We start from the raw sequence: 57,671 nt of genomic DNA on the forward strand, positions 1-57,671 counted from the left end.
ATGCCACCGCCATCGTCTGTGACTTCAATATTGACATACCCACCTTCATGAAAAGCATTTAAGCGCAGCGTTCCCTGTTCAGGTTTACCCCTGGCCTTGCGTACTTCGGGTGGTTCGATCCCGTGATCCATTGAGTTTCGCATGATGTGAATCATTGGGTCTTTAATGGCTTCAATCAATGTTTTATCCAGTTCTGTTTCCTGGCCATGCATTTCTAACTTGACTTTTTTATTACAGGTCACAGCCAAATCACGAACAACTCTCGAAAATTTATTCCAGATATTTCCAATAGGCTGCATTCTCGTTTTCATGATGCCTTCCTGCAATTCTGACGTAATCAGATTGAGGCGTTGCGAAATTGAAATAAAATTCGGGTCAGATTGAGTCGTAACGCATTGCAGGACCTGATTCCTTGAAAGAACCAGCTCACCAACCAGGTTCATTAACTTGTCGAGAATGGTTACATTAATTCGGATGGATGTATCTGTTGATAAGGCGCTTTTTAATTCTGATGACTCCAACCCCTGACTGTCATTAGCCACCTGCTCTTCTGGTGCTGATTGCACGGGTATCTCGGGCGCTGGTTGCACGGGCATTGCGGGTTCTGGTTGCGCGGATGTCGTGGGTACTGTTTGCAGCCTTGTTAATGTATCAATTAAAGATAAGTATTCTTCCTCACCATCCTGACAGGTTTTCGAAATACAATCGAGCATACAGCGAACGGCGTCAACGGTTTGGAGTAAAGTCGTTGATATCTCCATCGTCATCTGCAGTTTTCCGTCCCGCAGCAATGACAACAAATTCTCAGCCGCGTGGGTCAGTTTTTCCAAATGATGAAACCCAAGCATTCCTGCTCCACCTTTAATGGTGTGTATTGACCGAAAGATAGAAGACAGTATTGTTTGATCAGATGAGTCTTTCTCTATAGCAACAAACTGGCTATCAAGGCTATCGAGATGCTCACTGCTCTCTGTCAGAAACTCACGTATTATTTCATCGCCGTCTGCGTCCATGTCTTAATATCCATCCCTGACCTGTTTGAATATTTATCGTCTTGTCATACTGGAGATCATGCAAAGCTGTAACAATCCATAAACAGCCTCAGGATTCAGATAAATCTATGAAATCCTGCTTGTGAATAAAACTATAGCACAGCCTCAAAAACCTGCTGAAAAATTTAAATCTGACGATCGGGCAAACGCATATTAATTCACACCGTAACTCCCTGGGCGCCAGGACGAGTCTGACGTATCTTGCAGCTGTCAGCGCTGTCGTAGAAGGATAACCGCTCCCTCTACGTATCGAGTCTTGTGTCACCTGGTGTGGCAAGTATTCTTAGAGAAGGGCTTCGATCCTGACTCAGGTACAGCGTCAGAGCGTAGGTTTCAGACCGACCGCCTGGTATATTCCTGATTCGCAGGTAGACGTACTGGTTGGGTTCAAGACCATCCGTTACGCGGTCTATTATCAACCGGTTATCCTCAATGCGCAGCCAGTTCGGGTTGCTCTCCTCTTCTGCCAGCTCGATGACATAGGGCAGCTCGCTGTAGTCCGGGTATACGTCGCCGCTGGTGACAAAATCATATTCGTAGTGCTGCCCTGCACACAGCAGGGGCAGGTGCGGCCGCGCTGCATGGAACATGGGCGTCAGGCTCGGATTAATCGCCACCTGAAGCCGTACCGATACCGGCTCAGACATGCCGCCCAGCGCACTCTGCGCGCGTACGGTCAGGCGGTACTCTCGTCCCGTATCGCCCTCCCCAGGCACACCCGTCAGCGTCAGGGGTGCTGAGGACGACTGTTTTAACCACTCCGCCTGCGGCTCCACCCGGTCCAGATAAAGCCGAAGCCCACCGTCCTCCGTCGGGTCGCTGATATCATCACGAAAGTCGTAGCGAAAAACCGAGCCGGCCGTCGCACTCAGAACAATATCCGGCCTGAGGACAGGCTTCTGGGTTGGATCAATGGCGACGGGGATTTGCAGGGTCAGGGGTTTTGATTCGCCACCTGTATTCGAGACAGCAATCAGGGTCAGGCTATGGCTCATACCCGCATCAGAAAGGGTCGGACGACCCGTCAGTAAAAGCGGATTTTTTTCGTCTATATGCAGCCAGGAAGGATGCGGTAAGGTGGGAACAATACGAAACGCAATCTGATTGCTCACCATAAAGCCGGGTGATGGTTCAAGCAGATTCAGTAATTCCTGCTGATAAATCTGACCGGGAATGGCGCTGGGCAGACTTACGATGCTTTTGAATACCGGCGTGTCTTTGGGATCAACACCCACGCGCACCAGCAGTTCACGTTTTGCCGTGGTCGAATTACCATCCTCCGCACGGATACTGAATCGGAACACACCTGTCTGCGTCGGTGTTCCCTCAATTGCAGCTGTGGCATGATTGTATCGCAGGCCGGCCTGGGCAATGGGTTCAACGCTCAGCTCGACAGGGCGCAGGATCGGCGCGAGCAAGTCGACAATTCGCTGCGATGCCGGTGCCTGAACATTTGTCGGCATCGTTTTTGAGCGGCGCTTATTCCGGCCCCAGCGCCAGGATACCGTCATGGACGCCTGCGGGCCATAGGCGAAATCGCCAGCGGTATATTGTTTTCGGTTAACGAGCAGATGCAGCATGCAGCTTTCATCGTTAAGCAGAACAAAGTGCTTTGGGCAATCGCCGGGTTTTACAATCGTCTGGGTTACGCCGCCGGGTAGACCGTCCAGACTTGTATTTTTAGCGCTCAGATATGCAGTCTGAGTGTTCACAAAGGCATTCGTTATCTGGTAACGCAGCTCAATTGGAGAAGAGCCAACATAGGGAAGTAACGAGAGATGAAAGTCTGCATTAATCCGGGCATCCTGAATGGGTATGGCGTGCATGGACAATACGGGTGGGACCGGGGCTTCAGCCAGTTGCATCAACATGGAGCCAGTGGGGTATGGTGGGGAAAAATCCGCTTGCTCCGCGTAAGCAGCAATTGAAAGAAAAGCGATAAGAAAAGCAGAAATCGCCTTGATTTTATTAATAAAAAAAACAGAATTCCATTGGAGTTCCATGCTTTACATCCTTATTTTCCATTTAAACCACGAGGTTTGCGAGAGGGATGATAATGAAAGAAAAACCGGTCGTCAATCAGAAAGTGACGTCTTTAATTGATCAATTTTTATCGTCAGAACGGGTATTTTGGTCTACAATCCAAAGCTGAGTTGATCTGAGCCAATACCATGAACCTGTCTCATTTTTTTGAACATATCATGTCCGGAAACGACTTAAATCCGTCGGATATGAGAACCATTATGCTCGCCTGCATGACCGGGGAGTTATCCGATGCTCAGATCGCTGCGTTTCTTGCCTTGATGCGCATGAAGGGAGAAAGCGCTGAGGAGCTGACCGCTGCGGCGAATGTCATGCTGGAGCTGGCTCACTGTGTGGATCTCGGGACCGGTCTGGTTGATCTTGTGGGCACAGGTGGCGATGGGAAAAACACGTTTAACATTTCAACGGTCAGCAGCATGGTTGCCGCAGCCGCAGGCGCAAAAGTTGCCAAACACGGCAATCGTTCGGTATCAAGTCGCAGCGGCAGTGCTGATTTGCTGATGACGGCGGGCATTGAGCTGAATCTTTCGGACGAACAACTCCAACGCAGCCTGCAGGAGAACAATATCTGCTTTTTATTTGCCCCACATTTCCATCAGGCCATGCAGCAGGCACGTGCGGCACGACAACAGCTTGGCATACGCACTTTTTTCAACCTGCTGGGGCCACTGGTCAATCCAGCGCGGGTCACCCGGCAGGTGGTTGGGGTATTTGATTCACGCTGGCAAAAACCTGTTGCCGAGGTTCTGGTTAATCTGGGCAGCGAGCGTTTTCTGGTGCTTACGTCTCGCGATGGTATGGATGAGGTCAGCATTGCCGCGCCCACCGATGTGCTTGAATACCGGGATGGCAGCTATTCCACCTGGGTTATTGATCCGAGAGAATACGGATTGAATCACCGCGATCTAGACGCGATTGTCGTCGATTGTCCGGAAAAAAGCCTGCAATTAATCGAGTCTGTATTGCACGGTGAATATGGACCGGCCCGCGATATCGTATTGCTGAACAGTGCCACCGCACTGTACTGTGCCGGCGTGGCGGATACCTTTAAAACTGCATTGAACCTGGCAGCGCTGGCCATTGACGAAAAACGCGCACTTCGCTGCTATGAACAGTTAAAAACCTTTAGGTGAACGTAATTATGAACAGTATTCTGGATACCATCGCTCTGAAAAAAGCAGAGGAAGTCCGCGAAGCCAGACTGGCCCGCCCCCTGTCAGCTCTAGCCAATCAGCAGGAACTGCCCGTGCGTGATTTCGCTGGCGCTTTGCAAAACAAAAACCCGGCCATTATTGCCGAAATCAAAAAAGCCTCACCCAGCAAAGGGATCATTCGTGCTGATTTCAATGTAGCCGCCATTGCCCGTTCCTATGAGCAGAACGGCGCGGCCTGTCTGTCGGTATTGACCGACGCCCCTTTTTTTCAGGGCGCATCTGAGTATCTGGCGCTCGCGAAACAGCAGGTCAGCATCCCGGTTTTACGCAAGGATTTCATCATCGACAGCTACCAGATTTATGAGAGTCGTGCGCTCGGAGCCGATTGTATATTGTTGATTGTTGCCCTGCTGGATGATCAGCAGTTAATGGATTTCTGTCAGCTGGCTCAGGAGCTTGGAATGGCTGTGCTGGTAGAAAGCCATACCCGTGAGGAACTGGACAGGGCCCTTCGTCTGCCTACGCCATTGATGGGGATTAACAACCGCAGCCTGCATAGTTTTATTACGGATCTCAACACCAGCATCGAGCTGACCCGAGACATCCCCGCCGATAAGCTCATCATCAGCGAAAGCGGTATCAATACGCCGCAGGATATCCGGCATATGCAGGATCACGGGATCAAAACATTCCTGGTTGGAGAGAGTCTGATGCGTCAGGACGATCCGGGCATCGCTCTGCGGGATCTGATAGCAGGCCCCACAGTAAGGAATTAGCTGAAATTGTAGTTAATCGTATAAAAGATAAACATAAAAAGTGATAAAGCACCTAAACAATTGATATTAGTTTTCTGGGCAGCTTTTTTTTACTACAATGATTCTTTTGCCGTATTTCAAGGATCCAGCATGTCACGATTATTCACCCTTCTCCTTGTCTTTATTACTTTGTTAACTGCCGGTCTGGCGCAGGCTGACCGCGCGTTTACGCAACGCAAGGATGTCCAGCAGTTTATTAATTACATGGTTAAAACGCATCATTTTAATCGAAAAGAGCTGACCGCCATCATGAGCGAGGTACAAATTCAGCCTCAGATTATTGAATCCATGAATAAGCCTTATGAAAAAAAGACCTGGGATGTGTACAAAGAATTATTTCTGACACAACAAAGGGTGCAGGGTGGCATTGAATTCTGGCAGCAGAATCAGAGCGCTCTGAGCAAGGCCGAGAAACAGTATGGTGTTCCAGCCAATATTATCGTGGCCATCATCGGCGTGGAAACCATGTACGGCAAAAACCAGGGCAATTATCGCGTACTCGACGCCTTGTCTACTCTGGCTTTTAATTATCCTTCACGCGCGCCCTTCTTCACCAAGGAACTGGGCGAATATCTGCTTCTTTGCCGGGAACACCACGTTAACCCGAATCAGTATTTAGGCTCGTATGCCGGCGCCATGGGCAAACCCCAGTTCATGCCAAGCAGCTACCGTTACTATGCCGCCAATTTCAGCGGTGATCCGAAAAAAGATTTAATGAACGACGATCATGCCGTTATTGCCAGCGTAGCCAATTATTTTCATAAACATGGCTGGGCCTTAAATCAGGGCGTGGCACAACCTGCCAAAGTAGATACCAAACGTGTCAGTCGCATTAACACATCCTACAAATCGGCGGCCTACAGCGCGAAACAAATGGCAGAAGCAGGAGTAAAGCCCTTAACGGCCTCCATGAATCAGCCTGCCAAAATCGGCTTGATAGAGTTAACAACCAAAAGCGGACCGGAATACTGGATGACCTACCCGAATTTTTATGTCATCACCCGCTACAACACCAGTCCGCAATACGCTCTGGTTGTGTACCTGCTGTCACAGCAATTGAAAAGCCAATGGGCCATGGCCGGTCAGGATCGGGCCTTTGCTTATGCGTAACAGGTCAGGATTGAATTCATGAGCCTGTTCACCTGCTTTTTGTATGCCAGCGAACTTGATGATGAAGGCTGCCTGTGCCTGCGCCTTAATCAACAGGGCAGTGTTGACGCCGCTCTGGAACATCGATCGTACGCGGATATAAAAAAGCTGCAGCATAGCGCCACAACGCTCGTGATTGTATCAGCCAGGCATTTAAGCTTTTACGGCGTTGAATTGCCTTGGCTGCCAGAAAAAAAAGCGCGTGCTGCCCTTCCCTACGCGCTTGAAGACAAACTGGCAAGTCCCGTGGATACCCTGCATTTTGCCTTTGACAAGGCACATTACCAGAATGGCCATTACCTGGTCGCCGTGTGCGATAAAGGCTGGCTGAGTGAGCTAATGACCCAGCTGAATAAATACAGCGTCGATTTTGACGCCATTTGCCCTGACTGGTTTGCCCTGCGTGACAAAGAGCAGGCCTTGCTGGGCACTGATTTTCTGGTGAATGACTCACGTTATTTTACAGGTCTGCTGCCCGAAGAACTGACGCCCATTTATCTCGCCAGTCTGCCGGATGACCTGATCACATACGTTTTCGATAAGGCCGAACACAAAGGACTAAGCGGGAACGTACAGCCAATCGATGTCAGCCCACAATTGTGGATAGCGCAGCGTCTGCAGGGCAACAAATACATTAGTCTGAATCAGGGCGAATATCAGCAGCTTGGCAATCAGGTTCAGACGCGACGCTGGTATTGGGCTGCCGGGACGATGGCTGTGCTCTGGCTTATCAGTTTTCTTGTGATTAACGGTTTGCAGCTGCGCTCGGTTAACGCTCAACTGAATGAGGTTAACAGCGAAATTGCCACGCTCTATCGCCAGTTTTTTCCAGATGCCAAACAGGTAATCAGCCCAAAATTCCGCATCGGTCAGCTGCTTAAATCGCATAAAAGCACGAATGACAGCGCCATATGGCTTTTGCTGAATCAACTCACTCTGGCGGTTCAGGATGGAAATACCAGTATCGAGCAGTTGAAATTTCAAGGGCAAAGCATGCAGGTGACAGTACTAAGCCGCGACTTTGATACCCTGGAGGCCATGCAGACAGCCTTACAGAAAGCCAGAGTGACGGTTAAGCAGTTACAGGCAGCCTCACATGAGAAAAAAGTCATGGCCACATTGGAGTTAAGCCTATGAACGCCTGGTGGACCAATTTAAGTGAACGTGATCGCTGGGCAGCTATTGCCGGTGTCTCCTTTCTGCTTTGCTATCTTTTTTATCTCCTGATCTTTTCGCCCCTGCTTAGTGCTGTAAAAACCAATCGCAGCCAGCTTCAGGAAAACCGGGAAACGCTGGCCTGGATGAAACAGGTACAGCAGGAGCTGGGAAACCATAAAAATACCCAGAGTATCACACGCAACAAATTATTAACGGTCGTATCAGCTCAACTTGGTAAAGAAGCATTCCGCCCTTTTTCATATCAACTCCAGCAAACCGCACAAGGCGACATTTTACTGACATTCGACTCCGTTCCCTATAACGTATTTATAAGCTGGCTATGGACCTTGAGCCAGGATTACGCCATTACACTGGATCAATTCGCGATCGAACGAAGCAAAACCCCCGGCGTGGTAAAAGTCAGCGTGATTATTTCTACCAGATAATTCACCATAAGACGGGGCGTTGAGTTCACGTAGCCCGGATTAGGCGCGGCCGTAATCCGGGAAACAATGATCGTCCCGCACATGGCTATCGAGCTGAGTTGCGGTGTTTTCGCCTGGCTGAAATTCCCAGTGACCATGGTTCAGTCTGGCGGTAAACAATGGACTGGAAGGTAACAAAAGTTCCTTTATCATATGGATTGTTGTTTCCCGCAGTCTGCACAGTCTTCTCAAAATACGAGGATAGTCAACATCAGGGCCATTCGTAACAAAATACCCCGCACCAGTCAGCAGGTTTCTCTGGATCAATCCTCCGATGGTTTTGTCCCCAAATCTCATCTGCTCCCTTTGCATCACCTTCAAATGTGTTATCCCCGCATTCCGGGCGTAATTGACAATGTAACTGATGGTTTGTTCACATGCGTCATGCGGTTCTATGTCGGGTGTTAACTCATACTCTTTTTTCTCTGATACTTTGAAAAAGCGCGGCAGGATGCCCAGCTGCTCAAGCTCACCTGCCTTTTTTTGGTTAAAGCGGTATCCTTCGGTTACCCAGCGGCTGGTGTCTGCATCAAAAAAACTCAGGCGATCAACAAAACCTAATTCTTCGAGAAGATTGAGTTCTTTTTCAGTGCACCCGAGTCGAACAAGTTTCCCTTTTGAATACATGCCAGCGATACGGCCCAGAAGTCCTCGGTTGTCTCCGTGCTCATATTTTACTGTGATGTTGAGGCACTCACACAAGGCAGCGAGTTCAATTTCCGAGCCCCAAAGCTCTCTTTGCCGGGCATTGGCTGCGGATTTAGCCATATGGCGAATGTATTGCTCCTCCCCTGCTTCGCGCCACCATTCGCTAAAGAGGCGGGTTTGATCAGCCGCCTGTCCGTCAGCGTTGAGAGTTCGAATAATTCCCTTAACCTTTTCTCGAATAAAGGGAATTTTCGCAAGCGCCATGTATTCATTTTCCTCGTCGAGGCGAAAGAGTTCCTCTACGGTCGCATCGTCCATGGAATAAATAGTCGCACGCCCCGCCAGTGCCTGGCGTTTTTGCAGCAGACAGATACAGGCCAGATGTCGCAGGAGTGGCGCGAACACCCTTTGTGCATCATCTGGATTATAACGGTAAAGAGCCTGCAGGATGTCGTCAAAGGCGCTGGAGCCGCTATCGGAATCCAAGGTATCCAAAAGGCGCTGCAGGCGCTGTTTGTTCTCAGCGCTCAGGTGCTCCGGCATGATAAAATCAATAGGCTGATTGAGATTTAATTGCCTCCAGACATGATGAAACTGAGCCAGATTCCCGGTTTTGATTAATCCTACGGCGACCGTATTGTAGATACAATTGCCATCTCCCAGGGTTACTGTCCCTGAGCGAGGGCTGCCAAAGAATAACAGCTGCGAGGATGAGCCGGCCTGTTGATACGCCGGAGTATGGGACGTGGTGTCTATATCGTCCGACAGGGTATCCTCATCGTCATCGAGAATCACATTTTGGCGGCGTGTCGGTGCCTTATCTCGTGTGGGGGGTTCCAGTTCAGGAAAATCGAGTAAATCACATTCATCGCCTTCTTCGGGATCGTTTGTGTCACCCAGGGTCAAGTACCTGTTTGATTGACAGAGGTGGAGCAAGCTGCTTAGTCTGCCAACAACATGACGATGCTTTTTGCGTTGATGGAATTCAAGGGCAACATCCAGCAATCTGGCTTGTAACTGTCGAATCCCCTGAACCTCGCCAGCCTGTGCGAGCGCGCTTCTTTCGGTCAGATTATTGAGCAGGGCAAGGGCGGCACCATGGTGAACGTGTATTGAAACACCATCACCAATCAGGGTGTTAATAAATATTTCAAGTTCACTGAGCTCAAGGTTCATGACAACCAGATACAAATGCTGATCGACCGCGAGCCGGTATCGCTGAGCAAAGGAACAAGCCCGGATGAGGCTTAAAAACCAACTTGCTTCGCGATCACAGACGAGCGCCTTCATCGCATGGGGATTGACCCCGGTAAAGAACGCCTGAACCATGACATCGACCGTGCTGCAGTCCCGGCGCAGCGGTGGTGCTCTGCCCGTATCGCTCTGGTCCCGGTGGTGTGATCCGTCTGAGATCTGGAATGAAAGCTTATTTTCGCCTGCAAGTCTGCCATGGGAATGTTCGTCACGGAGTTGCAACAATTCCTGCAGACTCTTCATATCTTTATTATGGATGTATTCAAAAATAAGGGACCTGCTCCGGGCCTGGGTTAACAGCTCATCCGACAGCTCTTTAATGGCGTTAGGATTTTTTCTCAGCAAGGATTTTTGGGTACGATTTGTCTGAGCGCGGTGTTTTTTGAGTACGCGCTCCTCTCTGTTTTGCCTCCCCTGTCCTGGCGCGACACCCGTCTCGGTAATCCGTGCGCGTTTGCGGGTGGCGAGTCTTGTAAGATCCTGTCGAGGTTCAGGGTTACTCAAAGAGAGAGAGTCCACCGAATCGCTGTCAAAGTATTCATCATCGGCAAAGAACGATCTCTGCTGGAGATCTATGTCTGGACTGGACGGAAACAGATGACGTGCCTTTTCTATATACGTGTTGAAGAGGGTTTGAAGGTTAGGCGTGAGGCAGGCCGGGTTGGCAGCATGCCAACGATTATATAATTGCGCCAGATATCCGGAAAGCGGACAGTCAGGCGGGCTCGGGCTGTCCTGCTGCTCAAGCAGCATGGTACAAACCGCCAGTAATTTTACCGATCGGACAAAGGAGAGAGCGGGCCCTTGCGCCATGCACAGGCCGATAAGCTCTATAAACAAGGAGCGGCAATCAGATAAGTCATACAAATTCCTTTGCGCCACACGTGCCTGAACGAGCACCAGCAACAGTGCGGGTGTGAATTCTGATTTTTGGTGTCTCGCGGTGTAGGAACGAAGTAAGGTGTGCATAGGCCCTTGCAGTAAGCAGTCCTGCGAGTCTGAAAAGTCAAAGTGTCTGGCGGTCAGGCTGAGGCCATAGAGGATGTTGACATTATCCTGCTCTTTAAGGCAGGATTTTTTATTCAGCAGTTTATTCACCAGATAAGCGAGGGGCTCAGCCGGGACTCTCCCACTCAGCTTGTCTGAGCGAGCCAGTAAACCAAAGCCATAGATCGTGGTAGAAATATGCATATCATCTGGATGACTGTTTTTCTCCAGCAATTTGCTCACCAGGTTATTGAGGGGAGCAGTGAGGATCGATCCCGTAAGCCTGCCTTTTTTAGCCAACAAACCCAGGCCATAGATTGTGTTGGCAATATGCTGCTCGGTTGGGTAGAGGTTTTTATCCAGCAGTTTGCTCACCAGATTAGTGAGGGGAGCAGAGAAGATGAATCCGGTCAGCCTGCCTTTTTGAGCCAGTAAACCCAGACCATAGATTGTGTTGGCAATATCCTGCGCGTTTGGATGGTAGTTTTTATCCAGCAGTTTGCTCACCAGGTTATTGAAGTAGCCGCCTGTGAGAACGTCACTCAGTTTGCCTTTTTGAGCCAATAAACCCAGGCCGTAGACCGTGTTGGCAATATCCTGCGCATTTGGATGGCTGTTTTTATCCAGAAGCCTGATTACCAGGCTATGGATATGTTCAGCCTTAATGCTCACATTCAGTTTGCCCGCGCGAGCCAGTAAACCCAGGCCATAGATCGCGTTGGCAATCTCTTGCGCATTTGCATGGACGTCTTTATCCAGGAGTTTAATTACGAGGTCCTGGATGTAGTCGACCCCGATGTTCTCAATCAGTATGTCGGCGCGAGCCAATAAAGCCAGGCCATAGATCGTATTCGAAATGTGTTGCGCAGATGGATGGCAGTTTTTATCCAGCAGTTTGATTAACAGGCTATGGATGTGTTCAGACTGGATGTGTTCAGACTGGATGTGTTCAGACTGGATGCCCTCAATCCGCCTGTCCGCATGAACCAGTAGACCCAGGCCATAGATCGTGTTGGCAATCTCCTGCGCTGTTGGATGGCTGTTTTTATCCAGCAGCCTGCTTATCAGGCTATTGAGGTGACCAGGCAGGATGGAACCTGTCAGTCTGCCCGCACGAGCCAGTAAACCCAGGCCATAAATCGTGTTGTTAATAGCCTGCGCGTTTGGGTGACAGATTCTACTGAGCAGTAAGTTGAGGGTATTACTGGTGATGCCTCTTGAAAGATTACTCCCCCAGGCCAGCCGTCCAATACCATAGACCGTATTGGCAATGCTTTGATCATTCAGTTCACTTTTTTTCTGAATAATATTCAGCCATTCATTGGCTTTGGTGCCATCGATTATGCCACTGAGCTGTTTGTTTTTGGCCATTAAACCAGCACTGTACCAAAATGTGGCTATATCGATAGAGTTGGGAGAGGACGCTTCGCGTTCAGCCAGCGTCTCTAGTCTTAACAGTATTCTGTTGATTACGTCCGTGCTTACTGTTTCACGCACGTGCTGATGGTCTGCCCGCTTCACTGAGCCATGTAGACGCTGGGTGATCTCTTTAGCAGAAAGCCGGTCGAGGTTATTACGAAGATCCTCCAGCGCACTTCTCAGAGAAAAGTGGCCAGACCTCTCAGTGTGGGAGGAAGAGCTTCGATGCCAGTCCCGGCTGCCGGGGAAATGGCCGCGTCGGCCTCCTCGGGCATATTGACCGACGCCTCCGTATGAGTACGGCGCTTCATGTCCATCTCTGTGTTGGTGGCTGGGTAGTGGACGGGATCGATCGTATGGCATGGCTGACTCTTTGTATTTTTAAAGACCGCAAAGATCTTTTAATAAATTAATTGCGCAATATTAATCCTTTTTGACCCAATTGTAAAGATTTACGTGGTCAAGCAATTTCACAAGAGATGATTTAAAAAAATGCTATCTGAAGAGGAAACTCAAAAAAATAATTCGCTATCAATATTGAATTATGGGTGGACAAAGAAGCAACAACGACGAGCCCACCCGCCAGGACTTAATGTTGACAAGGCTCTATTCACTGATATTGCTTTGCACACTGCCCCAGTTTTTAATACCTGCACCCTGCTTGATATCCGGAGGCAGGGCATCAAGGGCCTTCTGAGCCTCTTCCTGGCTGGAATAGCTACCGTAAAGTCCTTTGTAATAGGGCGTACCATTGCGCTGGTATTTCACTTCTCCCATACGATCGGTTTTGGGTATTTTATAGAGCTTTCCGGCTACCACCGAGGGTTTCTGGTCGTCTGCCACCTCAATGGTGTATGCCTGAGGATTTTGATTTACCACCCAGTTTCTGTCGCTGTCTTTGGCACGCTGAGGTGAGCCATACGCACCGACGTGGTAGGAGTCGGGAACATTCACGGCTGGTTTAGGTCGGTATTCATCGTATGAACCGCCCGTAGACATGGAATACCCAGACATGCTGCCATAGCTCTGAGAATAATACTGCGTCTGATCGTAAACATAGGGCATGGACTGATAATCGGTATAGCTGGTTTCGTTGGTCATGGCACAGGAAGATAAAGCAGCCGCACAGGCAACCAGGCTTAGCCGTGAGAATGTGTTCATTCTTTTTCTCCTCTTATTATTCCTTAATAGCCGACAATTCCAGAAAAACTTTAGTGAAAAATCGTGTATCATGACAGAAAAGTACCAGAGGTATCCAATTATGTGGACACACAGACGCTCAGGACAAACAAATCAACGTGGAAGTCAGGATCACAGGGATCCTTACGAGCGCGATCTGACCCGGGTTATTCACTGCCCGGCCTTCCGTCGCCTGCAACGTAAAACGCAGATTCTTGGAACGGACGAGGGAGACTTTCATCGAACACGCCTGACGCACTCGCTGGAAGTGGCGTCCATTGGTCGCAGCATCGTGCGTAATCTGAAGATCACTGACAAAGATCGTCATCTGGCCGCTCTGCTTCCCAATGATGATTTGATCAGTGTGATCTGTCTGCTGCATGACATTGGACATCCACCCTTCGGCCATGGCGGTGAAGTGGCGCTGAATTTTATGATGCGCAGACACGGTGGCTTTGAAGGTAATGGACAAACCCTGCGCCTGTTGACCAAAGTAGAAAACAGCTACGGCGCGTTTGGACTGGATTTAACGCGTCGCTCGCTGCTTGGCGTGCTGAAATACCCAGTGACTCACTCACGCGTAGCGGCACCCGAGCAGCCTGAAGCCATTTTGAATCAACATAAAAGCATTCGAGTCAACGACTGGCTGCCCCCTAAGGCCTGCTTTGACAGCGAACAGGCCGAAATAGACTGGCTGCTGTCTCCTTTCTCCGCTTCCGACAGCGAGCTGTTTCAGTCGCTTAAACGTACGCCACAAGGCCGGCAACACGGTAAGGCGGCCTATCACTCCTTTGACTGTTCCATCATGGATATTGCCGATGACATTGCCTATGGTGTTCATGATCTGGAAGACGCCATCCACCTGCGCCTGATCAACCGCGACCATCTCGATAATGATGATTTTCGCCGCCTGTTGAACAACACCCTGCTGGGCAGGCATCAGGAACAACTCATTGATACACTGTTTTCATCTGAGCTGGGGGACAGGAAGCAGGCCATTGGTGAGCTGGTTAATTATTTTATTACAGCCACGACCACCCTGGTTACTAACGAGGCATTTGAAAACGCCCTGCTCAGACATAATATCATCCTGCAGAATGATGCGGCGGCCCTGCTGAATTATTTAATGGATTGTATTGCAACGCACGTAATTGACTCGCAGGAGGCACGAACTTTCGAATACGGCGGGCAAACGGTGGTGCTGCGTCTGTTTGAAGCCATCAGCTCAAACCCCGGCAGCTTGCTGGATAAAAAGAATCGTGTGATTTTTAATCAGGCAGGCAACGAGCATGATGCCTTACGCGTGGTATGTGATTATATTGCGAATATGACTGACGAATACGCATATCGTATGCACGAGCGTTTATTTGGGTTTAATACAAGAACGATTTTTGAACGACTATAGATGATGTCTGCCACCGAAAGGTGGCGTCCCCAAGGGGATTCGAACCCCTGTTACCGCCGTGAAAGGGCAGTGTCCTAGGCCTCTAGACGATGGGGACCAGGAACAATTGTGTAGCTGACACCTTAAAAATCAGTGCCTTTCGTTAACCAACGCCATAATAAAATGGCGTCCCCAAGGGGATTCGAACCCCTGTTACCGCCGTGAAAGGGCAGTGTCCTGGGCCTCTAGACGATGGGGACCCTGGCTAACATCTTGAACTCTGGTGGAGCCAGGCGGGATCGAACCGCCGACCTCTTGCATGCCATGCAAGCGCTCTCCCAGCTGAGCTATGGCCCCAAATTCAAGAACCGAAGTTTAAGTTCAGAGACCTCCACTGTCAAGTGCTTTTACTTATTTTTTAATTAAAAAGCACCTATACCCTGACGAGGTCCCGATAAAATAGCGTCGTTTGTTAACGTCATATCGGCTATTTTGGCCGTTTTTCGAATCAAATGACTTGCTCTCGGGTGCTTATAACCAGCATCGGCTTCAAAATTTGCCAGTTCGTCGTAGATTTTTACTGATATACAGCATGTTGGGCCAAGGCCCAACCTACTGGTTTATGTACATTGTTAAATCATTAGGCGTTCTTATGTCCAGGGCATTGTGAGTGTCTACAGAAGGCATATCAAATGTCTCTCATGGTGTGCGAAGGGGCTGGAACGAGATGCCCACCCCTGTGTGATTCACGTTCTATTTTGTAAAGTATTTTCGCATCAACGCCATGGCCTCGTGGATGTGATTCATTCTTGGCTCAGCATTGCGCAGGGGCTTTACCTGCCTGTCGGTTATTGTTATCAGGCCTGAGGTCTGCAGGGTTGTCAGTCGGTCATGTTCAATTAAACCCGTATTGATGTAACTGCCGGCGAGCACAAAAGGACGCCGGCCATTTTTCTGCAGCAGGTTTTGCCCGATGCTGTAATCTCCAACTGGATTTTTGCAGCCAAACACATCCTGCATCAGTGTGGGTACGATGTCGTAAGCGCTGGTAAGGTAATCGAAGGTCTGGGCTGATTTTCCGGGCCAATGGATAATGAGCGGAACGTGCACCTGGGTATCACTGAAATTACTGGTGTGTCCCCAGTAATTCTGATGATTGTCGTTGAATTCCTCGCCATGATCGGAGGTAAGAATGACAACACTGTCATCGAGATAGCCAAGCGTCTCGATGGTGTTCATCAGTCTGGACAGCTCTAAATCCATAAAGTTCACCGCATTCAGATAACGATTACGCGCAGGTGTGGGGTCGGTATCATTTGACGTGACAATCCGGAAACAGGCCTCCGTAGGCTGGTAAATCTCGGGGATGTTCTGAGTGGAGCAGTAACCATGAACGGCATCGTAAAACATACTCAAAAAGAACGGTTTTTTATGTCCGTTCTCTGTTAAAAACGTTTGCGCTTCACGAGTGATATGTTGATCCCTATCGGAAATATATATGCCGGGAGCATTGTCACGACGCAGATCCGGGAAACGCTGAAAAATGGTATCGTTAAAATTAGGGGCTTCCATCTCAGCCGACCAAAACACGCCAAAATCGTATTGAGATTTGAGCATTTGTTCAATTAAGACTGGGGATATTTTTTGCTCCAGTGCGGCGGTGAAATATGTTGACGGTATGGAGTAGTAAACGGAAAAAACACCCGGCTGCGTACCATTGCCTCCACTGTAATGCCGATCAAACTGCCAGTTCTTTTCTGCCCAACGGGTCATATTCGGCATGTATTGCGATGTCAGCATATCAAAACGCAGGCTGTCGACCATGATCAGGATGATGTTAAGCGGTTTTTTGCCGGTTTCGCATTGCAGTGGCTTGAGGGGATAACGCAATTTATCACCTGAAAAAGCCGGCTGCACGAAATCAGATTCGACTCTGCGGCGCACATAGTCCGCCCCATCATGCACAGGGAGCACATAGGCAAGTAACTGTGAATATAATGGCAGAGTTGGAATTTGCTGGCTGAAAATGTTATTGGCTCTGAATATCGACAGGCATAAGGCAGAATAGCAAAACAGGATGCTGCCAGCCCATAATATGACGATGACATTCCCGACGGGAATACGCTGGCACTGATTTACCTTCTTCCATACCAGCCTTGCCACGCCATACTGCAATAACAGAATGAACAGGATACTGACGCCAATAAGCCCTGCTTCAAGGTTCGAGAACTCGAATACCGTTATCCAGTGCCTGTTAAAGATTAAGGCCATGATGGGGGCGTTCAAATGAAAATGAAACATGGAATAAATGCGGGAATCGAGTATCAGCAGCAAAACACATACCGCCGCCACCAGAGGGGCCATCGTCAGTACAAATCGTTTCGAGGGTATCAACTCGCTTATAAGCACCAGTAAAACCGCCGGGATAGCGGCCAGAACCATCATAAAACTGATGTAGTTAGCGAAGGTAAATGACAGAACAAAGAGCTTTCCTGTCAGAGAAAGATAGGTGGTATGGGAATTGTAATTAATGAACAGTGAATCAGCCGACAGTATCTTGTGCAGATAACTCACGCCGGCCAGACAGAAAATGACGGAATTGGCGGCGAAAAACCACAAAATAAATCGCCTGATCGCTGTGTTGTTTCTGGCAAATATCATTGGTAATCACCGTCTTAAGCTATGCGTTATTGTCCTGCCTGGCTGCGTGTTGGTGTAAAACAGACGATACGCAGCAGGTTAGTTTATTCACCATATCCAGATGCAGAAATTCATTCGGACCATGCGCATTGGAATGAGGCCCCAGAACACCTGTGATCATGAATTGAGCGTTGGGAAAAACCTTGCCCAGCATCCCCATAAAGGGAATGGTGCCACCCTCACCCATGTAAACAGCAGGCTTTTTATAAAACGTCATGGATGCCTGATTGACGGCACCGGCAAACCAGTCTGCCAGCAGCGGTGCATGCCATCCGCTTGCTGCATCATCAATTTTGAAACTGACTTTTGCCTGGGCGGGCGGATTGGCGGTCAGGCAGTGTTGAAGCGCCTGGGCGGCTTCTCCTGCAACAACCAGCGGTGGAATGCGCATTGATAATTTGAATACGGTTTTGGGGCGCATCACGTTACCGGCATCTGCAATAGCGGGCAGACCGTCTGCGCCAGTGATCGTCAGAGCCGGACGCCAGGTGCGGTTCAATATCAGTTCAGACAAGTCATAACTGACAGGTTCCACCCCTTCATGCCAGGGAAATCCTTCATAAACACCGTCACCCAGCACCTCGGCACAGGCGCGCGCCTGCTGAACACGCTCATCTGGGATATCGCAGTGCATAGGCGCCAGCAGGATTTCCCCAGAAGAGTCGTCCTCGATGCGGTTCAGCAGTTGTCTGGCAATACGAAAACTGTCCGCCACGATACCCGAGGCGTTACCGGAGTGCACGCCTTCCCGGATCAGCTCAACAGACAACTCACCCACCACATTGCCACGTAACGAGGTAGTCATCCACAGCTGCTCATAATTGCCAGCACCTGAGTCAAGGCAAATCACCAGGTCTGGCTGCCCGATTCGCTCTTTTAATTCGGCCATATAAAAAGGCAAGTCAAAGCTGCCACTTTCCTCACAGGCTTCAATGATGACCACGCAACGGGCGTGCGGCAGATTCTGTTCCTGCAAGGCCCGGACAGCCGTCAGACTGGCGTAGGCCGAATACCCATCATCGGCCCCACCACGTCCGTACAGGCGGCCATCACGAATCACGGGCAGCCACGGCCCAAGCCCCTCTTCCCAGCCCATCATTTCCGGCTGTTTGTCGAGGTGACCATAAAGCAGCACAGTGCCTTCAGATTCACCAGGGATATCCATAAATAATAATGGTGTGCGCCCAGGAAGGCGCACGATATCAAGACTCATGCCACGCGGGGCGTGCTCCCAACACCAGGCAGCCACGTGCTGAACAGCCTCCTCCATAAATCCGTGTTCTTGCCAGTCGGGATCAAAATGCGGCGATTTATTTGGAATTCTGATGTAATCACACAGGCTGGGAAGGATGCTCTCCTGCCATTCACGCGCCACAAAATCAGAGAGCCGCTCAACTTGTAACATAGGATATCCTTACTGTATGTCTGTGATCTGTAATGGAAAAAATTGTATAAGTATTTGATTGGAATTGCTATGACTGGATGCTGTCAGTGAGCATTTCGCTCAGCGATTTTGAGATATTTCTTACACAAACAAAAGTATTCATCCCTGTACGGCTGATAAGTGGCTTGATATGATGTTTTATACGAGGCGTGCAATTGAGAAATCATCAAGGACGATGAATGCGTTAACGGTGGTTGTTCTCAATTCCGCACTCGACCAATACAGCCACAACTTTTCTTCGTATCACTACGATTACGCCGGATAAGCCACCCGGCGCTGAAGTGTGGAGATGCCTCACAGATTACAAATCAAAATTGATACCAACTGTACCCATATTGTAATACTGAGATTGGATGCCAACCAGCCATGGAGACGTAGCGGCATGTCCCGGATATACCGTTGAGCCAAACGTGTAGTCTGTGCTGGAAAGGTATAAGAACCGGTATTCAGCAAAAAGACTGGCGCGCGGATTGATATCAAAATTGAAGCCAATTTTGGGCTGTGCAGCAAACGCAACCGCTGTGTCACTCGTATGAGCATTGAAGTGGTTGACACCAGGCTCTGGTGGACTTACCTGAATTGAAGACGCATTGGAAACCGATATCACCGCCGATCCGATACCTACACCGATGTACGGCTTGAAGCGTCCAAAGGATGGATTGTCAGAATTCAGAACCGTATTGATAAGGAACACGCCGGTTTTTTGAGAGAAGGAAACCCGAAAATCGTGTTCATCCAGTCTTACGGTGTCATTGGAGATTTCATGGCCCTGTATTTTTACACCGCCCATGTAGTAGGCTTCCAGCTCGATAGCGGGTGTGAGAGGGAGATACGAACTCATGTTATTCCAGGAATAACCGATATGGCCACCAATCATGCCTGTGGAGCTGCTTTCTGCAGATCCAAAGCCATCAACAGCCAGTGGACCACCCGCCTGCTCAACGAAAAATGCAGTGGCATGCTGTCTCATATCAGGACCAGTCACGGCACCACCGCCACCAAAAACGCCCAGATACACCCGGCCAGCACTGGTAGCCACAGGCCCCATCGCGCCACTGAAGGCAACCGACGTTGACAAGGCCAGAACACTCGCGGAAACAGCCTTAATCGCCATCTTCCTGACAACTTTATCCATTACATACTCTCCTTTATGAATCAATAACATCGAAGGCCCGAATCCATCACGGAACAAAAAAACGGGACACAACACTCTAACCCGTTACCCGATAATGATCAAAATTTTCAGTTCTGGATCAGAAAAAAATGGATATGCGTTTCGAACGACGTACTTTTATAGCTCACAGAGATAAAGGAAAACACTGAAGTACATGGATTGAGTAAATTCAAGAAAAAATATTAAATCAAGACTGTTTTTTAATTATTTTCTTGGTATGATATCTATCGCGATAGTTCTTTATTGTCCCTGCCCTCTCTGTGGATAATAATTTTGATACAACTCCTGTTAATTACCTTCCCTTTTCAGAAAATCTTACTTAAACCCTTGCCAGGACTGGGCTTTACCTGTTTTTTTCTATTCTACAGGCACAGGAGTTTATCCACAAAATCTGTGGATAAACCTGTGCACAGGGTGTCAGAAAGCCTGTATGTATTGACGTCACCGACGAAGATCGGCACGAACACTCAGGCAGCCGGTGGATTTATCGTTTGAATAACTTCCTTATCCATCATGCGCAGTTTTTTAGCCGATTCCGGTCTGGCAAAGAACGCGTAATCCCCCGTTTTTGCTTCATGCTTACGGTTAGCGTAGCCTAAGGTAAATACTATGGCTAAAAAGTTAGTTATCAATTTGAGACTCTGTCGTAGCCAGGGATGGCGATCCTCTTCCAGTGCCTGTCTTAATGGCGCCTGTGCTTCTTCAATATCCTCATTAAACGAAGATGGTTCGTTTTCACCCCGGGTTAGTTCTCTGTCTATTGCTGTGTACAAATCTATACGATACTGCCGGATGCACGCGTTAAACGCTTCGAGTTTTTGGCGAGAATGAGTCCCGAGGTATTCCCTGATGTTACGGCACTTAATCTCAACACCGCGCATGGCCTGTTGAAAACGTGGCTCTGAAACGAATCGACTAATCACCTCCGGCCCAAAACCCAGATTACTTAATTGAAGGGTCATATCAACAACGTCTGTTAAATGTCGCGCCTCTTCACGCTGTGCGGGAGCTAACTGGCTCACACGGGCACGTAATTGCTGATGATTATGCGTCTCCGTGATCGCGTCTAAAATTAACTCGAGATCGAATCGTGTTGCTGCCAGGGGCAGCAGGCAATGAAAATGGTGAACACGGTCCCCATGGTGCTCCAGTGTCAATAATTTTTCCGTCAGGGGAGCAGCATGGGTTCGAAGCAGAGGATTGGTCAGGAGATGATCCAGACAAATAACTTCCTTAGATACACCCTGTTCGCGAATGGCTCTCAGTGCCGACATCGTACCGTGCATGACCGTATCGTCCTGCAAAATATCGGCATTGCGCTGCCCAACATAGGAAAACAGCTCCTGCTGCACCGGGAGGGGGGGGTACGCAAGCAAATGAAGGGCACGGCCCAGCCAAGCCAGTCTCTGATTATCATATCGGAGACTGTCTAATGGCTCGTTAAGCTCTCTGGCTGCCTGATGAACCGACAGCATTTGGTACAACAGGGTAGACAATCCGCTGGCCAGCAAGGCGGCATTATCATCGACGGGCTCTTGATTCGACACAGGAAGCGTCCTATGCAGGCACTCCATCAGATCACATTGGCCATTAAAATAATCCATTACGCCCCGAAGCACTTCACGCATATAGTCTTTGTTATAGTCTTCTCCGTACGGTTCGAGGAAAGTTTCCAGCCTGTTCATGACGCGACAAAAGCCTGGGGACAAGCTGTTCAGATTAATAGTATTGGATTCAATATCATGTCTGGTTAAAAAGATAGCCGTTTGACGCAGGTCTTCATCAAACAGGAGTTGACTCAGTTCAAAACGGTTACGTTGTGTGGCCAGCGCAATTGCGTCAGCCGGGGTTAAAAAATAGAGCTCTTTGGTCATAAGAAACATTTGAGGAAGATCCTCTGTCTCAGAAATATTCAACATATTTCTCAGAACAGGCAGATTATTTTTGTTCCTGGCCAGAAGCGCAAAATTGGAGATAAATTCTCTGTTCAATAGTAATGACTGGTGACGATTGAAGATTTCTTCCCCACAGGAGCTGAGTATCAGGGCGCATATGTACGCATCGTCACTGGCTTCCGGATTAGCATTTATCCATTCGAAGACACGACCTTTACCATCGAGCATGCTGGCTATCTGTTCGGGAGACGCACTCATTAAGAGGGACTCATCTGCACTACTCAGAAGCACAGCTATCTGGTTGGGCAGACTTGCCTGGATGTCAAGTGGTAAATAGTTCAGTTCCTCGTCACGTTTACGGTCACTTGTACTGGCACTTGCAATTATATTGAGACGGTTCTCAATCCTGTTTAATGTGCTGATTTGATTATGCGCTGCACTTACCAGTTTACTGGCATCAAAAAACAATCGCTGCTGGACTGTTAACCTATCTCGATTGTGTTCACAATAATTACCGAAATCAAAACCCGCGTTGATATAGTATTGATAACGGTTTTGATCCCCATTAAACACCTGTACCGTATAAGCTTTCCGCAAAAAATTTGAAGGACTGGCGGAGAAGTCTACCGGGCTCTGAAAATCATCACGCGATGAGGATGAGGATGAGGATGCCTCGGGCCTAACCGAACCTTCTCCTACACGAAACACCTCGGAATCAGGGTAAGCGTCCAGTTGCGTGCAAAGATCATCTACCAGTGTCTGCAAGTGAGTACGTGCCTGCTCAATGTAGGTCGAGATAGCACCTGCTCTTTCCTGCACATTGAATTCTGTCAAGCCATCAGTGATATCTGTGCCTGGAGTTACTATTGTTCGATCAACTATCATCTTCTGCACCTGGAATGAGTGAATAAAAGTATTTTTTTTGATTATAGTGATTAATTATTAAGGCTATATTAACGCGACGTTCTCCACCAGACAATTCCTCTATACCAGACAAAAAGCTCATAAATGCTCCCCAGTTGCGGCGATACCGGAATTATCTGGATTTCACATCAGACACGTAGCCCGGATTAGGCGCAGCCGTAATCCGGGACGCGAGGGTCATCACGGTACGGTTCCTCGTTTGCGGCCTGTTCCCGGATTACGCTGGCGCTAATCCGGGCTACAAGGGATTGTGATACGTTATATCCAGTGGCACACTTTTACAGAGAAAAGGATGGTTTTCCTGCCCGGTAGTACATGAATCAGATAAATTCAAGAAAAAATATCCAGTCAAGACTGTTTTTTAATTATTTTCTTGGTATGATATCCAACCCGATAGAAGTAAGTTGCCCCTGTTTCGCCTGTGGATAACAATTTTCGGTACTATCCTCCCCAACTCACCTCTTTTTAACAACCTCTTTCTATAAACCATACCAGGCTTGAATTATAGCTTATTTTCTATTTTTCAAAATACAGGTTTTTATCCACAAAATCTGTGGATAAACCTGTGCACAGGGTGTAAGAAAGCATGTATGGGATGAGTTAACAACGTTATCTCAGGCTGGCTCTCACTTCATTGGTAATTTAGTTCAGGCAGAAGCCATGCTGCTCTTGATAACCGTCAGGACACGATCGGTAGCAGAGCTTATCCCAAGGGCATCAATTTTTTTCACAATCTCATCCCTGTTCTGATAGACGGATTTGATTGCTTCGATAAGTTGATCAGTAGACAGATTGTCGTCGTCCAATACCGTACTGATCCCCTGCCTGTTAAAATAGCGGGCATTTTGAATTTGATCTCCGCGGGATTTTTTAGCGGATAGAGGAATCAGAACATGAGGTTTTTTCAGGGCCAGAATTTCATACAGGGAATTGGCGCCTGAGCGGGATACCACTAAATCAGCTGCCGCAAACAGATCCGGCAGCTCCTCACTGGCGTACTCCAGCTGCAGATATCCTGCCTGCGTACTCAGGCTGTTGTCGACTTTGCCTTTGCCGCACAAATGAATAATCTGAAACTGCGCGAGGAGTTGAGGCAGCGCGTCTCGCAGCACTTGGTTTAAACCAGATGCACCCTGACTGCCGCCCATGACCAGCAGGCAGGGCCTGTCAGCCTGAAAACCGCATAAGGCCAGCCCTTTCTGCCTGTCGCCCTGAAACAGCTCTCGACGAATGGGCGTACCCGTTACTTCAACGCGTTCCGGGTGTTTGAAATGCGATTTGGCCGCCGCAAAGGTCAGGCATATTTTGTTTACAAATGGAAAGCTCAGGCGGTTTGCCAGACCAGGTGTCATATCTGATTCATGTGCTACCACAGGAATCCGGCGCAGCCAGGCGGCAAAGACCACTGGAAACGCAACAAAACCCCCTTTGGAAAACACAAGGTCGGGTTTTATCCTGGACAACAGGCGATACGACTGACCAATTCCCCAGACAATATTGAACGGGTCGACAAAATTTTTCCAGCTGAAATAACGGCGTAGTTTACCCGATTTGATGGCATGAAAAGGCACATCAATGGCCGCTATCATGCCCTGCTCTACGCTGTGTTCGGAACCAATGTAGTTGACTTGCCAGCCATCGGCCTGTACCGCTTCGATTAAAGCGAGGTTTGGGGTAACGTGTCCGGCTGTTCCCCCGCCAGTGAATATAATTCTTGCTGCCATAATCAGTGCCGCTCGCGAAGTAACAGGCTCAAATCAATCGCCTGAATGGATTTGGTGATGGCGCCAACGGAAATGTAGTCAACTCCGGTTTCGGCAACCGCCTTTATGGTAGACAGATCAATGCCGCCGGAGGCCTCCAGACAGCATACCTGCGGTTGGTTCATGGCAACGGCCTCTTTCATCATATCCAGGGTAAAATTATCCAGTAAAATACGGTCTGGTTTTGCTGCCAGAGCTTCACGCAGTTCGTCCAGTGTTTCCACTTCCACTTCGAGAAACACGGTGTGGTTCGCATCCCGTGCTCGTTTAACCGCATCACGTATCGAACCGCAGGCAGCAATGTGGTTCTCTTTAATCAAAAAGGCATCGTAAAGTCCCATGCGATGATTCACACCACCGGCGCAGGCCACCGCGTATTTTTGTGCCATCCTGAGCCCCGGCAGGGTTTTTCTGGTATCGAGTAAACGTGTTTTCGTTGCTTTTAACAGCTGCACGCAGTGCCAGGTCTGTGTTGCAGTGGCCGACAGAGTCTGCAGAAAATTGAGCGCCGAACGCTCGGCTGTCAGAATATCCCGCGCCAGTCCATGAATACGACAGAGCGTTGTCGGCTCAGGCAGCCAGGCTCCTTCTTCGACCAGCCATTCCAGCCTTATCGCAGGATTAATCTGCCTGAACACTTCGTCAACCCATGGCCTGCCACAGACCAGCATGGGTTCACGGGAAATAATGTCCGCATCGACCACCAGATCCATCGGCAGCAAGGCGGCACTGACGTCGCCACTGCCGACGTCGGCGGCGAGATCGCGCTTAACGTCTTCCATTACAATCACAGGATTAATCGTATGTATCATAAGGCTTGCTCTCTTTTGGCTCGCGCGGCATATCGCGCTTTCATACAGGGGGGAGCGAGAAAGGTGGTTACGATCACCATCAGAATAACCGCGGCAAAGAGCTGATCAGACATCACCCCCAGCGTTCGACCGATAGAGGCAAACACCAGTCCTACCTCGCCTCGCGGCAGCATTCCGATGCCAATCAGCAGTCGATCATCGTTTCGATGCGCGCCATAACCACTTACCAGCTTACCCACGACGGCAGCTGCAATCAGACCACTGGACATCAGCAGTACATGCCAGTCAAAAAACGATTCCAGTTTAACCTGTATGCCGATGAGCATAAAGAACAGAGGCGCCAGCAGAGACTCCAGCGGTGCAACCAGGCTTTTAATCGGCAAGGCAGACGGGTGTGGGTTATCCCGCCCGGAAAAATAGGCATCATTCATGATCATGCCGGCGGCAAAGGCTCCGATAATAGAGGCCAGCTGGACTACGGTGGCCAGCCAGGCAAGCAGCATCACAAAAATAAAGGCGACGACCAGTTTGGCTTCCCACAAATCCAGAAAACGGGTGCAGCGCACGAGGCCACGAAGCACCCAGGGACCGAGCCACAACACACCTGTAAAAAACACGATTGTCGACAGGATGACCCGAAACACGTCCATCATGTTCACTTCGCCATTGATCACCACGCTGCTGACGATGGCCAGAATGATTAAGCCCAGCACGTCGTCGAGCATGGCAGCACCGAGAATGGTTCTGGCCTCCCGCGTACGCAGTTTTTTCATTTCAGACAGCACACGCGCGGTAATGCCAATACTGGTGGCAGACAGCGTAGCCGCCACAAAAAGATGCGCCTGATACGTCGCCTCTGGCAGCAGCCAGCAGGCAGCGATAAAGCCCAGAACGACTGGGGCTATCACGCCGATGACAGCTACCCGGGCCGATTCGATGCCAGTGTGTTTCAGTTCTTCAACCGAACTCTCCAGCCCAACCATAAACAGTAAAAAAATCACCCCATAACGGGAAAACATATCGAGGGTATAACCCACTTTGATGTATTCAATACCCTGACTGCTGGCCAGGGCCTTGGTAACCTGGGCCGCGTAAGCCGCGTTGGGAATCGAATCACTGACGGCCTGATTCAGGCTGACGCCCGTCAGCAGGTCGCGCATGATGTTAAATACCGACGATCCTTCACGCAGAATGACCATCAGCTGCATACCAAAAAAATGACAGATATTGCCCAGCAATACCCCCATCAGCAGCTCGCCCAGCACGCCGGGCTGATGGCAGAGTCTGGCCAGATAGCGCCCGGCTATCGCAAGCGAAAAAATCAGAGTCACCCATAGAATAACAGCCGAAACGGGATCGTGGCCCGAAGAGCTGGCTTCGGTGGCAAAAGCGCTCAGAGGCAATAACAGGAGCAGACCAGCCAGGTATGTCTGGGCAGAAAACGAACGACTCCCCGCCTGCGCGGGGAGAGCTGCGTCAACCACAGTCATTCCGTCTTTCCAGCCAGAAACAGACAGGTTTCGAGCACAGAATCAGGGTTCAGCGAAACGCTGTCGATTCCCTCTTTCATCAGCCATTGTGCAAAATCCTGATGATCAGACGGCCCCTGCCCACAGATACCTACGTACTTACCTGCTTTTTTACAGGCCTTGATGGCCATGTGCAGCAAGGCTTTGACTGCCTCGTTACGCTCGTCAAACTGGGAAGCTACCAGACCAGAATCGCGATCCAGGCCCAGGGTCAGCTGCGTCAAGTCGTTGGAGCCAATAGAAAAACCATCAAAATACTCAAGGAACTCGCTGGCCAGTAAGGCATTGGAGGGCAGCTCACACATCATGATCACGCGCAGGCCGTGTTTCCCACGTTCAAGCCCATGTTCTTTCAGCACATCAATAACCTGCGCTGCTTCCTTAACAGTGCGTACAAATGGGATCATCACTTCTACATTGGTGAGGCCCATGTCTTCACGCACGCGACGTACAGCCACGCATTCCAGAGCAAAGCAATCCTCAAAAGACGGGGAAACATAGCGTGACGCGCCACGGAAACCCAGCATGGGATTTTCTTCATGCGGCTCATAGTGTCTGCCACCGGCCAGATTCGCATATTCATTGGATTTGAAATCCGACAGGCGCACGATTACCGGTTTGGGATGAAATGCTGCAGCAATGGTCGCAATACCTTCTTTCAGGCGTTCAACATAGTATTCTACTGGAGACGCATACGCCGCCGTTTTCTTATCGATTAATGCCTTTAACTGCGGATCGCTGAGGGTGTCATACTGCAGCAGGGCTTTGGGATGAATACCAATGGAGTTGGAAATCAGAAACTCGAGCCTTGCAAGACCAATGCCGGCATTGGGGATGGCCTGAAAGGCAAAGGCACGGTCGGGGTTGCCTACGTTGAGCATGACCTTCATGGGTAAATCCGGCATGCTGTCTACGTCCAGGGTAACGCGTTCAAAGGGCAGCAGGCCTTCGTAGATAAAGCCGGTTTCCCCTTCTGCACAGCTGACGGTGACCTCATCGCCGTCGCGAATGCTTTTGGTGGCGTTACCGCAGCCAACCACAGCCGGAATGCCGAGCTCACGCGCGATGATCGCCGCATGACAGGTTCGTCCACCACGGTTGGTAACAATGGCGGCGGCCCGCTTCATCACCGGCTCCCAGTCTGGATCGGTCATGTCAGAAATCAGAACATCACCAGGTTCGACACGATGCATTTCGCTGATGTCGCGGATAATTCTCGCACGCCCCTGCCCGATACGCTGACCAATACTACGCCCTTCTGTCAAAACGCTGCTGTGTTTTTTCAGGGTATAGCGTTCGAGCTGTTGTTCATTTGCACGGCTTTTTACCGTTTCAGGACGGGCCTGCAAAATGTAGAGTTTGCCGTCAACGCCGTCTTTGGCCCATTCAATATCCATGGGGCGACCGTAATGCTGCTCAATGATCAGGGCCTGTCGGGCCAGCGTTTCAATTTCATCAGGGGTCAGTGAAAAACGAATCTGCTGGTCCTGATCAACCGCCACGGTTTTCACCGTACGGCCATCAACCCGCTCATCGCAATACACCATTTTCAAGGCTTTGCTGCCCAGGTTGCGCCGGATAACCGCCGGTTTACCGGCTTTCAACCCAGGTTTGTGCACATAAAATTCATCGGGATTTACTGCACCCTGCACCACCATTTCCCCCAGACCATAGGACGAGGTAATGAACACAACCTGATCAAAACCCGACTCGGTGTCCATAGTGAACATCACGCCGCTCACCGCCAGATCACTGCGAATCATCTGCTGCACACCGGCAGACAGGGCCACATCCGCATGGGCGAAACCATGGTGAACACGGTAGGCAATCGCGCGATCATTATATAATGAGGCAAACACCAGTTTAATGGCCTTCATGATATCGTCGATACCGCTGACGTTAAGGTAGGTTTCCTGCTGGCCGGCAAAAGAGGCGTCCGGCAGGTCTTCAGCGGTGGCGGATGAACGCACGGCAACGCTGAAATTTGAATGACCGATGCTGGCGGTCAAGGCATCATTGGCTGCGACAACGTCCGCTTCAAAGGATTTTGTAAAGGGTGCGTCCATGACCAGAGAGCGGATGGTTTTTCCCACTGAGGTCAATTGTTCAATATTTTCCGGATCAAGGGCATCCAGCAGGCTGTGAATTTTTTTATCCAGCCCATCCTGAGCCAGAAATTCGCGAAAGGCATCGGCGGTGGTTGCAAAACCAGTTGGAACAGACACACCGGCAGTCGAAAGATGACTGATCATCTCACCCAGAGAGGCATTTTTTCCGCCTACCTGCTCCAGATCGTGCATACCCAGATCTTTAAAACTTCTCGTGTGGACATTAACCGTCATATCAGCCTCTACTCCATGAAAATTGTCCATCATTCTACTCAAATCAAGGGGTAATGGGAATGACTCTACGAGAACAAACCGGTTTCCAGCAGATGCCTGACCAGCTGAATTTTGTTTCTGCTGCCAAATCTGGCTTTTAAACGATCAAAGTAGACTTCCACGGTGCGCGGTGAGAGATGAAGCAGCTGCGCAATTTCCGCCGATGTTTTTCCATCCAGTAAATACAGGGCGCATTGCATTTCACGGCGTGACAACTCCGAAATCCCGGCAGACGGGTCTGAACGAAACGCTATACCCTCGAGAAAGTCCCTGATGTTTTGAGGTGGAAGATTTTGTACGCAATCCAGTTGTATCAGATGCGCTCCAAGGGTTTTCACTATTTTAACCGGTAGCTGATAGGCGCGGTTCAGGCGGTCATTCAGTGTCAGACAATGCTTGTAATAGGCTATGAAATTTTCCAGCAGATCGATGTGGCGAAAATAAAATTCGTTCATCCATGTTTTGCCTGATTGTGCGGCGAAATGATAATAGTTTCTTTCATTCACACCGTGTTCAACAATAGAAAAAATATAAAACAGGCCAAACTCAATCCCCGATTGATACAGCTCTTCGGCTTTCCCTTCACGCTCCACCATATGCCACAGCACATAGCGTTGCGGAGCATCAAAACTTGCAGTATGCAGATCCGATTGGAAATAACCCTGTTCGAAATAAAAGCGAAAATAATCTGGATTGCTGGCATTGGCCGTCATTTCGTTTTGCGCGTTGATGCGCACGTGACTGAAATAATCAATCCCGATTTTGAGCAAGGGTTGGGCGATAACACGCATATCGTCAGCAAATAACAGACTGGGATGATGTTTTAAAAAATCGGAGATTATCATGTGGTTACCGGTCGCGTCATCCAGTGCTGGAACATCATCTCACACTGGTTATTTCTAGTCTTATTTGCTCAAATACAACCTGAATGGTAATATTCGGAGCAATTTTATCGTTGCTTTATCAGTGAGTCAAACTAAATGTTGTCCAGCAGTCGCATCTTACTACAACGTGCCGCCTCATCCAGCAGCCATTCTCCCGCTATTGAAACGCCGGCTCAGGCTGGCTGGCAGACAAGCTGGCTCAGAAAATCCAGCATTTACCTGGAAAATATTATCCACCCAATGGACCGGAAAATCAGGTTGCACTGCACGCCAGCCTGTATACTCGGTTTCGAAAATCAGGATTATCGCTCTCCCATTCAACACTTCGTCATTGCCCGGCATCTGGAGGGTCAATTAAGCTGTCAAGGCAAAAAAGACTACGTCAGCATGTTACTTTACCCGCGCTTGCTGGTCAGCAATAAGATTCGTGAGCACTTTATCGATATATGTCATGAAATATATAACCGGGATGGGTACGATGCCATGCCGCGGCTGGCCATCACCAAAAACATGCAGAATCCCAGTGAAAAAGCTGAGCTGGTGGCGTTTATTGAACTTATCGCAAAGTTTACGCCATTCAGCCCCCTTGACTGGACGCGATTAAACAGACTCATGACGGCCACGCGCGACGAACTCAATACTATGGGCGGACTGAAACCTGACGCGCGCACCATGCCTTATTTTCGCAGTGCCCGTGACGTGCCTATTGGTGGCGGCCGTCAGCAGTATATAGATCGCCACGACAGAGTGATCCCGACTGAAAAACCGCTCCTGCATCAAGCCATCCTGAACGCAGATGAAGACGAGGTTAAGCGGTTACTGGAAGCAGACCCCTTTCTGGCGAACAGTCGTGATGAGCATGGCATGCCAGCGCACAGGCTTGCAAAAAAGCTGAAACTGCCACGCATATTACAGGCCTTACACCAGGCCAGACAATATCCTGGCGTGTTGGAGAGCAGACTGGACAGGTTGAATCAGGACTATTATCAACGCTTGTTTAAAGAAGAGACGGACAGTTTACCGCCTGACACAATAGACCAGGCAGAATTCGAAAAATATATGACACTGGTCTCTGAACCGGGTCCGCGACAGCGCTCCCCCCTGCACACAGCCTGCATTGAAGGCAATCTGCCAGCTGTACGTGAGCTGCTGCAGGAGGCCCCGGATCGACTGGAATCCAGAGACCCGCTTGGCTTTACACCCTTGATACTGGCTGCCGCCAATCATCATTCTGATCTGGTAAACCATCTGATTGAGCGGGGGGCATCTCTCAATGGCTATTCGCACCGGCATCTCGATGAATATCTTTATTATCATTTGATAGATAATATAAAAACACCAGAGGCGATGGAAAAATTTTTATATCATGGCATCAGCGTGGAAGAAGCAACCAGACGTCTGGCCGATGCGGTGCGTGATAATGACTTTGCCATGGTAGAGACCCTGCTGTTTTACATACGTTCACTGCCTGTGGATCAGGCTGGCATCAGCCCTCTTGAGATCGCGGTCAGGAACCTGAAACCCGGACAAACCGATATATTAGACTGTCTTCTGACGTTTTGGCCTCACTACGTTCCAGACGGACCTTACGATGAAAAAAACCTGCCGGAGACACCCAATGATCTGGTGATTACGCCTGATATAGCTGAAGTGTTTAAACGACACAACGAACGCCTCGATAAACGCGCCTCACGAAAACACAGGGAAAATCTGTTTATCGAAAACTCTACCGTTTGCGAGCAAGGTATCGAAACACGCCTGAGCCTGGATGGGGTGACGTACCGCTCTCTCATCAAATCAGCCAGCGAACTGACAGACGAGGAGCGGCAGCAGCTTCTGACAAAACCTGAGCAGTTTCGCTTTCTGGGTGGTGAAAACGCCCGCAGTCAGGTCGATTATTTCAATGCCATGCTTCTGCCACAGCCTACGGATGCCAATCGGCAATCGTACGTCGATGTCTGGCAGACACTTGACGGCAACATCACCAACTTCTTTGCTTTTGATATCGAGCGGGTTGAAGACCCGGAATCTGGCCACATGATTTTCTTTCACGCCAAGCTGGCCTGCAGCTTTGCGCCAGTTGGAGTAGCCGAACTGAATTGTCACAGGGTTTCTCTGAGCCTGATGAAACGGAATCCTGATGCCAGAGTCTTCGTGTTTTTCCGCGCCATTCCGCCAGGTTTTGGCATGAGCTTTTTACCTGATGGGATCCCGTATTATCCCAAACATCACATTCCAGAAAGTGCCAGGGTCTTTGCCAGCAAAGGCATGCCGGTTGACTATGAAAACAAGGTAGTCGCGACGGACGTGAATGCCTTAAGACCGCTGACTTTTTTCCAGATGTCGCAGCGTTACCATCGTCATATAACCCAGGGCGCGGAAGACAAGGCACTGCCGGTATGTTATTGCATCGATGAGACAAGTGCACACTGGGTTTATGCGAAACTGGCCACCTATGACGTAAGCGATATACAGGCCTTTGCCAGTGTCTGGCAGAACTATGAAGCCAGCCAGCGCATGGAGCTGCCAAAAGCCAGGCTTTAGAGTTGGAGCCTGGCCCATAGCCTGCTCCAGCGTTCTTGAATCTCTAAAAAAAGAGTTCAAACACGGTTTGAAGTCCCGATTTATCTGATGAAAAGACCCTCATCCCCAACCCTTCTCCCTTAACCAGGGAGAAGGGAGCCTGGGTTCTGTGTGCAGACTATAGCACCTGACTCAGCTGCGTTACACAATTCCAATCCAGCGCCAGAAGGGAATCGAGGCCAGCAAAACGCCGAGTCTGCCCATGACCATCCACGCGTTGATTTGCAGCAGAGGGTTGAGATGGACATTTTTCTTCTGCTTCAGCATCTCCTCAAAGCAGAGAAAATAACTGGATTGGTACGGAAAAATCCAGGCCTCGGTAGCCATCAACACCACAAAGGCAACCAGCCAGCCGTTGATGCCCACCTGCTCTGCAACAGGCAGCAACACCGTAAATAAAATAGCGGGAGCCGTCATGGTTCCCAGCACAAAACCCGCCAGCCAGCTGATGACAAAAACACAGGTAATGAACAATGCCGTATCCGATCCGGCAAAACCAGCCAGCCAGGTCAGATTGTGAGCCAGCCAGAGATCAACGCCAATATCCTGAATATAACGCATGATGCCAATGATGCCGCCCAGGTAAAACAAAAACGTCCAATTGATTTTTGTCAGCAGTTCATGACGGCTCAGCGCGCCCGTGGAAAACAACACAGCAAAAACCGTTAAGCAGGTCCACACACTGGAAATATGATAAAACGAAGACAAATACAGCCCCGCCAGCAGGCTGCATATGCTGGCCATTGCGGCTTTTTCATTCGGGCTCAACACCCCCAGCGAGAGCAGCTCCTCTTTCAGACTGCAGGTGTTCATGCTCATCGGCTGGTTGTGCCTGAAGAACACGCGCTGCAGAATGAAAAACAGCAGAATCAGTAACATGCCAGGGAGAGACGCTGCCTGCAGCCAGCGAAACCAGCCAAAAGGCTGCTGCCCGGGGCCGGACAACATGGCGTATAAAATGGCATTACTCGATTTACCGGTCAAAAACACCGAGGATAACAAAATACATCCATTAAATGCGGCTGAAGCCAGGGCATTGGCGCCTGTGCTGCGCGCTTCAATTTGAGCGCCAGCCAGAATATCGTCAAGAAATGGCGCCATCAAGGCCACACGCGAACTTTGTACGCTGATGAGTGGGGTCAGAAGCAGACCTAATCCAAACATCATTTTTTGCAAGAACGCGTTATTTGAGGGCAGATAACTGAGCAGCATAATGGAAATACGATAAAAAAACCGCGACTTGACCAGCACATACCCAATGGCAAAAAGACTGATGGCGAAAAAAAAACTGTCTGAGACAAAACCGGATAAAATAACGCGTTGCGGGCTGAAATTCAGCAGCATAGTCGAGGCAATCACAAAGATGGCTGGTACGCTCTCTGGAACCAGACGAAAGATCCACATCGCCAGAGCGGCTGAAAAGACCACCATAAAACTCGAGCTGGCCCAGTTAAGAGCAGAATGGTGAACCAGAATTATTGCCAGCAGCGAAACAGCAACGGTACTAATCCACCCCGCCACGGCAAAAACAGGACTTTTTCCATTTTTAGTCAAGAAAATACGAGAATAACGAGTCTGGCTATAAATCATTCTGATTTACTTATAATCTATCAATTAAGGATGCGCGATTATTCGCCAATGCCGGAAGGCTGTCATGTCAGTAAAAATACGTATTGCTGATCAGAAAACAGAAAGGTGTTATGATTATTTTTTTTGTACATTGACTAACCATCATGAGCAACCGCAATCTGACCGCAGGTAACATCAGTGCCCTCGTTATTGGTAATGCTCTGGAATGGTATGATTTTTTTATCTATTCGTTTTTAACCATCTACATCGCCCGGGTATTTTTTCCCAATGTCGATGCTACGATGTCTCTGCTGGCGACCACCGCTACCTTCGGCGTCGCTTTTTTTATGCGCCCGCTGGGCGGCCTGCTGATTGGACTCTATGCGGACAAATGCGGACGCAAAGCCGCGATAAGTGCGGTCATGGCGATGATGACGGTCGCCATGCTCTTGATTTCCCTGACGCCGTCCTACCAGCAAATCGGAATAGCCGCCCCGCTGCTGATTGTGTCTGCACGTCTTCTGCAGGGCTTTTCTGCCGGTGGAGAGTTCTGCACCTCCATGGCCATGCTCATTGAACTGTCACCTCAAAACCGAAGGGGATATTACGGTTCCTGGCAAATGGTGGGCCAGATTCTGGCCATGTTTGTTGGTTCTTCCATGGGATTATGGCTGAGCACCCGCTTCACCGCAGCCAGCATCGAGGCCGGAGCTTGGCGCATACCCTTCCTTTTAGGCCTGCTCATCGCTCCAACCGGTCTGTATATTCGTCGCAGGCTGCACGAAGAGCCAACTCAGGAGCCGGGAGACATGTCTGCCCCGCTCTACAGGCTCAAAGCGCTGTGGCGGCAAATACTGATAGCCATGGGCTTAATCGTGGGCGCAACGGTGTCTATTTATGTCAATATATCCTATATTCCGACGTTCATGAGCACCTGGTATCACTTACCCATTCATCAGGGATTTTTCAGTGTAAGCTGTGCCGCCGTCCTGATGATTGGCTGTATTCCGCTCGCCGGTATTCTGTCTGATCGCATCGGCAGAAAACCCGTGTTGCTGGCGTCGGTGTCCACGTATCTTGCCCTGATTTATCCCTTGTTTTCCTGGCTGCTCAGCACACCCGACTGGCAGCATCTGCTGCTTGTTGAGTCTATTTGCTGTATTTGCCTCGCCGCTTATTACAGTGTTCTGGTGGTGATTATCGCGGAAATATTTCCACGCGAGGTCCGTTCAACCGGGCTGGGAATCAGTTACAATGCTGCTGTCATGATCTTTGGCGGTACGGCTCAGTTTGTCGTGACCTGGATGATTCAATCGTTCCAGACCCCGTTCGCCATGATTTGGTATTTAATGGCAGCCATGAGCATCACCCTGCTGGCTGCTCTGTTTTATGATCAAGGGAGTGACATATCATGAATACTATCGCCTGGTTAAAGCGCCTGATAGCCTTTGACACCACGTCCTGTTTTTCGAATATGGCTCTGATTGCCGACGTACAGACCTGGCTGGAGCAACACGGCATTTCGTCGCAGCTGACGAAAGATCCTCATGAAAACAAAGCCAACCTGTTTGCGACTATCCCAGCTGCCAGCGGTTGCACAACTGGCGGGCTGATTTTGTCCGGGCATACCGACGTGGTCCCTGTTGATGGCCAGGACTGGGCCAGCAACCCATTTGACGCGCTGGAACGCGATGGCCGAATCATCGGGCGCGGTGCCTGCGATATGAAAGGCTTTCTGGCCGTGGTTTTGTCTCTCGTGCCGGAATTTTGCAGCCTGTCTCTTAAAAAACCGATTCATCTGGCGTTGTCCTACGATGAGGAAATTGGCTGTCGCGGTGCGCCATTGATGATTGACGCCATCCAGCAGGCCGGTATTCAGGCAGAGGGCTGCATTGTGGGGGAGCCAACGAATATGCTCCCGGTCATCGCTCACAAAGGCATTCAGGTGTTTCGCTGCCGCCTGCATGGTCTGGCCGCGCATTCGTCACTGACACCTCAGGGCTGCAATGCGATTGATTATGCAGCAGAATTAATCTGTTATCTGCGTACGCTGGCGGATTCCCTGAGAAAAAACGGCCCCTTTGATGATGCGTTTGACGTGCCCTTTACCAGCCTGTCAACCAATATGATCAACGGAGGTATTGCAAGCAATACCATTCCTTCTGAATGCGAACTGATTTTTGAGTTTCGCAATTTACCTGATGTGGCACCGGCCAGTATCACCGACCAGATTGAAACGTACATCAACACGCATTTGCAGCCCAAAATGCGGCAGGAATACCGCGAAGCAGCCATTGTCCTCGATAGACTGGCGTCGGCACCGGCGTTTCAATCCGGCAGCGACAACCCAATGGTGTCGCTGACCCAAAAACTGCTGAAAGACGAACACAGGCGCAAGGTGGCTTATGCGACGGAAGGCGGATTATTCCAGCAGACCGGTATTCCAACGGTCATCTGCGGCCCAGGCTCAATCGAACAGGCGCATCGCGCCAATGAGTTCGTCAGTCTTGACCAGCTGCAGATCTGTGAGCGCTTTTTGCGGGACATCGTGACGGCAACAGGAAGATAGGCATTATCCCGGCGTTTTGTCGTCATAGGCTGCTTCACCGTGTTCTGCCGCATCAATGCCCATGTGCTCTTCTTCAGCAGTTGGACGCACATTCATGAGCATCTTTAGAATGAAGAGGATGGCAGCGGTACCAGCCACGGACATAAAGGCGACAGCGGCCACCGCAACGACCTGTTTCCACAATAGCCCGGGGTTACCGTAAAGCAGGCCATCAACGCCGGTGGAATTAACCGCTCTGGTAGCCAGTAAGCCAGCCATGAGTGACCCAATGACACCACCAATCCCATGGCAGATAAATACGTCCAGTGTGTCGTCAATGTGTTTGAAAATACATTCACGATACACAAGAAACATCTGGCAGACTGCTGCGGCCACCAGGCCAATCACCATCGACCCCATTGGCGTGACGTAACCGGCAGCCGGCGTGATTGCAACCAGACCAATGACTGCGGCAGTTGCTTTACCAACACCCGTTGATGGCGCACCGCGTATCCAGCCCAGCATCGACCATGTGAGCATGGACGCCGCAGCAGCAAGCGTGGTTGTCAGGAACGCCAGACTGGCGAGCTGCCCCGCGGTTAATGCCGATCCGGCATTGAATCCATACCAGCCGAACCATAAAAGAGAGGCGCCAAGAATAACAAAGGGAATATTATGCGGCGCTTCTTTTTTACGGGCTTTTTTGGAAAGCCTTGGCCCCAGAATGACCGCCGCTGTCAAGGCTGCAAACCCGGCATTGATATGAACGACTGTACCACCGGCAAAATCAATGGCGCCCAGCGTTGCAATCCACCCGCCCGGCCCCCATACCCAATGTGCAACAGGTGAATAAATCAGCAGACTCCACAAAGCGACAAACAAAACGTAAGGTTTGAACTTCATTCGCCCCACAACTGCACCGGCAATCAGCGCCGGCGCGATCACCGCAAACGCCATCTGAAACTGTACAAAGGCATATTGCGGCACCGAGCCGGTGGTCTGTTGGACCATGCCGCGTAAATTGAGCCATTCAAAACCACCAATGAAACGGTTACCCTCTGAAAACGCAAGGCTGAATCCTGCGATGGCCCAGACAATCGGCACAACAGCACAACAGACAAAGCACATGTTGATGGTATTAATTACGTTACGGCTGGAAACCAGTCCTGAGTAAAAAAATGCAATGCCTGTTGTCATCAGAAATACCAGCGCGGATGACATCAGCAACCAGGCTGTATCGCCCGAATTAATCATTGGAAAACTCCTTTTCGCTTAAAGTTCATGTATTTGATTATCAAGTCAGTATATTGAAATCCTGGCCAGAATGGTATCAAGGTGCTTATTCGAGCAGAGCGGGCATCGGCGAAGCAATTCACGTTCTGAGCACGAAACCATGGATTGCTTCACTGCGTTTGCAATGACGGAGAAATATTTATTTGTTTTAAAATTAATCGTTCATGCTCTCGCTCTGGTAATTGCGTAAACTGTGGCTATGCTTTACATAAAGCCCGGAGATTGTAATAAATACAACAGCCAGGGGCGATAGTGGATACAGAAAATGAAAGCTAAATCAAACAGGCATGTACCAGATAAGGAACATCAGGAAATCTCCCTGCTGTTACGTGATTATTTTAATGAGCCGGTCAAGAAGAGCGACCTCATTGATCTGCTCAAAACAACAGGGCTTTCACCACAGCATTATGCGGCGAGACTGATTTATGACCGACTGAAAGAGTGCCGCGACGACCAGGAACTGACCCTTGATGAGGTCGCGGCATTATTTGAGCTGGACACGCTGTTTTTCACAAAATTACTAAGAGGACATCTGATTATTCCCGATTTTCAGGGCTTTTCAGCAGAGATTACCGCCATTTATGAAGAGACAAAACTAAATACCGGGGGCAAGGTTGCCACCTACATTCCGCAGCTGGCACGGGTTAATCCCGAGTATTTTGGCGTTTCCATATGCACCATTGACGGCCAGGTATTTTCTATTGGCGACTCTGATACGTTTTTTTGTCTTCAATCCGGGTGCAAACCCATTAACTACTGCCTCATTCAGGAAGAACATGGTGCAGAGCGCGTGCATCAGTTTATCGGCAAGGAGCCCAGTGGTCACAGCTTTAATACACTGAGCCTGAATGATAAAAATCTGCCACATAATCCCCTGATTAATGCAGGTGCCATCATGGCCTGTTCATTACTGCAAAATAAAATGGGCAGTGCCGATCGCTTTGAATTTCTGATGAGTCAATGGAAGTCACTCTGTGGCAACGTGATTTCGCCGCGATTCAATAATGCCGTTTATCTCTCAGAAAAAAGCACCGCCGACCGTAATTATGCGATTGGGCACTTTATCAGAGAAAAAAATGTGTTTCCCAAAGGCATTGATCTGGATGATGTTCTGGAGTTTTATTTTCAGTGCTGCTCCATAGAAATGACCACAGAAGCCATCGCCATAGCAGCAGGCACGCTGGCCAATGCCGGTATTTGTCCGCTCAGCTCCGAGTCGATTTTTCAGGCCAGCCACGTTAAAAACTGCCTGTCGCTGATGTCTTCCTGCGGCATGTATGATTTCTCGGGTGAATTCGCCTTCAGTATTGGCCTGCCGGCCAAAAGCGGCGTATCAGGCATTTTGTATGTAGTGGTTCCCAATGTGATGGGTATCTGCATCTGGTCACCTGCTCTGGATCCCATTGGCAACTCCGTTCGTGGTCTGGATTTTTGCAATCGACTGATCAGTCAGTACAATTTCCACACCTTCGACAGTCTGGTCAGAAGCTCGGATAAGAAAGATCCCCGCTATAAGCCTGAGATTTAACATTGCCAGCGAACTCAAATCCAGGCTATCGTTGGCAAATCACCCATTCTGAAACACCACCCCATGACACATACAGGCTTTTGGGTATACATTCTTCACTGTCAAAACAACACCTACTATACCGGTTACACCAACGACATGGACAAACGCTATCAGGCACACTGCAGCGGCCAGGGCAGCAAATACACACGCAGCTTCAAACCCACCCGGATAGCTCTGTGCTGGCCTGTAGACGGCGATAAAAGCCTGGCCATGCATCTGGAGCGCTGCATCAAAAAATTAAGCCGTCAGGAAAAAGAAGCCCTGATTGCCAACCCCGATCGCCTCAGGGCGATGATACCGGGCAAACAGACGGATTCTTGTCTATAGTCAAGGTTACATGGATGCCATTTCAGGATAATACGGACATGACAGCACGTTGCCTTATACTGCTTTTACTGATTATCAGCGGAACCGCATCTGCTGCCATGAAGGCCGCCCCGATCGTCTGCACACAGGAATACGCCCTGTGCAGCTCGGCGCGCTGCGTGCCAGATCCACGAGACAACAGGCTGGCCATCTGTTCCTGCGTTGTTGAACATGGCGCCAGCGCTGGCTACACAAGCTGCAGCGATCGCAAACCCAGGGTCACGTCGCTCAAGGTAAGGCAGCTGACTTCCACCTTTTCCTTCCAACAGTCCGCTACGAAAAAAAGCCTGAGCTGCGCACGGGGAAATCCCTGGACTAACTGCCTGGATGCACCCTGCACGGTCGATCCCATGCATCCTGATCTGGCAATTTGCAGCTGCCCCATACATCACAATCAGGATTTTGTTACCTTCGGCGGTGAATGCGATCAACATCAGTGCGAAAACGGTTTCTGGTCCGGTGCTGACCCGGACACCAGCCAGGCACTGCGGGGTGCCCTGCCTGAAAAAATGAACAAGGAACACATGTCATCGATCAATCTGAGCTGCCCGGCAGAAAAAAAGCAATAATCGCTTATATCTATCTGCCTAATCGATATAAAGTATTATCTCTTTGAACACATCCAGGCTATATTGCCCGTATTAAACACATATAGGGCTATAGGTATGAAATCTAAACCGATTCTGGGCAATTTAAGCAAGCTGGTATTATTCGTAAAAGACACATTAACCATGCTGTTATTTCTGGAAATGAGCAACCTGCAGTGGCTGACCTCGTTTAATACCTCACCAGTAGGCCTGGTCATCCAGCCCATCCTGGCCACGTCCATGCTGGCAATGTCTGCCATCCAGATTTACCAGCTGTATAAAGAAAAAAACCGCTCTGCAGATTCCTGGATTAATACCGTGGTTGGCACGCTGGTGTCTGTGCTGTCCAACATCAGTATCTATGGGGGAATACTGACGGTATGGGCCGGAGCCTCCTTTGCGGCGGGCCCATGGCTCTTTCTTGCAGCCACCGGCGTTGGTCTGATACAGCAGGCAATATTGTCTGGCCTTAACGCTCACCGCGCCTGGCACTCACCAGAGCATTCGGCGCAGAAAAAACATCATCAGCAGGCCATGATTCATCACGGCATAATTGCCCTGTTGTGTGCCATCAGCGTCGTTGCCCTGACCTTTGTCATGCTGACACCCGCCGCCCCTCTGGCTGGGACCATCGCGTCGCTGCTGGTCATGGGAACGGTTGGTGCACTTCTTATCTGGCGGCATCTGCCCCACGATTATAAATTAAAGATAAAAGACCTCTTTGGCATGAGCAAACCCAGACTGGATAACGAATCAGAAGAACAGGACAGCGCGAAGCTGGATCGCTCATCACAGTCCACTCTCATACAGGATCCAGCCGCTCTGCCAGAAAGAAAAACCCGCGGATGTCTGGGTTTTTTCAACAGGGAAACAGCGCAGGTGCGTGCTGATAATCTGGAGCAAAAACAGGTACATAATTGCTATATACTGTAAAAAAGTCTACACTCAGGCAAAGCATTAATCATGGAGACCTGCATGGAGGCCAAACAACCGATCACCCTGACCGGCGTCCCCAGAACCCTGTTGATTCCGTTGATGGTAAGAGCGCAGTTCAGTCAGGATCCAGCCTCCCCCATTCATGACAGGCTGGCACTGGAGCTGGTCAATCAGATCAACTACGATTTTGAAGAGCTTGCCAGACATACTGGCGATGCCGCCCTGTTTATGCTGGCGCGCGCATGGCATTTTGACCGGGCAATCAAGGCCTGGCTGCACCGCTACCCGCTGGGTACGGTGGTCAATCTGGGTGCCGGCCTCGACACCACATTTTACCGCATCAACGACCCACAGGTTACCTGGATAGATCTGGATTTACCCGACATTATTCAGTTGCGAAAATCCCTGTTACCGTCTTCAACACAGATACATCAGATTGCAAAATCAATTCTCGATTTTTCGTGGATGGAAGACGTAAAAAAACAAAACGACCCCATCCTGTTTTTTGCCGGTGGCCTCTTCATGTATTTTACCGAGGGCGAAGTCAGACGTATTTTGACCAGCATGGCTGAAAACTTCCCCAATTCCCAACTGATTTTTGATAACATTTCAACCAAGGGTCTGTATTACGCCAATAAGATGCTGCGCGAATCGGATATGCCTGACGCCATCATGCACTGGGGGCTGGATGATGCAGAAGATCTGGAAGAATGGTCTCCATACATCAGACTGCTGAATCAAATGCCTACTTATCGCGGCATAAAAATGATGAGTGGCATTCCTCTCGGTAATCGCATAAAAATGTTTTTTTACGACTTTTTCGACAGCTCGGGCATTACGCATTTGACGTTTCAGAAACAAAATTAAATGAGCACGCAGACATGGGCGAACGAAGATTGAACATTGTTTTTTTATTTTATGATGGCATGACCACACTCGATGCCATTGGTCCGCATGAGGTACTGACCCGATTGCCTGATGTATCGGTTCATTGCGTCAGCGAAGAAGCCGGCCCCGTTCGAACCGGATCAGGCCTGACTCTGGTGACACAGGCGTCTCTGGCAGATATTCGTCAGGCTGACATTGTGCTTGTACCAGGCGCCTGCAATGCCACATCGCTGCAGCATCGCCCGAGGGTACTGGAATGGCTGCGCATGATTCATGAGAACAGTCTGTGGACCACCTCGGTGTGCACGGGCAGTCTGATTTTAGGCGCGGCGGGTTTATTATCAGGTCTGCCGGCCACCACACATTGGGCGGTGATGGATCGCCTGTCGCACTGGGGGGCGGTTCCAACACAGAAACGGGTGGTAGAGGCCGGTAAAGTGATGACCGCAGCCGGAGTATCGGCCGGTATCGACATGGCTCTGGTCCTGGCGGAGCGTCTGGCAGGCCGGGAAACGGCGCAGCGTTTGCAGCTGGGTATTGAATATGATCCAGCGCCTCCGTTTGACTGTGGCTCACCCGCCCGGGCTGCACCAGAGATGGTCGAAGCCCTGCGTGCGCGCCTGCTGATAAAGTTTGAACCTGGCCCATAGCCTGGCGGCCATGAACAAGCGCACTGCCTACTCTGTTTCAGGCAGGCGTGCCTTAATGCGCAGGGTGGCCTGAGTGTGAATTTGAGACACGCGTGACTCGCTCACCCCCAGCACCTCGCCGATTTCCTTCAGATTCAGATCGCGTTCGTAATACAGAGACAGAACCAGTTTCTCGGTATGGGGCAGACCTTCGATAATATGGGCCAGATGATGCCGGGCGTCTTCGCGCATGACGTTCACATGCGGTTCCGATACCGTGGCTGATCCGCCCGATAAGGTATCGTCGGTCACCCCCATGTCATCGAAACCATACAACTGACTGCCGGAGGATTCCTGCAGCAAGTCAAAATACTCGTCCAGATCCAGATTCAGTTCAGCGGCAATTTCGCTGTCCTTGGCCACACGCCCCAGACGATTCTCAACATTTTTGACCGCGGCTGATATGGCTCGTGCCGAGCGATGCACCGAGCGCGGAATCCAGTCGTTACGCCGTACCTCATCGAGCATATGGCCACGAATACGAATGCCTGCATAGGTCTCAAAACTTGCGCCCTTGCTCTCGTCATAATGCCTTGCCGCATCCAGCAGCCCCATCATACCAACCTGCAGCAAATCGTCGAGCTGTACCGAGGGCGGCAGGCGTGCGAGCAAATGAAACGCAATACGCTTCACCATGGTAGCGTGCGTCTTAAGTAACGCTTCCTGTGTCTGTTGATTTGCCGTGCCATACGCAGCGACTACGTCCACAATCCTCTCCTCAGCGTGCTGCAAAACCGTTAAAGCCGTTTTGTAAAATGATCTTTTTTCAGATTTTCCGCAACCAGTCTTTCCAGAAAAAAGCTGGTGTTACCACCAGGAGCTCGTTTAAATGGCCAGCCATCCACAACGCCGGCCAATTGTTGAAATGCTTTGGAAGCCTGTGCCTCCGGGTAAGCCATCAAAACGGATTTTTGCCTTTTAACCGCCTGATGAACCAAATCATCAAAAGGCACCATTCCCAGATAATTCAAATGCACCTCGAGAAACTGATCCGCCACCTGATACAGTCGGTCAAACACATCCCGCCCTTCCTGAGCACTGCGCACCATATTGCTCAGTACGTGAAAATGACTACGGCCAAAACGCTGGCTCATGACTTTGATCAGAGCATAAGAATCGGTCAGCGAGGTGGGCTGATCGCAAATCACCAGAATGATTTCCTGTGACGAGCGCGCAAAACTGAGAACCGTATCCGAAATACCTGCTGCTGTATCAATAATCATATAATCAAATTCGTCCGTCAACTCATTAAATGCATCAATAATACCCGCGTGCTGAACCGGGCTGAGCTGAGCCATGTAATCAGTGCCAGATGCGGCAGGAATCACTTTGATGTCATAGGGTCCTGTCAGCATAATATCTGCCAGACGACACACACCCTGCATCACATGGGACAGATTATAACGGGCCGACAAACCCAGCATGATATCGATATTGGCCAGACTGAGATCGGCATCGAGCAACAACACTTTCTTACCCATTTCCGCCAGAGCCACGGCAAGGTTAATGGCAATATTACTCTTCCCAACACCGCCTTTACCGGCAGATACGGCAATCACCTTTACCGGTTTTGAACAGATGCCATCCTGGGCTCGAGTGGCTCGGGAGCTGGCCGAGTGCTGTAAATCCAGCCTGGCATCGTTGGCAAGCACCGATAACAAGGCTTCCAGCTCCTCTTGGGACAGTACATTTTTTTTGCTCATGATTCATCCCGTTGCTTATATAATCTTAATAAGCAAGGCACATGCCAGTCGTTACTCATCTTCCAGTTGTCTGCATTTGTCTTCGGCAGCAGACTGACATTGTTCCTGACAATCCGTTGCTGATGAGGTCAGGCATACCGCATCAATGCAATCATCTGTATTCTGTTCAACGCACATCTCCGAGCCATATTGTGAGCTGCCCTCATCGACCGAGGGATCGTCAAAGGCGTTAGCCGCAAAGGGCGATGCCAGCAAAAAGCACATACTCACGGCTGTAATGGTATGTTTCATGATAGAATCTCCAGAAAATGGATCATTCATCCCTGATATATACTGATTATAGACTCTTTCATCAGGATGCATGAAGACGTGACGGAGCCACCATTCAGCGCCCGGTAATCCATTCAGATACCTTCAGACCATAACTTGACAAACAGATTTTTTTCTGTCTACACTCAGCTCTGTTGGCCTGAGCCAATAATGTTTTTCAACCGACTCGTAACCTAAAAGGAATTTTCAAATGAATAAATTAATCACAGGTGCTGCTCTGGCCTTTGGTGCTGCTGCCATGTTTTCTGTTGCTCCTGCATTCGCTGATGACACAACAGCAACAGCTGCTCCAATGGTTGCATGCAAAGGCGTGAACTCCTGCAAAGGCACTGGTTCCTGCAAAACAGCTACCAACGCCTGCAAAGGTCAAAATGCCTGTAAAGGCCAGGGCGTCAGCCAAATGACTCAGGAAGACTGCACCAAAGCAGGTGGAACTGTAGACGCGGCTCCAGCAGCTCCTGCTCAATAATCCCCTGCCATTCCGTAAAGCCGGCTATGGATTTGGCCGGTTTTAACTCAACAAGTCTTACACACATGAAAAATATTTCGACACGCACACAGAAACCTGCCTGTTTAGGCTTTGGCCTGGGTCTTCGCCCGGATCATTACGAAGATATTCTGCAGACCAGGCCCAATCTCGACTGGTTTGAAATCACGAGCGAAAACTACATGATACCCGGCGGCAGGCCGCTGTATTACCTGGACAGAATTCGCCGGGATTATCCCATGGTTATGCACGGCGTATCCCTGTCCCTTGGCAGTACGGATCCGCTGGACATGGATTACCTGAAACAACTCAGACACCTGGCTGAGCGGGTGGAGCCCGCGTGGATATCCGATCACCTTTGCTGGACCGGTGTTGATAAGAAGAACACACATGATTTACTGCCCCTGCCCTACACGCGGGAGGCGATTGAGCATGTTGCAGGACAGATTCAGCGCGTGCAGGATTACCTTGGCCGCCAGATAGCAATTGAAAACGTGTCCAGTTACCTCACGTTTACGCAGTCGGAAATGAGTGAGTGGGAGTTTATCAGCGAAATTGTTGCCCGTGCCGATTGTTACCTGCTGCTGGACGTTAACAACATTTACGTGAGTTCGTTTAACCATCATTTTCATGCCATGGATTACATTAACGCCATGCCGGGCGATCGCATTGTGCAGATTCATTTGGCCGGTCACTCCAATTACGGCGACTATATTATTGATACACACGACGCGCCGGTTATTCCAGCGGTATGGGATTTGTATGCCGAAACCATCAAACGCTTTGGTATGATATCTACGATGATTGAGCGCGATGACAACATACCGCCACTGGCTGAATTGCTGCTCGAAATGGATATCGCTCGGCTTAAGGCCAGGCAGGCGCTTGGCACAGAGGCATTCGTATGAGTACACTGCAGGACATTCAGCTTCGCTTTCAGGCTTATTTGATGTCGGGAGAGCCGGACTTTAAAGCATCGGTTGTCGATACGGAAACGGTGAGCCGCGAGACACGCCTGAGTATTTATAAGGATGCCTTCCAGATTCGGCTGGTTGAGGCACTGGCGAGTAATTTTCCCTGCCTGCAGACGTATATGGGGTATGACGATTTTCAACAGCTGGGTTTGTCCTATCTGGCCAGGCACCCTTCTCACTTTCGCTCGATTCGCTGGTTTGGCGACCGACTGGCTGATTATTTAAGGCAGGACGGGAATCCTTTTCTGGCCGAGCTTGCCGAGTTTGAGTGGAACATGTCCGCAGCCTTTGACGCGGGCGATGCCGCTACGCTGGAGCTGTCGGATATGGCGTCTTTGCCGGGTGAGGCATGGGCTGATTTGACATTTACGGCTCATCCATCCGTACGTCGCATGAATTTTTTCTGGAACGTGGTGCCTGTGTGGCAGCGCATCGCGGATAAGGAAACGACGCTGGAAACGCCGGTTAAATGCGCCGAGGCAAGCGCGTGGATTTTGTGGCGCAAGGATTACGTTAATCGTTTTTTAAGTCTGTCGGAGGAAGAAGCGTGGGCCATCGATGCAGCGGTTAAGGGTGCTTCCTTTGCAGAAATCTGCGAAGGCCTGTGTACCTGGAACGATGAAAGCGAGGTAGGCATGCGTGCCGCAAGCCTGCTGAAGGGCTGGATTATATCGGGCTGGCTCAGCGCAGCGTAATCCGGGACGTCGGAGCACGGAACCACATTCCCGGATTACGGCTATCGCCTAATCCGGGCTACATCTATAAAAAAGCGTAGCCCGGATTAGCGCAGCGTAATCCGGGACGTCGGAGCACGGAACCACATTCCCGGATTACGGCTATCGCCTAATCCGGGCTACATCTAAAAAAAAGCGTAGCCCGGATTAGCGCAGCGTAATCCGGGACGTCGAAGCACGGAACCACATCCCAGGATTACGGCTATCGCCTAATCCGGGCTACATCTAAAAAAAAGCGTAGCCCGGATTAGCGCAGCGTAATCCGGGACGTCAGAGCACCGAACCACATCCCCGGATTACGGCTATCGCCTAATCCGGGCTACATCTATAAAAAAGCGTAGCCCGGATTAGCGCAGCGTAATCCGGGACGTCAGTGCACGGAACCACATTCCCGGATTACGGCTATCGCCTAATCCGGGCTACATCTAAAAAAAAGCGTAGCCCGGATTAGCGCAGCGTAATCCGGGACGTCGGAGTACGGAACCACATTCCCGGATTACGGCTATCGCCTAATCCGGGACGTCAGAGCACCGAACCACATCCCCGGATTACGGCTATCGCACTCCCCAATGCTCGGGAAGAACGCCTTGCCTTATGTAACGATGGATGCTGGAATACGGCCAATCTTCCGGTGTATTCACATACCCATGCTTCACGGGATTATTATGGATATAATCCGTATGCACCCGCATATCATCTTCATCGCGAATACGGTGCTCCCAAAATCGTTTTTGCCAGAGGTCGCATGCCCCTTTTTTATTTTTACCGATAGGGAACTGTTGTCTTATGACCCCTTGGGTAAAACGGGTTTTGATAAGCCTCCAGCGAAGAGAATAATCGCTGTCGTCTGATGGCAGCTCCCAAATAACATGCATATGCTCCGGAAGAACAACAATGGCATGGGTGATAAAACCCTCGCGTCGCCGTACATGACGAAACGCATCACCTAATAAATGAATATGGGTTGTCAGGCAGGTTGATTGGCGGTTTTGCAGAGCCAGAGTGAAGAAATACGTAGCTCCGCTGGTGTAATCGCGGCGGTAATTGACCATGTGTGCATCCTTGGGGTTGGACCCAGGATAATAAGATTTTGATCAGTGCATTACAATTATTTTGTTGATTGGATTCGCTCCGGGCTCAGCGTGTGAGGTTACGGCGCTTGTATATTCCGCCCTGCATGTTTTTCTGTGCGGCCATCGCGCCTTTGGTCAGCAGTTTAGCAGCTATCACGGCTTCAGGCTGACCGGCCATGGCGGCCTTGTTGATCCAGATCCACGCCTGACGCCGGTTTTCGACCACCCCCTGACCATAATAATACATGTAACCCACAGCGTATTGCGCATCCGGCTGGCCGCGCTCGGCTTCAGGCTTTAGTAATATAAACGCCGTTCGGTAATTTTGAGCACGAAAATTCACGATCCCTTCCTGAAAATTAGCGCGGGTCGCACAGCCAACATCCAGAGCCAGAAAAACACATAGCAAAGCCCATCGAAGTACACGTTGCATATCAATCATTCCTCAAGTAAAGGCTTTGGCGGCGCTTCAAACAATAATTCATTTTTAGGTAACCTTAAACTCTCAAGAGCGCCTTTGTAAAGAACTATAATCCGCGATTTTTCAATGCGTTGAATCACAGCGCCACCTGGCAGGGTATCACCCACCATGAAAGACTGGTCTTTCCCCTCCGGACTTTGCAGCAGAACCTGAGATTCGTCTTTTTTATCCGAATACATAATGCCCACCACTGTAAAATCCAGCGTGGACTGTTTGATTTCTGCGGTCGCCAGATCCGGCACATAAGCACCAAACAAAGGCAGCCTGAACAAAGGCGACTGCTCATCGATAGCCGCCTGACTGGTAACAGTCGGAGCCTTGATGTGATGACTGACAACCGGTTCTCTGAAGCGGACAGCATGCCAGATCTCCATGACAAACATCATGGACATCAGCACAAAAAGTGCGATAGCAATACTTTTGCCCGGATCATTGCTTATCAAAGCCGGGGATAACTGACGATACGAAATCAAGGCTGTTTATCCTGTGATGCACCAAAATGATGGTTTCTGTGTAAAAACGAGCGAAATAAACCCTTGGGATCATATTGCTGTTTTGTTGCGAGCCAGTCCGAATAACGAGCGCCAAAATGTTTTTTCCAGTAGTGTTCTGATAGATTCCCGCCCAGAAAACCAGATAGATAACGCTTACCCCCGGCATCCAAAAACTGCTCGTCCATTTTTTTTATCACGTCAACACAACCAGGAACCAAAGCAGGCGCAATGCCGGGATTTAAAATCATCACACAGTAAAATTCAACCTCATCAGGGGACATAAAAAAACGGCCGGCACGCTTATTGGCAACAGGAACAACCTGCACAATATTGGCAAAGTACGTCGGCAGAGAAGCCAGCAGATTATCCAGCTCCTGCTGCAGCAAATCGGCCGGCACCAGACATTCGTACCAGGGATGATGCATATCCCACAAGCCTGCCTGCTTCATCGCATCAAATCGAAAATCATGACGATGCACATAAGAGGCTATCGGTTCATCATGGCAGTGCTGCAGCTTCCATGGGCGGATATCCTCACCGAATTGACTCAGCTCTGGAGCTTCGTCATCGTATTCCAGCGAAACATGCACGACGTAAAGCCACTCAACAAAGGGTTTTCGCTCAGAGCCTGTCCGCTTGGCACCCTGTAAAGCCGGGGAACAAAAGGTTTCAATATAGTCGGCTGATTGTTTGAAAACCGCTAAATCCTTCATCCATTGCTTTTTATCAAGGTAGGTCAGAATAAAGGTTCGCACCTGTCTTCTACAAGGGCGCAAGGCCAATGCGACTCTGCTTATCACGGCAAACTGCCCCTGACCGCCGAGGCAGGCGTGAAACAGCGGGTGGCTGGCATCCAGCCGCAGCAAATCGCCTTCAGCCGTGACCACCTCCAGGCCCTTCACATGTGCTGCGGCAATACCATGGCGAAACGAGGACGCACCTATGCCGCCAATCGAGATAAGACCCGCGATCGACAGATTGATGTTATACGGCAATACCCAGGGGATACGTGACTCAGGCAGACTGGCTGCCAACAGGTCAGACCAGGTGGCGTTGGCGTCAACCCAGATAACATCGGCTTCGGGCCTGCACACATTGTTAAAATGTTCCATGTGAATGATCAACCCACCTTCCAGTGCGAGTGTCTGCCCCCCCTGACTCAGGCCCTGGGCCCGGATAGAGACGGGTAAACTCTGCTCAAAGGCATAGCGCATCAGGGATTGTATATCGCCGGTGGAATGAGGCTTAAACACGGCAGAGGGTCTGGACGAATCCAGTTTTCCAAAATCGACACTATATGAAACAAGCGAATGCTCATCACTGAGCATCGCTTGTCCAAGTTGTTGTTCACACTGCTTGATTTGATGCATATTCCAATGTGTTTGCGGCATTGTTCAAGTTCCTTTGGTTCGCCAGTTCCAGACGTCGGTTGCAGGCGATGGTTAATCCATCAAACATCTTGTTGAAGGCAGCGTAGCATCGGTCAACCATTTTCAGCGCTTCGCGGCGAATTTTGATTGGGACCGGTCTTTCGTATAATTTACGCTCCATCTCTTCCTCAAACAAGGCATGTGCTAACTCTACCTCAAAGTGTGAACTGGAGAAATACTTCAGGTTTCTATCTTCCCCGGTTTTTTGCACTTGTCTGACTACCTTTTCAAAGAACACATGTCCTGATGATTCGATAACCAGCAGCAGGGCGATGTTTATCAGTTCGTTATCGCTTTTGTACACTTCGGACAGAATCTCATAGGCAGGGTCACGTGTCAGGCGTGTTTCTTTACCCCACAGCCAGTTTACGTCTTCCACTGCGGCATCTGGGCCTTTCATGTACTCTTTATCGTGCAGGAACCATTGTTCGTGTCCTGCATCTTCCAGTCTATGGTGACGGGCGATTCGTTTCAGTACCGGGTCTTTTACACGCTCTTCGTTCAGGCGCAGAATATCCTGGAAGGTCATGGCCCAGAAAGTCAGTTCAGGTACGAAGGAACCGATGTCTTCAAGGCTGTGCAATTGCTCCAATACATCAAAGAAAGGGTGATTCGCAAATTCCTGTTGTTTGGAATCGATGTAATCTTGTATGGTTTTCATGGCATTCTCCAACTCGTTAATTTGTTTTACGATATTTGCCTTGCAGACTACATGCCAACTTTTAAACAGATTTTTTGGCCATTAATGTGAAAATAAGACCTGAAATCACTCTTTTTTTGAGTACGAGCGCCTCTGGAGCGACAAAGATTTGGCTCTGTTCTGGTGTTAAATGACAACTTACTGACGATTTATCTCTTGTTTTTATAGCCGTTTTTATTTTAAGGGCTTAATCTCGCCAATTTTTTGTCATACTTAATCATCTGCTCCCCAAGCGGAGTCACTCTAGTACTGTTTCCATTTAATTTTCACCGGTAAAATATTACAAGCGATACTTATCCATGTCGTCCCCGCGCAGGCGGGGATCCATTTCTATCAAGGCACAATGCCAGGTTATGAATGGATCCCCGCCTGCGCGGGGATGACAGATTCTAAAACCGGTACACGTCAAAATTAAATGGAAATGGTACTAGTGCCTTGTCAACATTCAATCCGTAAGTTAAGACAATACACAGGCAACGCCCGGTTATTTTGGGACGTGACAAACAGTATGCAGCAATAATCATGCCTTTTAATGAGGATAATCTCTCAGGGGAAAATATATCAGGTGTATCATCAGCTTATAGTATTGAAGTGGTTCTTATTCAGCGATTGTTCGAGCCGATTCGGGGGCGGGTAAACTCCTTTAAAAAATCCAGTAGTTCATCAGGCTTTCTCGGGGGCTTGTAGAAATAACCCTGCGCAAAATCACAGCCATGCTTGATCATGTAATCCCGCTGCAGATCCGTTTCTATCCCCTCGGCCAGCACATCCAGCTTCAGACTGTGGCCCAGGTTAATAATAGCACGGGCAATGGGTGCATCATCACCCGGATTAGCCAGCTCACTTATAAATGAGCGATCAATTTTCAATTTATCCACCGGGAATTGCTTCAGGTACGACAGACTGGAATAGCCCGTGCCAAAATCATCAATCACCAGCCTGACACCCATTTTTTTCAATTCATGCATCGTTTGCACGGCATTTTCAATGTCGTCAACCAACAGACTTTCTGTCAGCTCGAGTTCGAGAAAATGAGCAGATAAGTCTGTCTTTTTCAATACCTCACCGACAACATCCGCCAGCTGTGTCTGCCTGAACTGGCGTCCTGAAATATTAACGGCCATGGTCAAATCATCAAAACCCTGTTTATGCCAGCGCTTCAGCTCATTGCAGGCCTCTTCCAGCACCCAGGTTCCAATTTCAACAATCAAACCGTTTTCTTCTGCCATGCCAATAAAATCAACCGGCGAAACCTGACCCAGTAGATGACTGTTCCAGCGAATCAATGCTTCAAATCCATAAACCCGATTGGTTTTCAAATTCATCAGGGGCTGATACACCAGATAAAATTCCTGCTTTTTCAGAGCATCTCGCAGAGCCGTATCCAACTGCATGCGGTTGATCGCACGCGCGTTCATTTCTTCGTTGAATACCCGATACGTATTACGACCGTTGTCTTTGGCGTGATACATGGACACGTCAGCATTTTTCATCAGGGTTTCATAATCTGCCCCATCTTTTGGGTAAAAACTGAGGCCAATGCTTCCGGTAATTTTCAGACTGTGCGGCCCTACCTGAAACGGCTTTTCAATCACTCGCAGCAGTTCTTCAGCCTTCTTTTCGGCCTGAGCTTCACTGACCACGTCCTGCAACAGGACAACAAATTCATCGCCGCCCAGACGCGCCACCGTGTCAAAATCCTCTGTTGCCACAAGCAGGCGATTAGATACGGCCTGCAGCAGCTTATCACCTACCGAATGCCCCAGCGTGTCGTTGGTCATTTTAAAACGATCGATATCAAGAAAGAGGAAGGCGAGCAGGCTGCCCTTTTTTTTGGCCTGGAGAATAGCCTGTTCGACCCTGTCCATCAACAACACCCTGTTGGGCAACTCAGTCAGAGAGTCATGCGTGGCCTGCCGCAGCAACTGCTGTTCCATTTCGCGCCGTTGGGTGATGTCGTTAACCAGACAGACGTAATGACGGAATTTTCCAAAGGAGTCGCTGACCGGTGCCACGCTCATTTCACACCAGTAGACCTCGCCATTTTGCCGATAGCTTTCCAACTCGACCGTTTCTTCCCGCATTTCGCGGATAGCCAGGGTAATGCGTTTATGGTTGACGTTGTCGCGTTTATTCCCCTGCAGTATAGCCAGGCCCTGACCAATCGCCTCGGTTTCGCTCAGGCCGGTGATTCGCTCAAAGGCCTTGTTAATATAGACGATGGGTAAATCCGATTTACTGATGTCGATAATGGCCACGCCATGCGTGCTGGCCTCAATCGCTCGTTCACGAATACGAAGCTCATCATCTGACATCATTTTTTCGGTTACGTCACGAAAACTGTATACTCGACCAACAATATCCGAACCTACCCTCTGGGGCTGGGTAAAGCGCTCAAATATTCGACCATCCTTAAAATGCACCAAGGGCAGCTCGCCTTGCCAATCGGGGTTTTTATACAGATATTCTACATCCGAGGTGACACTTTCCGGGTCAATAAGCTGCTCCATAATGTAGTCAAAACAGACGTTTTCATGGCCGGACTCCAGCATATAAGAGGGAATTCGCCACATTTCCACAAATTTTTGATTCCAATCGACCATTTGCCACTGGCCATTCACTATCATGATTCCGTCGGCTGTAGACTCGAGGGTTGCGCGCAACAGGGACAGAGATTTTTCCAGTTCGATATTTTTATCAATAATATCCTGATCACCGATTTTAATATTCTGGGTGAGGGGCTCCTGGTTGCTGCGTTGAAATTCGGGTTGATTGCTGTACCATTTCTCAAGCAAGGGGAGAAGATTGTGGACAGCGGAAACCAGGCCCAGCTCGTCACAGACATTGGTCAGGGAGGGTTCTTTCCCTTGCTGCCGGACTCGCTCAGCTGCTGCTGCAACCTTTTGATAGTCTATTTTTTTTTCGCGCATATTCCCTCTCTGCGTATAACCACATCCATCCTGCGCGCTGCGCCTGTGGCCATTCACAACCAGGCACGTATCACGTATCATTGCCTTGATTATAGTATACAATCCGGACAAACGCAGCTTACCACATCATAAGGAACAGGTTATGCATTCAAGCCATTTCAACACCCGTGCCATACATGCCGGACAACAGGCCGATCCGTCAACCGGTGCGGTGATGACGCCAATCTATGCGACATCAACCTACAGACAAAGCGCGCCTGGTGTGCATCAGGGTTACGAATATTCGCGAACACAGAACCCAACCCGCGAAGCATATGAACAATGCCTGGCCAGTCTGGAATCCGGAAAACGCGGCTACGCCTTTGCCTCCGGCATGGCTGCCGTCAATACGGTGATTGATCTGCTGGATATGGGCAGCCATGTGATAGCTTCCAATGATCTGTACGGCGGCACGTTTCGCCTGTTTGATAAAGTCAAAACACGTACCTCCGGCCTGAGCTTTTCGTTTGTCGATATGGACGATATCGACAATATCGCTGCCGCCATTCGCCCCAATACACGCATGATCTGGCTGGAAACTCCGTCCAATCCCATGCTGAAACTCAGCGATATGAGCGCCGTAGCGGCACTGGCCAGACAGCACAATATTCTGACTGTAGCCGACAATACCTTCGCCACGCCCTGGATTCAACGCCCGCTTGAAATGGGCTTCGACATCGTATTGCACTCCGCCACCAAGTATTTAAACGGCCATTCTGATGTGGTCAGTGGTGCCGTGGTCGTGGGCGATAATGATGATCTGATTGAAAAAATGGCCTTTCTGCACAACTCCTGCGGTGCTATTGCCGGGCCTTTTGACAGCTTTCTGGTTCTGCGCAGTTTAAAAACGCTGCCCCTGCGCATGGAACGTCACTGTCAGAACGCACGAGAGCTGGCGCTGTGGCTGGAAAAACACCCGCAGATTGAGAAAGTGATTTACCCGGGTCTGAGCAGTCACCCTCAACACGCCCTGGCAGCCCGTCAGATGCACGATTACGGCGGCATGATATCGCTGGTTATCAAAGGTGATCTGAACAAGGCCAGGCAGTTTTTATCGCGCTGCGAGCTGTTCACGCTGGCTGAAAGCCTGGGTGGCGTTGAGAGCCTGATTGAGCATCCCGCCATCATGACGCATGCCTCCATCCCGGCCAGCACGCGTCAGTCGCTGGGTATTGTTGACGGCTTTATCCGCCTGTCTGTGGGCATCGAACACATTGACGATTTAAAGGCTGATCTGAATTCAGCCCTGATTTAACGGAGTTTTGTATGAGCAACGCTAAGAAGTCCGGCGGACAGATCCAGGCCAGTCTGGCTGTTTTGGTTTTGATTATTTCAACGTCCCTGTTTTTTATTCCCATTCTGATTCTCGGCCTGCTGAAACTGATTCCCATCGTTTCCTGGCAGGTCAACTGCACCCGGATGATCGACAGCATCATCGTCTACTGGTGTGCCTTGAACAGCGCCTATATTGACTGGACTCAGAAAGACATAAAATGGACCGTCACAGGGGTCAATAATCTGGATATCAAGGGCTGGTACCTGGTGGTAGCCAATCATCAGAGCTGGCTGGATATCGTGCTTCTGCAACGCCTGTTTGATCGTAAAATACCCATGCTCAAGTTTTTCATCAAGGATCAGCTGAAGTGGGTTCCCCTGCTCGGCTTTGCCTGGTGGGCGATGGGTTGTCCGTTCATGAAACGCTATTCCAAAGAATATCTGGCCCAGAATCCCGGTAAAAAAGGCAAAGATCTGGACGCAACCCGCAAAGCCCTGGAACTGTTCAAACGCACGCCATCAACGGTCATGAGCTTTATTGAAGGGACACGCTTCACCGATGAAAAACACCGCGACCAGCAGTCTCCTTATCAGTATCTCCTCAAACCGCGCGCCGGCGGAATCAGTTTCGTAATCAGCGCTCTGGGCGATAAAATTCAGCATCTGCTCGATGTCACGATTATCTATGCCGAAAAGGAACACTCACTGTGGGACTTTCTCTGTGGCCGACTGACCGCCATCAGCATGCATGTCCGGGAAATTCCTGTTCCGAAGGAATTCACGTATGCCGATGCGCTGGAAAATGAAGACACACAGAATGCTTTTCGTGACTGGCTGAATGAGCAATGGCGGGAAAAAGACGCGCTGATAAGTCGGGAGCGGGCGAAGGGCGGGTATCTTTAATCGAGAGTCTAAAGCAAGGATGTAACCATGAAAGAAAAAGTAAGTCCCGATCAGTTAATAACCTGGCTTGTACTGCTGCGCAGCAACAGTACAGGTCGTATACCCGCAAGCCTTCAGGAGATATTCAAGGCCTACGATTTTTCCGATGTTTTCCCCGATTATGCTGCGTTTATTGATTTTTATAAAGAATTGCAAAGCACCCAGAGACTTCCCTTCGCGCTGTGTCTCTCACCGGATCTTTTGAAAAAACTGCTGCATGGGCATCCACTGTTACATTTTTTCAAGACCTGGCATTCTCCAGAGGAAGCGCTGCGGCTGCTTAATTTTGCCTCGTTTGACTATGATGGCTCCGAAGACAGTCTGGAGACACTGCTCAACTGGCTGAGCTGGTTTTCAGGACATGAGCGGAATTTGCCCAAACCCATTCGCAGCAGCATGGTTAAGGTAATAAACAAGGTATCGCTTTCCGCGTTTCTGGAGGAGTTTAAAGGCAACCCGGTAGAATTTATCCGGGCATTCGATGTGTGTTTCAAGGGCGATTGGACGGCGCTGAAAATCACGAACATTGGCCGCATCAGGCTCGTTTTAGAGCGCCTGCAGGACGATGCCTCTAATCCCTCCAGCTTTTTAAGATTGAGACGCAAGGAGCTGTTCACCTGTCTGTTTCAGGATTACCGCCAAAAATATCAGGAATGCTATTCTGAAGACGAGATCAGGTCCATGATTACGAGCCTGGAGCTGCAGAATATCCTTCTCTACCCCGCGATACTTGATGCCATCCAGGAAGAACCTGCCTGGCTTGCTACCCTGGCAAAGCGTCTGCTCCATTTACACGTTCTCGATCTGTCATACCTTC

46 protein-coding genes and 3 tRNA genes (2 of these 49 cut by a window edge) are annotated in these 57,671 nt (G+C 49.7%); 21 read left to right on the forward strand and 28 right to left on the reverse strand.

Features of this window, described 5'->3' with window-relative positions:
* Nucleotides 1-1,013: the 5' end (the start) of a chemotaxis protein CheA gene (locus ACQUTA_RS04745; protein ID WP_444987060.1), read on the reverse strand. The gene continues 1,189 nt to the left of window position 1, outside the view; the window shows 1,013 of its 2,202 coding nt (coding positions 1-1,013); its start codon is at nucleotides 1,011-1,013; its stop codon lies beyond the left edge, outside the window.
* Nucleotides 1,014-1,294: 281 nt separating this feature from the next.
* Nucleotides 1,295-3,055 carry a hypothetical protein gene (locus ACQUTA_RS04750; protein WP_444987061.1) on the reverse strand — a complete coding sequence of 587 codons (1,761 nt, stop codon included), beginning with the start codon at nucleotides 3,053-3,055 and terminating at the stop codon, nucleotides 1,295-1,297.
* A 168-nt stretch (nucleotides 3,056-3,223) separates the two neighbouring features.
* On the opposite strand from ACQUTA_RS04750, the gene trpD reads away from it, so the two are divergent.
* The 5 genes from trpD to ACQUTA_RS04775 all read left to right on the forward strand — a co-directional run bounded on the left by trpD (nucleotide 3,224) and on the right by ACQUTA_RS04775 (nucleotide 7,817).
* On the forward strand, nucleotides 3,224-4,228 hold the full coding sequence (gene trpD, locus ACQUTA_RS04755; protein ID WP_444987062.1) for an anthranilate phosphoribosyltransferase: 1,005 nt from the start codon (nucleotides 3,224-3,226) through the stop codon (nucleotides 4,226-4,228).
* An 8-nt stretch (nucleotides 4,229-4,236) separates the two neighbouring features.
* Entirely contained in the window at nucleotides 4,237-5,025 is a 789-nt protein-coding gene (gene trpC, locus ACQUTA_RS04760; RefSeq protein WP_444987063.1) for an indole-3-glycerol phosphate synthase TrpC, read from the forward strand.
* A gap of 129 nt (nucleotides 5,026-5,154) precedes the next feature.
* Nucleotides 5,155-6,174: a lytic murein transglycosylase B gene (gene mltB, locus ACQUTA_RS04765; RefSeq protein WP_444987064.1), complete on the forward strand. Its 1,020-nt coding sequence runs from the start codon at nucleotides 5,155-5,157 to the stop codon at nucleotides 6,172-6,174.
* A gap of 18 nt (nucleotides 6,175-6,192) precedes the next feature.
* Nucleotides 6,193-7,350 (forward strand): type II secretion system protein GspL, encoded by a 1,158-nt coding sequence (gene gspL, locus ACQUTA_RS04770; protein WP_444987065.1) that lies wholly within the window; start codon nucleotides 6,193-6,195, stop codon nucleotides 7,348-7,350.
* The gene (locus ACQUTA_RS04775; RefSeq protein WP_444987066.1) at nucleotides 7,347-7,817 is read left to right on the forward strand and encodes a type II secretion system protein M; all 471 of its coding nucleotides are present in this window, start codon (nucleotides 7,347-7,349) and stop codon (nucleotides 7,815-7,817) included. The genes gspL and ACQUTA_RS04775 overlap by 4 nt, the downstream gene beginning before the upstream one ends.
* A 39-nt stretch (nucleotides 7,818-7,856) precedes the next feature.
* Here ACQUTA_RS04775 and ACQUTA_RS04780 read toward each other — a convergent pair whose 3' ends face one another.
* Both ACQUTA_RS04780 and ACQUTA_RS04785 read right to left on the reverse strand, forming a co-directional pair.
* Entirely contained in the window at nucleotides 7,857-12,527 is a 4,671-nt protein-coding gene (locus tag ACQUTA_RS04780; RefSeq protein WP_444987067.1) for a hypothetical protein, read from the reverse strand.
* Nucleotides 12,528-12,770: 243 nt separating this feature from the next.
* Entirely contained in the window at nucleotides 12,771-13,325 is a 555-nt protein-coding gene (locus ACQUTA_RS04785; RefSeq protein ID WP_444987068.1) for an SPOR domain-containing protein, read from the reverse strand.
* Nucleotides 13,326-13,425: 100 nt separating this feature from the next.
* Between ACQUTA_RS04785 and ACQUTA_RS04790 the strand changes: the two genes are divergently transcribed.
* Nucleotides 13,426-14,748: an anti-phage deoxyguanosine triphosphatase gene (locus ACQUTA_RS04790; protein WP_444987069.1), complete on the forward strand. Its 1,323-nt coding sequence runs from the start codon at nucleotides 13,426-13,428 to the stop codon at nucleotides 14,746-14,748.
* Between the two features lie 21 nt (nucleotides 14,749-14,769).
* Here the strand turns inward: ACQUTA_RS04790 and ACQUTA_RS04795 are convergent.
* The 13 genes from ACQUTA_RS04795 to ACQUTA_RS04855 all read right to left on the reverse strand — a co-directional run bounded on the left by ACQUTA_RS04795 (nucleotide 14,770) and on the right by ACQUTA_RS04855 (nucleotide 30,194).
* Nucleotides 14,770-14,845 (reverse strand) — tRNA-Glu (locus tag ACQUTA_RS04795).
* Nucleotides 14,846-14,911: 66 nt separating this feature from the next.
* Nucleotides 14,912-14,987 (reverse strand) — tRNA-Glu (locus tag ACQUTA_RS04800).
* Nucleotides 14,988-15,008: 21 nt separating this feature from the next.
* Nucleotides 15,009-15,084 (reverse strand) — tRNA-Ala (locus ACQUTA_RS04805).
* Nucleotides 15,085-15,480: 396 nt separating this feature from the next.
* Nucleotides 15,481-17,388, reverse strand: coding sequence for a DUF3413 domain-containing protein (locus tag ACQUTA_RS04810; protein WP_444987070.1), 1,908 nt, complete (start codon nucleotides 17,386-17,388; stop codon nucleotides 15,481-15,483).
* 19 nt (nucleotides 17,389-17,407) lie between these two features.
* Entirely contained in the window at nucleotides 17,408-18,832 is a 1,425-nt protein-coding gene (locus ACQUTA_RS04815; protein WP_444987071.1) for a M20 family metallopeptidase, read from the reverse strand.
* A 340-nt stretch (nucleotides 18,833-19,172) separates the two neighbouring features.
* Complete coding sequence (locus ACQUTA_RS04820) at nucleotides 19,173-20,006, reverse strand: P44/Msp2 family outer membrane protein (RefSeq protein ID WP_444987072.1); 834 nt, start codon at nucleotides 20,004-20,006, stop codon at nucleotides 19,173-19,175.
* A 506-nt stretch (nucleotides 20,007-20,512) separates the two neighbouring features.
* Nucleotides 20,513-22,825: a hypothetical protein gene (locus ACQUTA_RS04825; RefSeq protein WP_444987073.1), complete on the reverse strand. Its 2,313-nt coding sequence runs from the start codon at nucleotides 22,823-22,825 to the stop codon at nucleotides 20,513-20,515.
* Complete coding sequence (locus ACQUTA_RS04830; protein ID WP_444987074.1) at nucleotides 22,815-22,946, reverse strand: hypothetical protein; 132 nt, start codon at nucleotides 22,944-22,946, stop codon at nucleotides 22,815-22,817. The genes ACQUTA_RS04825 and ACQUTA_RS04830 overlap by 11 nt, the downstream gene beginning before the upstream one ends.
* A gap of 565 nt (nucleotides 22,947-23,511) precedes the next feature.
* Entirely contained in the window at nucleotides 23,512-24,588 is a 1,077-nt protein-coding gene (murG, locus tag ACQUTA_RS04835; protein ID WP_444987076.1) for an undecaprenyldiphospho-muramoylpentapeptide beta-N-acetylglucosaminyltransferase, read from the reverse strand.
* A gap of 2 nt (nucleotides 24,589-24,590) precedes the next feature.
* Entirely contained in the window at nucleotides 24,591-25,439 is an 849-nt protein-coding gene (nadC, locus tag ACQUTA_RS04840) for a carboxylating nicotinate-nucleotide diphosphorylase (RefSeq protein ID WP_444987077.1), read from the reverse strand.
* Nucleotides 25,436-26,929 (reverse strand): cation:proton antiporter, encoded by a 1,494-nt coding sequence (locus ACQUTA_RS04845; protein ID WP_444987078.1) that lies wholly within the window; start codon nucleotides 26,927-26,929, stop codon nucleotides 25,436-25,438. The genes nadC and ACQUTA_RS04845 overlap by 4 nt, the downstream gene beginning before the upstream one ends.
* Complete coding sequence (gene ppsA, locus ACQUTA_RS04850; RefSeq protein WP_444987079.1) at nucleotides 26,926-29,310, reverse strand: phosphoenolpyruvate synthase; 2,385 nt, start codon at nucleotides 29,308-29,310, stop codon at nucleotides 26,926-26,928. Before ppsA ends, ACQUTA_RS04845 begins: the two co-directional genes overlap by 4 nt.
* A gap of 65 nt (nucleotides 29,311-29,375) precedes the next feature.
* On the reverse strand, nucleotides 29,376-30,194 hold the full coding sequence (locus ACQUTA_RS04855) for a response regulator transcription factor (protein WP_444987080.1): 819 nt from the start codon (nucleotides 30,192-30,194) through the stop codon (nucleotides 29,376-29,378).
* Nucleotides 30,195-30,329: 135 nt separating this feature from the next.
* Between ACQUTA_RS04855 and ACQUTA_RS04860 the strand changes: the two genes are divergently transcribed.
* Nucleotides 30,330-32,777: an ankyrin repeat domain-containing protein gene (locus ACQUTA_RS04860; RefSeq protein ID WP_444987081.1), complete on the forward strand. Its 2,448-nt coding sequence runs from the start codon at nucleotides 30,330-30,332 to the stop codon at nucleotides 32,775-32,777.
* 180 nt (nucleotides 32,778-32,957) lie between these two features.
* On the opposite strand, the gene ACQUTA_RS04865 is transcribed toward ACQUTA_RS04860, so the two are convergent.
* Nucleotides 32,958-34,370 (reverse strand): SLC13 family permease, encoded by a 1,413-nt coding sequence (locus ACQUTA_RS04865; protein ID WP_444987082.1) that lies wholly within the window; start codon nucleotides 34,368-34,370, stop codon nucleotides 32,958-32,960.
* Between the two features lie 179 nt (nucleotides 34,371-34,549).
* On the opposite strand from ACQUTA_RS04865, the gene ACQUTA_RS04870 reads away from it, so the two are divergent.
* The gene (locus tag ACQUTA_RS04870; protein WP_444987083.1) at nucleotides 34,550-35,800 is read left to right on the forward strand and encodes an MFS transporter; all 1,251 of its coding nucleotides are present in this window, start codon (nucleotides 34,550-34,552) and stop codon (nucleotides 35,798-35,800) included.
* On the forward strand, nucleotides 35,797-36,954 hold the full coding sequence (gene argE / locus ACQUTA_RS04875; protein ID WP_444987084.1) for an acetylornithine deacetylase: 1,158 nt from the start codon (nucleotides 35,797-35,799) through the stop codon (nucleotides 36,952-36,954). The genes ACQUTA_RS04870 and argE overlap by 4 nt, the downstream gene beginning before the upstream one ends.
* A 3-nt stretch (nucleotides 36,955-36,957) precedes the next feature.
* On the opposite strand, the gene ACQUTA_RS04880 is transcribed toward argE, so the two are convergent.
* Nucleotides 36,958-38,187 carry an ammonium transporter gene (locus ACQUTA_RS04880; protein WP_444987085.1) on the reverse strand — a complete coding sequence of 410 codons (1,230 nt, stop codon included), beginning with the start codon at nucleotides 38,185-38,187 and terminating at the stop codon, nucleotides 36,958-36,960.
* Between the two features lie 304 nt (nucleotides 38,188-38,491).
* On the opposite strand from ACQUTA_RS04880, the gene glsA reads away from it, so the two are divergent.
* The 6 genes from glsA (at nucleotide 38,492) to ACQUTA_RS04910 (ending at nucleotide 43,223) form a co-directional block, all read left to right on the forward strand.
* A complete protein-coding gene (gene glsA, locus ACQUTA_RS04885; RefSeq protein WP_444987086.1) occupies nucleotides 38,492-39,754 on the forward strand; it encodes a glutaminase A in 1,263 nt (420 codons plus the stop codon).
* A 63-nt stretch (nucleotides 39,755-39,817) separates the two neighbouring features.
* A complete protein-coding gene (locus ACQUTA_RS04890; protein WP_444987087.1) occupies nucleotides 39,818-40,123 on the forward strand; it encodes a GIY-YIG nuclease family protein in 306 nt (101 codons plus the stop codon).
* A gap of 14 nt (nucleotides 40,124-40,137) precedes the next feature.
* Entirely contained in the window at nucleotides 40,138-40,731 is a 594-nt protein-coding gene (locus ACQUTA_RS04895) for a hypothetical protein (RefSeq protein WP_444987088.1), read from the forward strand.
* Nucleotides 40,732-40,827: 96 nt separating this feature from the next.
* Complete coding sequence (locus ACQUTA_RS04900) at nucleotides 40,828-41,682, forward strand: hypothetical protein (protein WP_444987089.1); 855 nt, start codon at nucleotides 40,828-40,830, stop codon at nucleotides 41,680-41,682.
* 42 nt (nucleotides 41,683-41,724) lie between these two features.
* Nucleotides 41,725-42,552: a class I SAM-dependent methyltransferase gene (locus ACQUTA_RS04905; RefSeq protein ID WP_444987090.1), complete on the forward strand. Its 828-nt coding sequence runs from the start codon at nucleotides 41,725-41,727 to the stop codon at nucleotides 42,550-42,552.
* A gap of 14 nt (nucleotides 42,553-42,566) precedes the next feature.
* Nucleotides 42,567-43,223 carry a DJ-1/PfpI family protein gene (locus ACQUTA_RS04910; protein WP_444987091.1) on the forward strand — a complete coding sequence of 219 codons (657 nt, stop codon included), beginning with the start codon at nucleotides 42,567-42,569 and terminating at the stop codon, nucleotides 43,221-43,223.
* 27 nt (nucleotides 43,224-43,250) lie between these two features.
* On the opposite strand, the gene ACQUTA_RS04915 is transcribed toward ACQUTA_RS04910, so the two are convergent.
* From ACQUTA_RS04915 to ACQUTA_RS04925, 3 genes are read right to left on the reverse strand one after another with little or no spacing between them, the layout of a single operon-like run.
* Nucleotides 43,251-43,970: an RNA polymerase sigma factor FliA gene (locus tag ACQUTA_RS04915; protein ID WP_444987092.1), complete on the reverse strand. Its 720-nt coding sequence runs from the start codon at nucleotides 43,968-43,970 to the stop codon at nucleotides 43,251-43,253.
* A 29-nt stretch (nucleotides 43,971-43,999) separates the two neighbouring features.
* Nucleotides 44,000-44,965 (reverse strand): MinD/ParA family protein, encoded by a 966-nt coding sequence (locus ACQUTA_RS04920; protein ID WP_444987093.1) that lies wholly within the window; start codon nucleotides 44,963-44,965, stop codon nucleotides 44,000-44,002.
* A gap of 51 nt (nucleotides 44,966-45,016) precedes the next feature.
* Complete coding sequence (locus ACQUTA_RS04925; protein ID WP_444987094.1) at nucleotides 45,017-45,256, reverse strand: hypothetical protein; 240 nt, start codon at nucleotides 45,254-45,256, stop codon at nucleotides 45,017-45,019.
* Between the two features lie 229 nt (nucleotides 45,257-45,485).
* Here ACQUTA_RS04925 and bufA2 point away from each other — a divergent pair, with 229 nt between their 5' ends.
* The 3 genes from bufA2 to ACQUTA_RS04940 all read left to right on the forward strand — a co-directional run bounded on the left by bufA2 (nucleotide 45,486) and on the right by ACQUTA_RS04940 (nucleotide 47,451).
* Entirely contained in the window at nucleotides 45,486-45,764 is a 279-nt protein-coding gene (gene bufA2 / locus ACQUTA_RS04930) for a BufA2 family periplasmic bufferin-type metallophore (protein ID WP_444987095.1), read from the forward strand.
* A gap of 65 nt (nucleotides 45,765-45,829) precedes the next feature.
* The gene (gene bufB, locus ACQUTA_RS04935) at nucleotides 45,830-46,690 is read left to right on the forward strand and encodes an MNIO family bufferin maturase (RefSeq protein WP_444987096.1); all 861 of its coding nucleotides are present in this window, start codon (nucleotides 45,830-45,832) and stop codon (nucleotides 46,688-46,690) included.
* Nucleotides 46,687-47,451: an HvfC/BufC N-terminal domain-containing protein gene (locus ACQUTA_RS04940; RefSeq protein WP_444987097.1), complete on the forward strand. Its 765-nt coding sequence runs from the start codon at nucleotides 46,687-46,689 to the stop codon at nucleotides 47,449-47,451. The genes bufB and ACQUTA_RS04940 overlap by 4 nt, the downstream gene beginning before the upstream one ends.
* Before the next feature lie 593 nt (nucleotides 47,452-48,044).
* On the opposite strand, the gene ACQUTA_RS04945 is transcribed toward ACQUTA_RS04940, so the two are convergent.
* The 6 genes from ACQUTA_RS04945 to ACQUTA_RS04970 form a co-directional block, all read right to left on the reverse strand.
* A complete protein-coding gene (locus ACQUTA_RS04945) occupies nucleotides 48,045-48,542 on the reverse strand; it encodes an REP-associated tyrosine transposase (protein WP_444987098.1) in 498 nt (165 codons plus the stop codon).
* An 85-nt stretch (nucleotides 48,543-48,627) separates the two neighbouring features.
* A complete protein-coding gene (locus ACQUTA_RS04950) occupies nucleotides 48,628-48,996 on the reverse strand; it encodes an SEL1-like repeat protein (protein ID WP_444987099.1) in 369 nt (122 codons plus the stop codon).
* Between the two features lie 5 nt (nucleotides 48,997-49,001).
* Nucleotides 49,002-49,517: a type II secretion system protein N gene (locus tag ACQUTA_RS04955; protein WP_444987100.1), complete on the reverse strand. Its 516-nt coding sequence runs from the start codon at nucleotides 49,515-49,517 to the stop codon at nucleotides 49,002-49,004.
* Nucleotides 49,514-50,929, reverse strand: coding sequence for an FAD-binding protein (locus ACQUTA_RS04960; RefSeq protein ID WP_444987101.1), 1,416 nt, complete (start codon nucleotides 50,927-50,929; stop codon nucleotides 49,514-49,516). Before ACQUTA_RS04960 ends, ACQUTA_RS04955 begins: the two co-directional genes overlap by 4 nt.
* Nucleotides 50,886-51,629, reverse strand: coding sequence for a hypothetical protein (locus tag ACQUTA_RS04965; protein ID WP_444987102.1), 744 nt, complete (start codon nucleotides 51,627-51,629; stop codon nucleotides 50,886-50,888). The genes ACQUTA_RS04960 and ACQUTA_RS04965 overlap by 44 nt, the downstream gene beginning before the upstream one ends.
* Nucleotides 51,630-52,270: 641 nt before the next feature.
* The gene (locus ACQUTA_RS04970) at nucleotides 52,271-54,598 is read right to left on the reverse strand and encodes a sensor domain-containing protein (protein ID WP_444987103.1); all 2,328 of its coding nucleotides are present in this window, start codon (nucleotides 54,596-54,598) and stop codon (nucleotides 52,271-52,273) included.
* 142 nt (nucleotides 54,599-54,740) lie between these two features.
* Here ACQUTA_RS04970 and ACQUTA_RS04975 point away from each other — a divergent pair, with 142 nt between their 5' ends.
* The 3 genes in view from ACQUTA_RS04975 to ACQUTA_RS04985 are tightly spaced (at most 27 nt apart) and all read left to right on the forward strand, a layout consistent with a single transcriptional unit that may run on beyond the window.
* Entirely contained in the window at nucleotides 54,741-55,892 is a 1,152-nt protein-coding gene (locus ACQUTA_RS04975; protein ID WP_444987104.1) for a trans-sulfuration enzyme family protein, read from the forward strand.
* 11 nt (nucleotides 55,893-55,903) lie between these two features.
* Nucleotides 55,904-56,815 carry a 1-acylglycerol-3-phosphate O-acyltransferase, YihG family gene (gene yihG / locus ACQUTA_RS04980; RefSeq protein WP_444987105.1) on the forward strand — a complete coding sequence of 304 codons (912 nt, stop codon included), beginning with the start codon at nucleotides 55,904-55,906 and terminating at the stop codon, nucleotides 56,813-56,815.
* Nucleotides 56,816-56,842: 27 nt separating this feature from the next.
* On the forward strand, nucleotides 56,843-57,671 hold the beginning of the coding sequence (locus ACQUTA_RS04985; RefSeq protein ID WP_444987106.1) for a hypothetical protein. 1,412 nt of this gene lie beyond the right edge of the window; 829 of the gene's 2,241 nt are visible here — the first part of the coding sequence; the start codon lies at nucleotides 56,843-56,845; its stop codon lies beyond the right edge, outside the window.

The organism is Legionella navarrensis (assembly GCF_052527415.1).

What these genes read in the sequence shown, in the direction of transcription:
- ACQUTA_RS04855 (WP_444987080.1), bottom strand. Translation starts at nt 30,194, where the DNA reads ATGATAATCTCCGATTTTTTAAAACATCATCCCAGTCTGTTATTTGCT.
- ACQUTA_RS04905 (WP_444987090.1), top strand. Translation starts at nt 41,725, where the DNA reads ATGGAGGCCAAACAACCGATCACCCTGACCGGCGTCCCCAGAACCCTG.
- nadC (WP_444987077.1), bottom strand. Translation starts at nt 25,439, where the DNA reads ATGATACATACGATTAATCCTGTGATTGTAATGGAAGACGTTAAGCGC.
- ACQUTA_RS04925 (WP_444987094.1), bottom strand. Translation starts at nt 45,256, where the DNA reads ATGAAACATACCATTACAGCCGTGAGTATGTGCTTTTTGCTGGCATCG.
- argE (WP_444987084.1), top strand. Translation starts at nt 35,797, where the DNA reads ATGAATACTATCGCCTGGTTAAAGCGCCTGATAGCCTTTGACACCACG.
- ACQUTA_RS04860 (WP_444987081.1), top strand. Translation starts at nt 30,330, where the DNA reads ATGTTGTCCAGCAGTCGCATCTTACTACAACGTGCCGCCTCATCCAGC.
- ACQUTA_RS04830 (WP_444987074.1), bottom strand. Translation starts at nt 22,946, where the DNA reads ATGAGCTTTTTGTCTGGTATAGAGGAATTGTCTGGTGGAGAACGTCGC.
- ACQUTA_RS04910 (WP_444987091.1), top strand. Translation starts at nt 42,567, where the DNA reads ATGGGCGAACGAAGATTGAACATTGTTTTTTTATTTTATGATGGCATG.
- ACQUTA_RS04845 (WP_444987078.1), bottom strand. Translation starts at nt 26,929, where the DNA reads ATGACTGTGGTTGACGCAGCTCTCCCCGCGCAGGCGGGGAGTCGTTCG.
- ACQUTA_RS04945 (WP_444987098.1), bottom strand. Translation starts at nt 48,542, where the DNA reads ATGGTCAATTACCGCCGCGATTACACCAGCGGAGCTACGTATTTCTTC.
- bufB (WP_444987096.1), top strand. Translation starts at nt 45,830, where the DNA reads ATGAAAAATATTTCGACACGCACACAGAAACCTGCCTGTTTAGGCTTT.
- ACQUTA_RS04965 (WP_444987102.1), bottom strand. Translation starts at nt 51,629, where the DNA reads ATGAAAACCATACAAGATTACATCGATTCCAAACAACAGGAATTTGCG.
- bufA2 (WP_444987095.1), top strand. Translation starts at nt 45,486, where the DNA reads ATGAATAAATTAATCACAGGTGCTGCTCTGGCCTTTGGTGCTGCTGCC.
- yihG (WP_444987105.1), top strand. Translation starts at nt 55,904, where the DNA reads ATGAGCAACGCTAAGAAGTCCGGCGGACAGATCCAGGCCAGTCTGGCT.
- ACQUTA_RS04960 (WP_444987101.1), bottom strand. Translation starts at nt 50,929, where the DNA reads ATGCCGCAAACACATTGGAATATGCATCAAATCAAGCAGTGTGAACAA.
- ACQUTA_RS04895 (WP_444987088.1), top strand. Translation starts at nt 40,138, where the DNA reads ATGCCATTTCAGGATAATACGGACATGACAGCACGTTGCCTTATACTG.
- ACQUTA_RS04870 (WP_444987083.1), top strand. Translation starts at nt 34,550, where the DNA reads ATGAGCAACCGCAATCTGACCGCAGGTAACATCAGTGCCCTCGTTATT.
- glsA (WP_444987086.1), top strand. Translation starts at nt 38,492, where the DNA reads ATGAAAGCTAAATCAAACAGGCATGTACCAGATAAGGAACATCAGGAA.
- ppsA (WP_444987079.1), bottom strand. Translation starts at nt 29,310, where the DNA reads ATGACGGTTAATGTCCACACGAGAAGTTTTAAAGATCTGGGTATGCAC.
- ACQUTA_RS04900 (WP_444987089.1), top strand. Translation starts at nt 40,828, where the DNA reads ATGAAATCTAAACCGATTCTGGGCAATTTAAGCAAGCTGGTATTATTC.
- ACQUTA_RS04880 (WP_444987085.1), bottom strand. Translation starts at nt 38,187, where the DNA reads ATGATTAATTCGGGCGATACAGCCTGGTTGCTGATGTCATCCGCGCTG.
- ACQUTA_RS04950 (WP_444987099.1), bottom strand. Translation starts at nt 48,996, where the DNA reads ATGCAACGTGTACTTCGATGGGCTTTGCTATGTGTTTTTCTGGCTCTG.
- ACQUTA_RS04810 (WP_444987070.1), bottom strand. Translation starts at nt 17,388, where the DNA reads ATGATATTTGCCAGAAACAACACAGCGATCAGGCGATTTATTTTGTGG.
- trpC (WP_444987063.1), top strand. Translation starts at nt 4,237, where the DNA reads ATGAACAGTATTCTGGATACCATCGCTCTGAAAAAAGCAGAGGAAGTC.
- ACQUTA_RS04815 (WP_444987071.1), bottom strand. Translation starts at nt 18,832, where the DNA reads ATGTTACAAGTTGAGCGGCTCTCTGATTTTGTGGCGCGTGAATGGCAG.
- ACQUTA_RS04890 (WP_444987087.1), top strand. Translation starts at nt 39,818, where the DNA reads ATGACACATACAGGCTTTTGGGTATACATTCTTCACTGTCAAAACAAC.
- ACQUTA_RS04970 (WP_444987103.1), bottom strand. Translation starts at nt 54,598, where the DNA reads ATGCGCGAAAAAAAAATAGACTATCAAAAGGTTGCAGCAGCAGCTGAG.
- ACQUTA_RS04975 (WP_444987104.1), top strand. Translation starts at nt 54,741, where the DNA reads ATGCATTCAAGCCATTTCAACACCCGTGCCATACATGCCGGACAACAG.
- ACQUTA_RS04940 (WP_444987097.1), top strand. Translation starts at nt 46,687, where the DNA reads ATGAGTACACTGCAGGACATTCAGCTTCGCTTTCAGGCTTATTTGATG.
- ACQUTA_RS04780 (WP_444987067.1), bottom strand. Translation starts at nt 12,527, where the DNA reads ATGCCATACGATCGATCCCGTCCACTACCCAGCCACCAACACAGAGAT.
- ACQUTA_RS04785 (WP_444987068.1), bottom strand. Translation starts at nt 13,325, where the DNA reads ATGAACACATTCTCACGGCTAAGCCTGGTTGCCTGTGCGGCTGCTTTA.
- ACQUTA_RS04775 (WP_444987066.1), top strand. Translation starts at nt 7,347, where the DNA reads ATGAACGCCTGGTGGACCAATTTAAGTGAACGTGATCGCTGGGCAGCT.
- ACQUTA_RS04790 (WP_444987069.1), top strand. Translation starts at nt 13,426, where the DNA reads ATGTGGACACACAGACGCTCAGGACAAACAAATCAACGTGGAAGTCAG.
- ACQUTA_RS04920 (WP_444987093.1), bottom strand. Translation starts at nt 44,965, where the DNA reads ATGAGCAAAAAAAATGTACTGTCCCAAGAGGAGCTGGAAGCCTTGTTA.
- ACQUTA_RS04820 (WP_444987072.1), bottom strand. Translation starts at nt 20,006, where the DNA reads ATGGATAAAGTTGTCAGGAAGATGGCGATTAAGGCTGTTTCCGCGAGT.
- mltB (WP_444987064.1), top strand. Translation starts at nt 5,155, where the DNA reads ATGTCACGATTATTCACCCTTCTCCTTGTCTTTATTACTTTGTTAACT.
- murG (WP_444987076.1), bottom strand. Translation starts at nt 24,588, where the DNA reads ATGGCAGCAAGAATTATATTCACTGGCGGGGGAACAGCCGGACACGTT.
- gspL (WP_444987065.1), top strand. Translation starts at nt 6,193, where the DNA reads ATGAGCCTGTTCACCTGCTTTTTGTATGCCAGCGAACTTGATGATGAA.
- trpD (WP_444987062.1), top strand. Translation starts at nt 3,224, where the DNA reads ATGAACCTGTCTCATTTTTTTGAACATATCATGTCCGGAAACGACTTA.
- ACQUTA_RS04825 (WP_444987073.1), bottom strand. Translation starts at nt 22,825, where the DNA reads ATGATAGTTGATCGAACAATAGTAACTCCAGGCACAGATATCACTGAT.
- ACQUTA_RS04750 (WP_444987061.1), bottom strand. Translation starts at nt 3,055, where the DNA reads ATGGAACTCCAATGGAATTCTGTTTTTTTTATTAATAAAATCAAGGCG.